Genomic DNA, 54,525 nt, shown 5'->3' with positions numbered 1-54,525 from the left:
TGACATTGCGCGCCTGCTTGCCGATCACGGCCACGAGTTCGGTCTCGTAGTCGAAGTTCTTGCCGGGCTCCTTCGAAACGGCAATCGTTCCGCCGTGATTGTTGAGGGTGGAGTTGTACTTGTTGAACAGGATCGGCTCTTTTGGCAGCTTCTCGTTGGCTTCCGCCGCGTGGGCCTTGTAGTTCAGGCCGACACACAGGATCTTGCTCGGCTCGGTGACGCAGGGTCCGAACTTGGCGGACTTCTCCGCAACGAGATACTTGCCGCTGGCCTTGGCCTTCTCGACAGTGGCTTTCAATGCACCGGCGTTGTACTCGCCGCTGATCACCTCGTCGGTCGAGAGCGGTGCGCCGAGTTTGAAAGCCTGCTCGGCGGCTCCCACATCCACAATGCCCTTGTCGGTGCGCACGCCGAGCGACAGGCCGTTGGCGGTCTGGAGCATGGCCAGCGTCATGTTCCTGGTGGTTTCCAGCTTCGGCGGCTGGCCTGGGGCAGGGGCCGCGCCCTTGGTCTTGTCCTGGGCGAAGGCTTCGCGTGTTCCGGCGGAGAGCAGGCCGCCGGCCACCACGCCGGCAGCAGAGGATTTCAGGAATTTGCGGCGATCATTGTTCATGGTTTCCATCCCGATTTCTTGTTGTCAGCACCGTTTGGATGGTGCCGGGATACTAACTTACACTGGAAAACCGTCCCTCAAATGGGATAAGTCATGTGGTGAAGGCATGACTAGTGTCCTGAATGCGAAGTTCGCTTCATTCTGCAGCGCATCCCGTAGCGGACTTCGGATTTCAAAAGGACACTGGAAATGATGATTCTAGTGTGGTTTTGGTTCGCAAGTCCGCAGGTGGACATGCCGCAGTGACGACGCGGACTGGCGAACCACCGCAATAGCCCGTGCAGCCCGCAATCGGAAACTCAATGAAATCCGCAATTCTTGTTTTCCCCGGCATCAATCGCGAACGTGACATGGCGCGTGCGCTCAAGCTCGCGTCCGGCAATGACGCCGCGATGGTGTGGCACGCCGACACGGCGTTGCCGAAAGGCACCGATCTGGTCGTGGTGCCGGGTGGTTTCTCCTACGGCGACTATCTGCGCTGTGGGGCAATTGCCGCGCGCGCCCCGATCATGGACGCGGTCCGCGCCCATGCTGCGGCCGGCGGTTTGGTGATGGGCGTCTGCAACGGTTTTCAGATTCTCTGCGAGTCGGGCCTGCTGCCCGGCGTATTGATGCGCAATGCACAGCTCAAGTTCATCTGCCGCGACGTGCATCTGCGTGTCGAGCGTTCCGATACGCCGTTTACGCGCGGCTACAATGCCGGGCAGGTGATCCGCGTGCCGGTGGCCCATGGCGAGGGCAACTACGCCGCCGACGAGGAAACCATCCGCCGTCTCGAAGGCGAGGGCCGGGTGCTGTATCGCTATTGCTCCGCCAACGGCGAAGTTGGCGACACCCACAACATCAATGGCGCGGCTGCGTCGATTGCGGGCATTGTCAGCGACAAGGGCAACGTCCTCGGCATGATGCCGCACCCGGAAAACCACGTCGAAGACATCATGGGCTGCACCGACGGCCGCGGCCTGTTCGCTGGCCTTGTGGCGCATTTGAAGGCCGCCTAGAGGGCTTTTTTAGCCGGGATTTCTCCCTATCTGATGCTTGCCGCAGGCCGGGCCGCCGTGCACAAAGAAGCCCGGAATCACGCATATTCCGCCTTGTCCGACCCCTCTGAACCCCCGGAGGGCCGCCGAAGCATTTGACCCGGAGCGACGTCGCCTTGACGATCAGGAACGAACCCCAGATCACCCCCGAACTCGTCGCCCAGCACGGCCTGAAGCCTGATGAATACGAGCGCATCCTCAAGCTGATCGGGCGGGTGCCGACGTTTACGGAACTCGGCATCTTTTCGGCGATGTGGAACGAGCACTGTTCCTACAAGTCCTCGCGCATCCATCTGCGCGGGCTGCCGACCAAGGCGCCGTGGGTCATCCAGGGACCGGGCGAGAACGCGGGCGTCATCGATATCGGCGACGGGCTGGCCGTGGTCTTCAAGATGGAGAGCCACAACCACCCGAGCTACATCGAGCCGTATCAGGGCGCCACCACCGGCGTCGGCGGCATCCTGCGCGACGTGTTCACCATGGGCGCGCGCCCGATTGCCTGTCTGAATGCACTGAGCTTCGGCGATCCGAAGCATCCGAAAACCCGTCATCTCGTCTCCGGCGTTGTCGCGGGCGTCGGCGGCTACGGCAATTCGTTCGGCGTGCCGACGGTGGGCGGCCAGACGCGCTTCCACACGCGCTATGACGGCAACATCCTCGTCAACGCGATGGCGGTCGGCCTCGCGGAAAGCGACAAGATTTTCTACGCGGCGGCCTCCGGCGTGAACATGCCGATCGTCTATCTCGGCTCCAAGACCGGCCGCGACGGCATCCATGGTGCGACCATGGCGTCAGCGGAATTCGATGACGACAGCGAGGAGAAGCGCCCCACCGTGCAGGTCGGCGATCCGTTCGCGGAAAAGCTGCTGCTGGAAGCCTGTCTCGAAATCATGGCAGCGGATTGCGTGATCGCGATTCAGGATATGGGCGCGGCGGGCCTCACATGCTCGGCGGTCGAGATGGGCGCGAAGGGCGACCTCGGCGTCGAACTGCATCTGGACTCGGTGCCGACGCGCGAACCTGGCATGAGCGCCTACGAGATGATGCTTTCGGAGAGCCAGGAGCGCATGCTCATGGTGCTCAAGCCAGAGAAGGAAAAGCAGGCCGAGGCGATCTTCAAGAAGTGGGGCCTCGACTTCGCCATCGTCGGCTACACCACGCCGACGCGGCGTTTCGTCGTCAAGCACGGCGGCGATGTAATGGCCGACCTGCCGATCAAGGAACTGGAATCCGAAGCGCCGCTCTACGACCGTCCGCATGTGCCGTCGCCGCAACTTCCTGTGATCCATGCGCGCGACGTCAAGGCGCCGGTGTCGATCACCGAAGCGCTGTCGAAGCTGATCGCCACGCCTGAACTGTGCTCGAAGCGCTGGGTGTGGGAGCAGTACGATCATGTCATTGGCGGCAACACCTTGCAGCGCCCCGGTGGCGATGCCGCGGTGGTGCGCGTGCAGGACGGGCCGAAGGGCCTCGCGCTGACCTGCGATGTCACGCCGCGCTATTGCGAGGCCGATCCGTTCGAGGGCGGCAAGCAGGCTGTTGCAGAGGCCTGGCGCAACATCACCGCGGTTGGCGGCAAGCCGCTCGCGATCACCGACAATCTCAACTTCGGTAATCCCGAACGCCCCGAGATCATGGGCCAATTCGTGGGCTGCCTGAAGGGCATTGCGGAAGCCTGCCGCACGCTGGATTTCCCGGTCGTGTCCGGCAACGTGTCGCTCTACAATGAAACCAATGGCCGCGGCATTCTTCCGACGCCGTCCATCGGCGGCGTGGGCCTGCTGGACGATTTCACCAAGTCCGCGACGCTGGCGTTCAAGGCTGAGAACGAAGCGATCCTGCTGATCGGCGATACGCAAGGCTGGCTCGGCCAGTCGGTGTATCTCCGCGATATCTGCGGCAAGGAAGAGGGCGCGCCGCCGCCGGTGGATCTTGCCATCGAGAAGCGGAATGGCGATGTGGTGCGCGGCATGATCAAGGGCGGCACTGCGACCGCCGTGCATGACGTGTCCGACGGCGGCCTGCTGGTGGCGCTGACCGAGATGGCGATGGCCAGCGGCATCGGCGCCATCCTCGATGCGCCGCCGGAGGAGATCGTGCCGCATGCGTGGTGGTTCGGCGAAGACCAGGCGCGCTACGTCATCACCGTGCAGGAAGAGCATCTGCTGACGGTGCTGAGCAAGCTCAAGGCGGTCGGCGTGCCGTGCCATGTCATCGGCAAGACCGGTGGGCACGACATCGCGGTCGAAGGCGAGACGCCGGTTTCGGTGGCGTCGCTCAAGGCAGGCTTTGAGAACTGGCTGCCGGCCTACATGTCCGGAAAGAACTGATCGCGCGCTGCGATCATTTCCTGCTTTGACGTGTGCGCCGTCGCGGCTGTTCCTGCCGCGATGCCATGAATCTTTTCGCGACGTCAATGAACCGCGCCGCCAGCGGCGACAGATGATCCTCGCGCCACACCAGCGAGATATCGAGCGTCGCGGTCGCGTCCGCGATTTCCAGCGACACGATTCCCGGCGGCAGTGTCGGAATGAAGGATGCATCGAGGATGGTGCAGCCGAAACCTGAGCGCACCAGTTGCAGCAGCACCGGAACGTCGTCGGCTTCTTCTGCAATTGTCAGGGAGAAGCCACGGTCCGTCACCAACTCATCGATGAGCGCACGAAAGCCGCGCCACCGGCGGGTGCTACCGATCACCAGCGGTGAGGTGGAAAGGGTTCGCAGCGAAATCGCACGATTTGCCGCCCAAGCGTGACTCGCCGGAACCAGGGCGACCAGCCGTTCGCGCGAGATCGGAAGTGTCTGCTGCGGCGGCACTACGACATTCGACATCATGAAGCCGAGATCGAGCGTGCCTTCGTCGAACGCGGCTGCCTGTTCGGATGACGCGAGCAGGCGCAGGCCGACCTGTGCCTGTGGGTGATGCTTGCGGAATTCGATGATGATGTCCGACATCGGGCCGGTGGCGGCGAAAGTCGAATAGCCGACGCTGACGGTGCCGCTGAGCCCCTGCGCGACACGCTCCGCATGCATCGTGGCGCGGGCGAGACGCTGCATCGCGTTGGCGCTTTCGCGATAGAGCACTTCGCCTGCGGGTGTCAGCGCAACGCGGCGGGTGGATCGCTCGAACAGCGCAAAGCCCAGATGGCGTTCGAGATCCCGGATGCTGCGGCTGAGCGCAGGCTGGGCGATGCCAAGCTGTTCGGCGGCTTTGCGGAAGCTCAGCGTTTCTCCGACGGCGAGGAAGTACGGAATCCTCGCGGGAAGCAGGGGACGGATCATGAGAACGGGCCGCGCGAGCGGATTCCTATTATTGCTTTGAAGGTATCAATCTAAGCTTGATTGGTATTGGACAGGTATGAATGCCATCTGTCAAACCGGTCCGTATCAGCCTGCGGGGTGCGGTTCGCCCTGCCTCGCCGCGCCGGCGCAACCAGAAGAAACTCACGGGAGAGACCATTGCCCAAAGGCAAGGAGATGATCGTCGCGGCGCAGGCCGAAGCGGCGGAAGCCGGAGCGGACATCTTGCGCGCCGGCGGCAACGCCATCGACGCTGCGATCGCATGCGCGCTGGTGCAGGGTGTTGTCGATCCGCTGATGACGGGTATCGCCGGTTTCGGAAGCTGCGGTATCTACTTTCCCGGACAGAACTTCCATCAATATCTCGATTTTCACGCGCCCGCACCGGCGGCCGCGCGTCCGGACATGTGGGAAGATCTGATCGAAGGTGAGGCGCGCGATGGCTACGGCTTCATCCTGCGCGGCAAGGTCAACGACCTCGGCTATCAGTCGATTTGCGTGCCTGCGTCATTGAAAGCTTATTACGAGGCGCATTCGCGGTTCGGTGTGCTGCCGTGGCGCGACATCGTTGCGCCAGCGATCGCATGGGCCGAGCGCGGCTGGATGGTGCGCCCGCATGTCGAACTGTTCTGGTCCGACCCCGGCATCATGGACCGTGCCTCGGGCATCGATCGTCTGTCGTTCACGGCGTCGGGGCGGAAGCTCTATTGCCGCGAGGACGGCAGCTACAAGCGCGTTGGCGATCTAGTGCGTAACCCGGACTATGCACAGACGCTTCGCATGATCGCGGAGGGCGGCTCCGACGTGTTCTATCGCGGTGAGATCGCCAGGCGCATCGCTTCCGACATGAAGGCCAATGGCGGCCTGATCACCGAAGACGATCTCGCAAGTTATCAGCCGCGCTGGTGCGAGCCGCTGCGGGGCCAGTATCGCGGCTATGAAGTGACGACCAACAATCCGCCGGGTGGCGGCGTCATGCTGCTCGAGATGCTCAATGTGCTCGAGAACTTCGATCTCGCGGCGCTCGGGCACAACAGCGTCGAATATCTGCGCGTGGTCTGTGAAGCGATGAAGCGCGCGACTGCGGACAAGGATCGGTTCCTTGGCGATCCCGGCTTCCTCGATATTCCCGTCGGCAAACTGACGTCGAAGGACTATGCCGCCACGATGGCGGCCGAGATCAAGGCGCGCGTGAAGGGCGACGTGCCGCGCTTCAATTCGGGCCATCCGTCCAAGGACACGACGCACGTCTCGGTGGTCGACCGCGACGGCAACTGCGTGACCATGACCCATTCGCTCGGCATGCCGTCAGGCGTCATCACGGATGGTCTCGGCTTCATCTACAACGGCTGCATGGGTGTGTTCGATCCACGTCCAGGTCGTCCCGGTTCAATTGCGCCGGGCAAGGCGCGTTTCACGTCCGTGGTTCCGTCGATCGTTTTCAAGGACAGCAAGCCGTACCTCGTGATCGGCGCGCCGGGCGCGACGCAGATCGCCATGGGTGTGCTGCAGGCCATTCTCAACGTGCTCGACTTCGGCATGACCATGACCGAGGCGGTGAGTGCGCCGCGCTTCTCGGCGACCAGCAACGCAATCGATGTGTCCAACCGCATCGTCCACGGCGTGACGCGCGCGCTTGAAGCCGATGGCTATGAGGTGATCCGCAGCCCGTACACCTTCGGCTTCGCGGCCGTGCACGGCATCCGGATCGACGGCGACAGGCTCGATGGCGGCGCAGACCCCGGACACGATGGCATCGCGCTGCCGGTCTGACACAGAACAAGAGATAACAGAGGGAGGAAGAATTATCGTGAGAACAACAAGGATCGGACTGACCGTCGCGGCCATGCTGATGGCAGGCAGCGCGGCGCAGGCGCAGGTCTCGGACGATGCCGTCAAGATCGGGGTGCTGACCGACCACTCGGGCGGCTTCGCTTATCTGGTCGGCAAGCACTCGGTCGAGGCGGCGCAGATGGCGGTCGATGATTTCGGCGGCAAGGTGCTGGGCAAGCCGATCAGTGTCGTCACGGCCGACCATCAGAACAAGGCGGATATCGCGTCCGCGATCAGCCGCAAGTGGTTCGAGACCGAGGGCGTCGACACCATCACCGACGTCGCCGGGTCAGCCGTGGCGCTGGCGACCCAGGAAATCGCGCGCTCGCGCGGCAAGGTGCTGCTGATCTCCGGCGCCGCCACCACCGAACTGACCGGCAAGGCCTGCTCGGAGACCACGTCGCAGTGGAGCTACGACACCTACGCCTTCGCCAAGGGCACGGCGAGCCAGGTCACCAAGCAAGGCGGCGACAGCTGGTACTTCCTGACCAGCGATTACGCGTTCGGTCATTCGCTCCAGCGCGATGCGAGCCGTTTTGTCGAGGCCAGCGGCGGCAAGGTGTTGGGAAGCGTGCGATTCCCGTTCGGTTCGCCGGACTTCTCGTCGTTCCTGCTTCAGGCGCAGGCGTCCAAAGCCAAGGTGATCGGGCTCGCCATGTCGGGCGCGGACCTTCTGAGCGCGGTCAAGCAGGCGCGTGAATTCGGCATTGTGCAGTCCGGGCAGAACCTCGCCAGCCTCGTCATCTACATCAACGATATCGAAGGTGTGGGCCTGAACGTGGCGCAGGGCCTGACGCTGACGACCTCGTTCTACTGGGACGCCAACGACGAGACCCGTGCCTGGGCCAAGCGGTTCATGGAGCGCTCGGGCGGATTCATTCCGAACCTGATCACGGCGGGCACCTATGCGTCGGTGCTTCACTATCTGAAGGCCGTCGAGGCCGCCGGCACCGATGAAGGCAAGGCCGTGGCTGCGAAGATGAAGGAGCTGCCGGTCAATGACTTCTACAACAAGAATGTGCAGATCCGTGCCGACGGCCGCGTGATGCACAAGACTTTCCTGATGAAGGTGAAGTCACCCGCGGATTCGAAATATCGCGGCGATTTCTATCAGCAACTGGCCGAAATGTCTGGCGACGAGTCGTTCAAGCCCCTGGCGGAAAGCGAATGTCCGCTGGTTAAAAAATAGAGGCACAACGAAAGCGCGTGACTGAAACAGAAAAACCGCAGGTCAGCCTGCGGTTTTTCTTCGTTCTGACTGCGGTTTGCTGAATTACCAGCGGTCGCGTCCGACACCTATGCCGATGCCGACGCCCGGCGCGTATACGCCGACGCCAGGACCTTCGTTGTAGTAGCCGCGCTCCCTGTATCGGCGCTGCGGAGCGTAAGCATACGAGTCGTCCTGAACAATCACACGGCGTGCGCCGCGGGTTCGATAACAGCGTCCGCTTTCATCGCACACCATGCGGACATGCTCGATGTCCGATCCGGTCTTCACACCCGAAATGCTATTCGTCATTGGCGCTGCAATCGCACTGCCAGCAAAAAGAGCGCTGGCGCCTGCTAAAAGCGCTATCGTGAAATGTCTCATTGTATGTCTCCTACCGGCAAAAGTATCGCTGGGGAGGCAACAGAAGGGACCGGTTGTTGTTCCATGTCATTCTGCGCGCGACAGAGCCGTTTATCGAGGCGCGCGCATGGCGGATTAAATTTCCTCGATCGTGACCTTGTTGGGGTAAAACGCCAGATGCCCTTCGATCTCTTTCACCGATTCATAGGGCGTCTCGTAGGTCCAGATCGCGTTTTCCAGCGTCTGGCCGCCTGAAACGATGCTGAAATAGCTCGCGTCGCCCTTGTAGGGGCAATAGGTGCTGTGGTCCGTCCGCTTGAGCTTGTCGGAATTGGCATCGGCGCGGGGAATATACTGGACGGCGGGATAACTTGCCTCTTTGAGCGTCAGGGCGTGGCTGGTTTCGGCGATCACCTCGCCACCGACGCTGATCCGGACCCGTTTGGGGTTCTCTGCGATTGTAATCGGGTGGTCCGGGCCTGGAATCTTCATACGAATGTTCATGGCGGGCTTCCTGTTGAGAGCCACAATATAGGAGCTATCTTCCGCAATGCCCGCGTGACGGCGCGGGTTGCAAGGGCTAGAATCAGGCATATTTCGATGCGTTGCTTGAGCCGGGATTGGCTCAACATGAGGAGATTCAAAGACATGCCAATGGACGCGCGGGACATCGAAACGATGATCAAGGCTGCCTTGCCTGACGCGCAGGTCACCATCCGCGATCTCGCCGGGGACGGCGATCACTACGCGGCCACCGTCATCTCGGAATCCTTCCGCGGCAAGTCGCGGGTGCAGCAGCACCAGATCGTCTATCAGTCGCTGAAGGGGCAGATGGGTGGTGTGCTGCATGCGCTGGCGTTGCAGACGGGTGTGCCTGACGCCTGATCGACGAAAGCGGGGGCGCCGTGTCGACAAAGAGGACATTGCTGCGGGCGCGCGCGCCGCACCAGCATCATCGCGTCACTTACGTCGAGCTTTTCTTCGATCTGGTCTTCGTTTTCGCCATTACGCAGATTTCCCACACGCTGCTGGCGCATTTCACGCCGCTCGGCGTTCTGCAAACCACGATCCTGTTTCTGGCGGTGTGGTGGGTCTGGATCTACACATCCTGGATCACCAACTGGCTCGACCCGGAGCGCACGCCCATCCGGGTGATGCTGTTCGGTCTGATGATCGCCGGCCTGCTGCTGTCCACATCCATTCCCAAAGCCTTTGAAAGCAGGGGGCTGGCGTTCGCGCTGGCCTTTGTCGCCATGCAGGTCGGCCGCTCGGCCTTCACCTATTGGTCGATACCCAGGTCTGAGCCCGGTTTGCGCATGAATCTGTTGCGCATCACCCTGTGGCTCGCGTGCAGCGGCGTGTTCTGGATAGCAGGCGGGCTCGCTGAGGGGCAGGCGCGGCTTCTTCTGTGGATCGTCGCGGTGGGGATCGAGTATTGCGGACCGATGATGCGATTCCGGTTTCCCGGGTTAGGCGCGACGCCTCTCGAAGACTGGGAGGTCGAAGGCGGCCATATGGCCGAGCGCTGCGCGCTGTTCATCATCATCGCGCTGGGCGAGTCCATCGTGGTGACCGGAGCCACCTTCGCGGAAGCTACATGGACCGCGCCGACGGTCTCTGCCTTTGTTGTCGCTCTGCTCGGGAGCATCGCGATGTGGTGGGTGTATTTCCATATCGGGGCCGAGGCCGGAGCCGAGCATATTTCGCAGTCCAGGGACACCGGCCGGCTGGCCCGGCTTGCCTATACCTATCTGCACCTGCCGATTGTTGCGGGGATCGTGGTGACGGCGGTCGGCGACGAACTGGTGCTGGCGCATCCCGCGGGTCATGCGGACACCAAGGCCATACTCAGCATCATCGGCGGGCCGCTGCTGTTTCTGATCGGCACGATCTTGTTCAAGCGCAGCATCCGCGGCATCTTTCAGCTCTCCCACCTCGTCGGTATCGCTCTGCTGGTCGTGCTGATCCCGTTCGCGCACTCGCTGTCACCGCTGCTGCTGTCAACGGCAACGACGATCGTCATGCTGATCGTCGCGGCTTGGGAAGCGATCTCGCTCGGCTCAGGGACGAAGGAAGACGAGATCTAGAGGTTGGCCGCTCCCACCTTGCGGGCTTATGCCTACGCCACCAGCGCGTGTACCGAGAACATTCCGTCGGGATCGGTCCATGAGGCGCGCGGCGTCCACCCCGAACTGCGCGCCAGATCCGTAAAGCGGTCGATGCTGTATTTATAGCTGCTTTCGGTGTGGATCGTCTCGCCGGTACGGAACGTCGCCGTGTGGTCAAGCACCCGCACAGTCTGCGGCTTGCGGCTGATCAGGTGCATCTCGATGCGATGGCGCTCGCGGTTGTAGATCGCACGGTGTTTGAAGCCGTCAAGATCGAGGTTGGCGCCGAGTTCGCGGTTGATGCGCGCCAGCACATTGAGATTGAACTGGCCGGTCACGCCTGCCGCGTCGTTATAGGCGTCGTGGAGCACGCGCTCGTCCTTTTCGAGATCGACGCCGACGATCAATGTCGCGCCTTCCCCGAGAATGGCGCGCGCGCTGCGCAGGAAGGCACAGGCTTCATGCGGGTCGAAATTGCCGATGGTCGAGCCTGGAAAGAAGCCTACTTTCGGCATGTCGTTCACTTCCGGCGGCAGTTCGAACGGCTTGGTGAAATCGGCTGTCACCGGATAGACCGCGAGATGGGGGAAGTCCTCGCGCAGCGCGCTGGCCTGACCGTTGAGGAAATCGCCGGAGATATCCACCGGCACATAGGCCTTGAACGCGCACTGTTTCAGGAGAAGACGCACCTTGGTCGTCGCACCGGCACCGAATTCCACCAGCGCCGCGTTGGTCGGAATCGCGGTTGCGATCTCTGTCCCGCGATCGCGCAGAATGCGCAGTTCGGTGCGGGTCGGATAGTATTCCGGCAGCAGTGTGATCTGTTCGAACAGTTTCGAGCCTGCCTCGTCGTAAAAATATTTGGGCGACAGCTTTTTCGGCTGTTGCGACAATCCCTCAATCACGTCCTGCGCGAAGGAACGGTCAATTTGATCGGGGGACGGAGCATCAGTCCGCGCGTTGATATGCACATTCATGACGATCTCATGCGTTGAGGATTCAGACGGCGTAATCGGCGAGGCGCAGTCCGGTGAACTGCCAGCGGTGATGTGGATAGAAGAAATTGCGATAGGTGATACGGCTGTGGTTGTCCGGTGTTGCCAGCGATGAGCCGCGCAGCACCAATTGGTTGACCATGAACTTGCCGTTGTATTCACCCAGCGCGCCTTCGACGGCGCGATAACCGGGGTAGGGCGAATACGAACTCCGGGTCCACTGCCACACGATGCCGAAAGCATCGTTCAGATGGCCGGCGCGGGCGGCAACTTCCCATTCCATTTCCGTGGGCAGGTGCTTTCCGCTCCAGCGCGCGAAGGCATCGGCCTCATAGTAGCTGACATGCGAGACGGGGGCTGATGGATCGATCGGCTGCAAACCGCCGAGCGTCATGATCTTCCATTCTCCGTCAGTGTTGCGCCAATGGCCGGGGGCCTGCCATTCCTCACGTTCGGCGGCAGCGAAGCCGTCCATGAGCCACAGTGTCGGCGTCGTGTAACCACCGTCGTTCATGAAGGCGAGCCACTCGGCATTCGTGACGAGATTGCGCGCCAGTTTCACAGGGCCGACCAGCGCGCGGTGCGCAGGCTTCTCGTTGTCGAAATGGAATGACTCGTCGGTATGACCGATGGTGTGGATGCCTTCCATCAGCGTGACCCATGCGTCGCCGGTGCGGGTCGCAGCCGGAAATCTCCATCCAGGCTGGTAGGCGGGCGGGATCGGGTTCTGTGCGAAGGCGTGCAGGATGTCGGTGAGCAGCAATTCCTGGTGCTGCTGCTCATGATTGAGACCGACCTCAATCAGCGGCTCCAGCTTCGCCAGCGTGTCGGCGTCCGCTGAATCGAAAAATGCCGCGACCGCGGCATCGACGTGCTTGCGATAGGCCGTCACCTCGTCCGCACCGGGGCGGGTGAGGTGGCCGCGCTGGGCCCGGGCGTGACGCGGCCCGGCGCTGACGTAATAGGAGTTGAACAGGTAGGCGTAATCCGGGTGGTAAGGCCTGTAGCCTGGAGAGTGGTGACCCAGCAGGAATTGCTCCCAGAACCAGGTGACGTGGGCGCGGTGCCATTTGGTGGGGCTGGCATCCGGCATCGACTGGACCAGCTGGTCCTCGGGTGACAGCGGGGCCGCCCGCCGCTCGGTCTCGTCCCGAACCGTGCGATAGGCTGTCAGCAGCCGGGCCGCCAGTTCGTTGCGGGATTCCTGGCCAGATTTGGCCGTAAATGCGGAGGAAGTGGCGACACGGGCGTCTGACTGGGATGCTGGTTTCGTCACGAGTATCTCCGATTGAGGAGAGAACGATTCTTCTCCGGAACGGTTCCGTAGAAGGGATGCTCTAGATAGGGCGCCCCGCCGGAGATAAAAGGTAGCGTCGGCCATGAAATCGATACGTTGCGGGGGCGACGATTGTTTCAGGCGCCCGGCATGGCAGATCCGCGCTCCCGTCCGGGGCGCCGCATGGCACCTTTTCGGCGATTTGATTGGGCTGCCGAGCCGTTTCACGCTACATATATAGGGAGAGAGCAGGTCGGTGACCGAATCCCGGCCTGGGCAAGCCACTTAAGGACGCGAATATGAGCATCGACCAATTCATCGACAACGAAGTGAAGTCCAACGACGTCGTGCTGTTCATGAAGGGCACGCCGCAGTTTCCGCAGTGCGGCTTCTCGGGCCAGGTGGTCCAGATTCTCGACCACGTGGGCGTTGCCTACAAGGGTCTGAATGTTCTCGAGTCCGGCGAACTGCGCGACGGCATCAAGATCTATTCGAACTGGCCGACCATTCCGCAGCTCTACGTCAAGGGCGAGTTTGTCGGTGGTTGCGACATCATCCGTGAGATGTTCCAGGCTGGCGAATTGCAGCAGTTGCTCGCCGACAAGGGCATCGCGGTTCAGCAGCCCGTTGGCTGATGTTTTTCAAGGCGAGACGGCTTAAGCCGTCTCGCTTGTGCGGCCGCCTTTTTCACAGATACAGTCCTTCCGTCCCGGACACGTGCCATCCGGGATGGAGGGATTTTTTATGCCCGTTTCCGCAACTCGTCAGTTGATCGGGGCAACGCCCATTCTGCGCCATGCCCGCAGCATTCTGCCTGTCGCGCTTTTTCTCGTCACCGCTGTTCAGGCGTCGGCCGACAGCGCAATGCGGACTTATCCGCCGGATGCCGTTCTTTCTCCGCAGCGCCTTGAGCGCATCACCGACTTTTTCAATGCCGAAGTCGCGAACAACAAAATTGCCGGTGCGATCGTTCTGGTTCAGCACCGGGGCAAGCAGGCCTATTTCAAATCCTTCGGCAAGATCGACGTGACGACCGGCGAGCCAATGACACCGGACGCGATCTTCCGGATTTTCTCGATGACCAAGCCGATCACGAGCGTTGCCGCCATGCTGCTGGTGGACGACGGCAAGCTCAAGCTCGACGATCCGGTGTCGAAATACATTCCGTCATTTGCGGAAGCCAAGGTCGGCGTGGAAACCAAGGCCGAGAACGGTGATCCCGTTCTCAAACTTGTGCCGCTGGAGCGTCCGATCACCATTGAAGACCTCATGCGGCAGTCAGCCGGTATCCCGTATGGGTTTTATGGGACGGGCCTGGTGCGCTCTGCCTACAAGAATGCCGATATCTACGCCGAAGGGACTGACAACGCCGCCGTGGCCGAAAAGATCGCGCGGCTGCCACTGGCCGAGCAGCCCGGCACGTTGTGGGACTACGGCCACTCGCTGGACGTGCTCGCACGCGTGATCGAAGTAATATCGGGAAAATCGCTTTACGCCTTCGAAAAGGAACGGCTGTTCGATCCGCTTGGCATGAAGGACACCTCGTACTATGTGGCCGACCCGTCGCAGTATCGCCGGATTGCTGAGCCGCTGCCGAGCGACAGCAATTTCAGGACCGGGAATTCCCGTGATCCGCGTAAACCCTATAAATGGGAGCCGGGGACCAGCGGATTGCTCACCACCATCGGAGATTATAGCCGACTGGCGCAGATGCTGCTCAATGGCGGCGAGCTTGACGGCAAGCGTTATCTGAAGCCTGAGATATTCGCGACGATGACTGCGAACCACATCGCGCCTGCAACGGGCGTGAAGCGTGGATCGTACTACTTCCCCGGGGACGGCTTCGGATATGGCCTTGGCTTTGGCGTTCGCACCGAACCCGGGAATGCGACGCCTCCACCGCCGGGATCGCTCGGCGAAATCAAATGGGACGGTGCCGGTGGCACCTATTTCTGGATCGACCGCGCACAGGATATGTTTGTGATCCTGATGATGCAGTCGCCGTCAGAACGCGGCCGCATTCAGCCCGCGCTGAAAGCCATGGTTTATGATGCTTTAGAGTGACCGGCGCGCTTTGCACGATAGCCGCTGCCCGCTAAAGTCCGGCTCATTGACTGGATTTGCGGAGATCGGTTTTGTTTTATTCAAATATCGTCCGGCGCGCTGGTGCTGCCGTGGTTGTCGCAGCGATCTCGGCCGCAGTCATAACGACATCACTGCCGGCTTGCGCGGAAAGCCTTGGGCGAACAGACCCGGACAGGGCCGGGTTTTTCCCGCAACGGCTCGCGCGCATCACCGCGTATTTCAACAACGAAGTCGCGACCGGCAAGATCCCGGGCGCGGTCGTGCTGATCCAGCGCCACGGCCAGCCCGCATACTACGAATCGTTCGGCGTCCGCAGTCCTGCCACCAAGGCGCCGATGACGCCGGACACCATCTTCACGCTGTTTTCGATGACCAAACCGATCACATCGGTGGCGGCGCTCATGCTGGTGGAGCAGGGCAAGCTCGCGCTCGACGATGAGGTGGGGCAATATGTCAAAGGTTTTTACCATATCAAGGTCGGCGTGGAGAAACCGGGCCCGGATGGCAAGCCCGAACTCGATCTTGTCGCGCCGCGCCGCCCGATCCAGATTCACGATCTGCTACGGCATTCAGCGGGCATTCCATATGCATCGCTCGCGTATGGCGTGGTGAAGAAGCCCTACGAAGATGCCGACCTGATGTCCGGCAAATTCACCAACGCAGAAGTTGCGGACAAGATCGCCGCGCTGCCGCTGATCAGTCAGCCCGGAGAATACTGGACCTACGGTCACGCCACAGATGTGCTCGGGCGGGTGATCGAGGTGGTGTCGGGAAAATCGCTTTACCAGTTCGAGAAGGAGAACCTGCTCGGGCCGCTCGGGATGACCAATACGAGCTTCTTCGTCACCGATCCGGCGAAGCAGGCGCTGATCGCCGATCCGTTTCAAACCAAATATGACAAGCTCGATCGCGATCCGCGTGAGGTCACCAAATGGGAATCCGGCGGCGGCGGCATGGTGTCGTCGATCGCGGACTACGCGCGCTTTGTGCAGATGCTGCTCAATGGCGGTGAACTCAACGGCACGCGCATTCTGGCGCGCAAGACCGTCGACCTGATGACGTCGAACCACATCGGCGAGGGAACGGGCATCAAACCGTGGGTGTACTATTTCCCTGGTGCCGGATTTGGCTTCGGCCTCGGCGTTGCCGTGCGGACGGACGCTGGCGTCAGCCACTGGCCCGGCTCGGTCGGCGAGTTCGAGTGGAGTGGGGGCAGCGGAACGTATTTCCTGGCAGATCCAAAGGAAAACATGTTCGCGATCCTGATGATCCAGTCGCCTTCACAGCGCGGACGCATCCAGTCGGCATTCAGGAGCCTTGTTTACGGCGCGATGAAATAATCAGAACCTCACAGCAAGGTTGGCCCTGACCGAATGGGCGCTCGCATCGGCGGCGAGACGCCCGGTGTACAGAATTCCCAGAATTGCATTCCGGTGAACGAGCGCGTCCAGGCCGGCCTCGACCAGCAGCGTGTCGGCGGCAATCGGAACGCCCGCAATCGCAAATGGCGACGGGCTTGCCGCAAACGACATCAGCGAGACGGGCGTAGCTCCATCGTAGGCGTGCTGCCATCCGAGCGACCCGCGCGCCGTCATGGCCCATGGGCCGATCGCGGGGATGGGCGCCTGTGCGCGCAGGCCGAGCGTTGAATAAGTGGCGGCGGTGGTGGCCTGTGCGACTCTGAGCGCCGCCGGCCCGCCTGTTTCCGTGAAGCCGTCGCTTCGGACCGACACGTAAGCGAGGTTTGCGAAGGCCTCGGCGTTCACCCAGCTCCTGACGACGCCGTAGGCGGCTTCGCCGAAGACCTGTGCCGTGCTGGCGCTGTAGCCCGCGGTGGCCATGTCCGCGAAGCCCGGGAAGGCGATGGTGCGTGTAGTGGAGATGTCGTGATGCGAATAGGCCGCGCCGGTGCGGACTGCGAGGTCGCCAAGTCGCCCGCCGCCATAAGCTGCGAGATGGAAGGTGTCGATGGTGGCGGATGACGTGCGTGCATCGACGCGGGCATCGGTTCGTCCGCCGCCGGTCGCTACGCCGAGGCGCCAGTTTTGATCGAGGGTCACGTCTACGCCGCCAATGGCCCCGCCGCTGGTTGCGCGCAGCGTCGCGGCGTTGCCGTCGCTGTTGAGGCGCGTCCAGTTGCCGTAACCCTGCACCCACGCGGCATAAACCGGTGCGATGACGGGTGCCGGCGCCTTGATCGGCCACTTTGGCCCGCCCTTGGCCTTGCGCGTCTTCTTCGCATAGGCGAGTGCGGATTCCTCTTCATCTGCAAATCCGGTTGCCTGTGAGCCGCTCGCGGGGTCCAGCCGCTGCCGTCCGAGAATGGCGTCGCGGATCAGAGAACTCTCATCCAGCATCAGCGAGCGCAGACTCGGATGAATCTCGCCCGATACGCTGTCAAAGGCCGCGCGGGCCTGATCCGGCGTCAGCATCAGCGCCGCGCCGACGATCGGGTTGGTCATGCCCAGCGCGGCGAGGCCGCCGCCCGCCGAAATCTGGTTCGGTGTCATGCCGACGCTGGCGAAGTCGATGCTGTTACGGACCAGCGTCAGATAGACGTTGTTGGGATCGTAGGTGAGCATCGGATTGAGGAACGCGAAGTTCGATGTCACGCCGCTGAAGGTGCCGTTTCGGCCGCCCGTGGTCGTCAGGATCGTATACTGCGTAGAGGGCGCGTAGCTGCCGACGCCAGCCATCACGCGCACGGTGCCGCCGTTGAGGGTGGCAGTGTGGCCGGCTCCGGTAATTGCGAGCACACCGTTGGCGGAGGGGGTGACTCCCACGGTGAAGAACGCACCCATCTGGTGGATGTAATTGCCGTTGAACGCCAGCGTTCCGCTGTCGACCCGCACATTGCCGCCGGTGTTGTTCGTGACGTTGCCGACAACAGTGCCGTTGCCGGTCACCGTGCCCCCGCTCTGCACGCCGACAGCGGGGCTCGTGAGTTGTCCGTTGATCCGGAGCGTTCCGGCCTGAACGGTCGTGGTGGTGGAGAAGGTCCCGTTGCCGGTCAGGGTCCAGTCCACGCCATTCATGGTCAATGTTTCGAAGTTGGAGAACTTCGCGATGCCCTCGGTGCCTGTGCCTTCCAGGATCAGGTTGTCGGTGCCGGTACCGCCCACGACGTTTCCGATAAGGACAGAGCCGGTTTGCAGCCGAAGGGTATGGGTCGCTCCCGCAGGCACGCCAGCGGCGGCCGCAAATGTAATTGCATTTGTCTTGCCGGAGATTGTGCCGCTGTTGATAATCTCGGCAGCTGCGGTGTTGCGCACCAGAATTCCGTTCCAGTCCGCGGCATTTCCGGCGCTGCCGGTGTTCAAAATGGTGCCGCTGTTTGTGATCGTACCGCCGCCGGTTGCTTCAACCGCCGCGCCTCGATTAGAGGTAATCGAGCCAGCATTGCTGAACGAGGTCCACACCGCGGTGGCGCTCCCATAGACACCATTATAGTCACCAAAGATCACACCGGTGCTGGTGTTCGTGAATGTCGATGGGCCACCTTGAATGAGCACGCCGGTGCTGAAACCCGTCGTCTTGTTCGATTGGATCGTGCCTGCATTGTATAAGGTGCGGGACGTGCCTTGTCCGATGGACACCGCATTGACGCCGGTATCGGTCTTGATCAAGCCGCCGGAATAGTTGTTCACCGTGCCGCCGAGCCACATCGTCACGCCTTCGACACCGGCGGTGATCGTGCCGTAATTGTTTAACGTGCCGGGGCCGCCGGCCGGAGGCAGGCCAAATGGCTTGTAGCCAAAGGTGATTGCGGTCAGCGTGCCTGTGACGGTCGCCGCGGCCGTGTTGGTAAATGTGCCGCCCTGGTCAAGCTTTACGGTATTGCCACCGGTCACGGTGCCGTCGTTGGTAACGGACCATGCCTGCAATGTGGCGCTGATGGCCGGATTTCCCGATCCCACGGTGACGCCGGTGGCGATATGCGCGGTCGTCCCTGCAAAGGTATCAAGGTTGACGCTCGGCGTGTTGCTTGTGATCTCGACATCGGCGGCTTTAGCGGCGTTAGGACCGAAAGTGTCGGCCATCAACAACGCAGCCACGCTGGCGGCGCACACAATCACGTTCAGCGCGCGCTCTGCGCGACGCGTACCACCAATAGATTTTGTCACAATCGCCCCGCATTCCACCCGCAATGGAAAAACGGTGCCAAAGGTATGGGAGCAACGCACTATTCAAATGAATAGGGTTAGTTTTAAATTGCTATGCCATTTTAGCTTTCCACAGCGGGTGCGGCGGGGTGGTCGTGAGCGAGGCCGAAGGCAAATTTCTGGATGCCCTTTATCAAGGAGTTTCCGACAGCGCCCAACTCACTCTCGCGCTGGAGCTGATCCAGAACATGTTCGGCTGTCGCAGCGCCGTTCTGGTGATGGTTGACGCACGCGATCCGACGGCGAATTTTGTCGAGACATCGGGCACGCTGCTTCAGAGCTTGCAGCTTTATGTCGAGAAATATGCTCAGATCGATCCTGCCCCGGCGCGCTTTCTCAGCCTGCCGGCGGGCCGTGCCATGAGTACGGATCGTCTGTTCACGCCGGAAGAACGCGCCACCGGTCAATTTTATAATGAATTCTTCAAGCCGATCGGGCTGATCGAAACGCTTGGCGGGCCCCTCTATTCCAGCGACGGAAATTTCGCGATGATCGCGCTGATGCGCGGCGATGATCGTCCACCCTTCGACGATCGGGAAGCGGCTTATCTGGAGCAGCTTATGCCGCACATCACGCGCGCGCTGCAACTGCGCCGCACGTTCTTCCGGATCGATTCACGAAATGTCGGCTTGCAGGCAACGCTCGACCGGCTGCAGGCCGGCCTGATGTTGCTGGCGGCTGACGGGGAGGTGCTCTTCGTCAACGCGGCGATGCACGCTCTCACACAGCAGAGCGACGGCTTTGTGCTTGGCCGGATGGGCAAGCCTCTGGTCACCCATACCGACGCGCGCCGACGCTTTGATGCGCTGTTGATCAATGTCGCAGGTGGCGGTGCCGGCGGTGTGGTTGCCGTGCCGCGCGCCAGAGGACGGGACTATGTTGTCCTGGTCGCGCCGTCTCCGGCGTCCTCCGCGCAATCCGACTGGGAGCGCGGCGGGCCGCGTGGCGCGATCGTTGTCGTCCACGATCCCGATTCCGGATCTGCCAATACGTCCGAAATTCTGGAGCAGGGGCTAGGGCTGTCAAAGGGAGCCGCGCGGCTGGTCGCGGCTCTGGCGGCTGATCACGATCTCAAGACATTTGCAGAGAGCGAAGGCGTCACGATTCACACCGCGCGATTCCATCTGCGGAGTGCGCTGTCGCGCACCGGAGCCAAGACACAGGCCGAGGTGGTGCGGATCGCGGTGCGCCTGTTGCGGGATTTTGCTTTGGCCGAACCCAATCCGGTATCCTCCACCTGATGCGATCAGCCAAACAAAAAGGCCGCCCGGTGAGGCGGCCTTTCGTATTTCTGTCATCCGCGCTGAGGAATTAGCGCGAATAGAATTCGATGATGAGGTGCGGTTCCATCTGAACCGGGAACGGCACTTCCGAAAGACCCGGAACGCGCACGACCTTGGCAGTCTGCTTGCCGTGATCGACTTCGAGATAGTCAGGTGTGTCGCGTTCGCCGAGCTGGTTGGCTTCGAGCACGAAGGCGAGTTGCTTGGACGATTCCTTGATCTCGACGACGTCGCCGACCTTCACCTTGTAGCTGGCGATGTTGACGCGCTTGCCGTTCACCTTGATGTGGCCGTGGTTGATGAACTGACGTGCGGCGAACATGGTGGCCACGAACTTCGCGCGGTACACCACGGTGTCGAGGCGGCGCTCGAGCAGGCCGATCAGGTTTTCACCCGAGTCGCCCTTCAGGCGGCTGGCTTCGACGTAGATCGCGTGGAACTGACGCTCGGAAATGTTGGCGTAGTAGCCCTTCAGCTTCTGCTTGGCGCGGAGCTGCGTGCCGAAGTCGGAGAGCTTGCCCTTGCGGCGCTGGCCGTGCTGGCCGGGGCCGTATTCACGCTTGTTGACGGGGCTCTTCGGGCGGCCCCAGATGTTCTGGCCCATACGGCGATCGATTTTATACTTCGCCTCACTACGCTTAGTCATCGCGTCCTCTTTCTTTGAACGTTGGTTTTGAGGAAACGCGCCCTCCTGTGCAGCGGGATATGATCCCGGTGCTGACAGGTCCGCCTCATAAGCTTAATGGGGAGGACCACGGGTCGCGAAACGCAACGCGGGCCGAAAACCGGCCCGCGAGCAACGTGTTCATAGGTAGAAAAGGCCGATAAGTCAAACCATTCAGGCCGTTATTTGGGGGCCGGCGTCGCCACTGGCTTGCCTTCCTCGACCACGTAAACAGCCATGATTTTCAAGCCTTTAGCCCCGGTCTTGACGTCATGCGGAATGCCGGCGGGCACCGCATAGGAATCCCCGGCCTTGATAGCCTGGTCCGGCTTGCCTTCGACCATCAGCGTGGCGTCACCTTCGAGAACATATCCCGTATCGATGCCCGGATGGGTGTGACGGCCGGCCAGCGTGTCGGCCGGAATCTCGGCGATGACGGTGATGGTATTGTAACCCTTGGGAAACTCCACCTTTTGCAGCGGGGTGCGCTTGATGGCGTTGGCAGGGGCTGTCTGAGCCATTGCCGCGCCGATGCCCGCGAACGCAACGATCGCGAGGCCGAGAACCATTTTCTTGAGCATGTGTATCTCCCTTTCGCTGCTCTCTCCGGAGCAGACCGGGCGAAAGCTAGCAGCCGGACGGTATCTGCGGAAGGCCGTTCTTAGTTGGCAACGCTGGCGCGGATGAACGGCTCCAGCGCCCTGGCCAGAACCGGGGATGGCGCCTGCCCCGATGTGAACAGAAAGCGCGCTTCCGGCCCTGCGCCATTGCCATTTGCCGGGCCGAGGAGATCACCCACCCGCCGCGCGATCGCGGGTGCCGGGTCGATCCAGTCCACCCCCCATGGCGCAAGCGCAAGCATCTGATCGATCAACAGGGGATAGTGCGTGCAGGCCAGCACCACGGTGTCGGTTCGTGCATCGCCATTGAGGAAGCACGGCGCAATCTCGGCCGCGATGGCGTCGTCGCTGACCCGTTCGCCGCGCAGCGCCGCTTCGGCGAGGCTTGCGAGATTTTCCGCGCCGACCAGCGTCACGTCGCAGCCCTGAGCGAAATCCGCGATCAGTTTCTTGGTGTATTCGCGCTTTACGGTGCCTTTGGTGCCGAGCACCGAGACGCGTTTGGTCCTGGACGAGGCGCAGGCGGGCTTGATCGCCGGCACGGTGCCAACGAACGGGACCGTGTAGGCTTCGCGCAGATGGGTCATCACCAGCGTTGACGCGGTGTTGCAGGCGATGACGACAAGGTCGGGCGTGTGCTCGGCGATCAGGTCGCCGACCAGCGGCACGACGCGGGCGACGATCTCGTCCTCGGTGTGCTGGCCGTAGGGGAAATAGGCGTCGTCCGCGACGTAGGTGTAACGTGCGCCCGGCCGCAGCTTCACAATCTCGCGGAAGACGGTCAATCCGCCGAGGCCGGAGTCGAAAACCAGGATGGTGGGAACACGGGACACGGCGGGAGTGTATCGAAAGAGCCGTTACGATTCAGTTGTTTTAACGCCAGTCTGCCCTGCCCGAATGATGGCAGCGGCGGCGCTCTTCAGGCGTTCCCCGCTGACTGAGCGCGGGTCGATGCTGCCCGAGGCATAAGCTCCGTTGACCAGCAGCATAATTTGCTCGGCGATCCATCCTGGATTGGCGACGGATAGCTGTGCCGCAAGGCGCTCAAGCTCGGTCTTCAGCCGCATCTTGTTGGCGGAGGCCATGATGCGTGCCGGATGAGTTTCGTCGGGAATTTCCACCGCCAGATTGATCATCGGACAGCCGCGATACGCCGGGCGCGCGATGCTCTCTGCCACGTCGTCGAGAGCGGCATTGATCTGATCGAGCGGGCTGTCCTGATGAGCCTCGGCGGCCTTATTCCATTTGTCCCAGAACCGTTGGTCGTGGGCTTCTGCGTAGGCCGCGATCAGTTCGTCCTTCGACTGGAAAACCCGATAGAGGCTGGTCTTCGACACCCCTGACACCTCGACGATCCGGTCAACGCCCGTCGCACGGATGCCTTCCCGATAAAACAGGTCAGCGGCCACGGACATGATCCGCTCTCTGGCCGTTGCGTCGGTCTTTCGGGGGGCGCCACGCCGGGGCCGGGATAATTCCAGTTCGCTCAAAGGCCTGCTCGGGTTCACCAGTTGAAGTTGACAATGTAACAGGTTTGTAACTATGTACAAGTAACAGACAGGTCTGTAACTTTATTGGAGCAAGCTGATGCGCGTCATCGAAGCATTTGAATTCACGGGATATTTGGGGTTGCGACTGGTCGAACGCGAGAACCTTGCGCCGAGCCGGGACCTGGTAACCGTCCGCCTGACAGCGGCAGGCGTGAACCCGCTCGATCACACGATTCTGTCCGGCGGGCATCCGCGCGCCAAGCCTCCCGCTGTGTTCGGCAACGAGGGCGCGGGCGTTGTCACGCATAGCGGTCCGTCGTCGCTGCCAGTGGGCGCGCGCGTGATGTTCACCGCTCCATTCGGCAACGGGAGCTGGCAGGAATACGTACAGATCAAGGCTGAAGAACTGCAGCCCATCCCCGACGGTGTCGACGACGTCACCGCAACCGCAGCCGTCGTGGGTTATCTGTCGGCCTATCTGACGCTGCAGCAGGCGGGTTTTGCGGCGGGCAAATCGGTGCTCGCGCCTGCGATCGGCGGCGCTGTCGGCAACGCCACCTATCAGCTTGCCAGGGCGCTCGGCGCGTCGAAAGTGGTTTCAACGGCGGGCAGCAAGGCGAAGGCCGAGCAGGCGCGTGAGCGCGGCTACGATAACGTTGTCGATCTGTCCGCAGAGTCGCTCGCGCAAGGCGTACGGAGACTGACCGATGGTGCTGGCATCGACGTGGTGATCGATGCCATTGGCGGCACCATCACGAGCGAAGCGCTCAAGGCCATGGCCATGGGAGGATCGCTGGTGACGCTCGGCTATTCGGCAGGCCGCAATACCACGATCGAGGTGACGGACATCATCTGGAAGGATCTTTCGGTCACCGGATTCAGCCTGTTCCGGTCCACGCGTCAGGAGATTCAAGCCGCGTGGGACGTGATCTCGCCGCTGCTTGTGAAGGGCACGGTCAAGCCGCCGGTGGCGCGCATTTTCCCGCTGGAGGAGGCGGCGAAGGCGCTTCAATACCTGATCGAGGAGCGGCCGTTCGGCAAGGTTATCCTGAAAATCGCCGACTGACGTTCGGCGCGGAAAAATCCGAATGATCCGTCATGCCCGGCTCTATGCCGGGCACTCACATCTGATGTGTTTCCGTACTTCAGACCGGTTCGAGCGCCCGGTGCGGACCGTCCGGCAATTCCACCCGGATGGGATCGCCCGGCCGGACGTCGCCCTCTGCCAGCACGATGCTCATGACTCCGGCTTTGCGGATCAGCTTGCCGCCGGAGTCCTTGTCCAGGGTCGCAGCCATCAAACCCTTCTGGAATCGGTCGATCTGGATGCAGGGATTACGCAGGCCAGTGATCTCGACCACAGCGCTTTCGCCCAAGTGCAGCCGGGTGCCGGAGGGAAGGCCGAGCAGGTCGATGCCGCGGGTGGTGACATTTTCGCCCATCTCGCCGGGGCGGACGATGAAGTTTTTGGGAGCGAGTTCGTCGAACAGTTCTTCGTGGATCAGGTGGACCTGACGCAGGTTCGGCACCGTGGGGTCTTTGGCAACCCGCGAGCGGTGTTTCACCGTCTCGCCCATATGCGCGTCGCCGTCGACACCGAGGCCTTTCAGCAGCCGGATGCTGAGGGCGTTCGTCTTGCTGAAATGATGGCCTTTGCGAAGGCTGACAGCGGTGACGACAGCCATCAGTTCAGCTTGCCCCAAACACCCGCTTGAAAATCGTATCGACGTGCTTGAAGTGATACGCGAGATCAAATTGTTCTTCGATCTCCTTGTCCGACAGATACTTCTTCACGTCGGCGTCCTTCTTCAGAAGTGACTGGAAGTCGCCTTCGCCGCGCCAGACCGGCATCGCGTTGCGCTGGACCAGCTTGTAGGCGTCCTCGCGCGAGGCGCCTTTCTGCGTCAGCGCAATCAACAGCCGCTGCGAATGAACGAGGCCCCCGAGGCGATCGAGGTTCTTCTGCATGTTGGCCGGATAGACCAGCAGCTTTTCGACGACACCTGCGAGGCGGTTGAGCGCGAAGTCCAGCGTCACCGTGGCGTCGGGACCGATCATGCGCTCGACAGACGAGTGCGAGATGTCGCGTTCATGCCAGAGCACGACATTCTCCAGCGCGGGTGTCACGGCGGAGCGCACGATGCGCGCGAGGCCGGTGAGGTTTTCCGTCAGCACCGGATTGCGCTTGTGCGGCATCGCCGACGAACCCTTCTGGCCTTCGGAGAAGAATTCTTCTGCTTCCAGCACTTCGGTGCGCTGCATGTGGCGGATTTCGGTAGCGAGACGCTCAACCGAGGAGGCGACAACACCAAGCGTCGCGAAGAACATCGCGTGGCGATCACGCGGGATCACCTGCGTCGAGATCGGCTCGACCGTGAGCCCCATCGCCTTCGCCACGTGCTCCTCAACCCGCGGATCGATTTGCGCGAAGGTGCCGACTGCGCCGGAAATGGCGCAGGTCGCGATTTCCTTGCGTGCGGCAATCAGGCGCTCTTTCGCGCGGGTGAATTCGGCATAGGCATAAGCCAGCTTGAGACCGAACGTCACCGGCTCGGCATGGATGCCGTGAGAGCGGCCGATGGTCGGCGTCATCTTGTGCTCGAAGGCGCGGGTCTTGAGCGCCGCGAGTACCTTGTCGGTGTCGGCAATCAGGATGTCGGCGGCGCGCGCGAGCTGCACATTGAGACAGGTATCGAGTACGTCCGACGAAGTCATGCCCTGGTGGACGAAGCGCGCTTCGGGACCGACGATCTCGGCCAGATGGGTCAGGAAGGCGATGACGTCATGCTTGGTCTCGCGCTCGATCTCGTCGATGCGCTCGACATTGAACACCGCATCCTTGGCCTTGGCCCAGATGGTCTTGGCGGCGTCCTTCGGGATCACGCCCAGTTCGGCCAGCGCGTCGGCAGCGTGCGCTTCGATCTCGAACCAGATCTTGAAACGCGTCTGCGGCTCCCAAATGGAGACCATTTCGGGGCGGGAATAACGGGGAATCATTGCGAACTCATGGGCTTGGGGGATTACGCCGCGCTTTAGCAGATCAGGGCTGGCGAAACCACCCTCGGAACGCAGCTCTGCCCCGAAAATCAGGCCCTTTGGCGTTAAATCGCCTCGCCGCGCGCGGAGGCAGCAGCACCCCGGATCGCGGAAATATTGCCCTTGTAGCTCTCCAGCGTGCCGCCTTTGAACACGGCCGAGCCTGCGACCAGCGCGTTTGCGCCCGCGGCTGCGACCTTGGCCGCATTGTCTGCGGTCACACCGCCATCGACTTCGATATCGATCGGACGCCCTGCGCACATGGCGCGGACCTGCGAAATCTTTTCCAGCACGGCGGGAATGAACGACTGGCCACCGAAGCCCGGGTTGACCGACATCACCAGCACCAGATCGATCATGTCGATGACGTACTCGATGGCGCTCGCAGGCGTTGCCGGATTGAGTGACACACCGGCCTTCTTGCCGAGGGCGCGGATCGCCTGCAGCGAGCGATGCAGATGCGGGCCCGCCTCGGCGTGCACGGTGATGATGTCCGAGCCGGCCTTGGCGAAGGCTTCGAGATACGGATCGCACGGCGCAATCATGAGATGCGTATCGAAGATTTTCTTCGAATAGGGACGCATCGCCTTGATGACGTCGGGGCCGTAGGAAATGTTCGGCACGAAATGGCCGTCCATCACGTCCAGGTGAATCCAGTCGGCGCCGGCCTGATCGACGGAGCGGACTTCCTCACCAAGTTTCGCGAAATCCGACGCCAGGATCGACGGCGCGATAATCAGCGGACGAGATGCGAAGGGCTGGGACATGGCGGTTTCCGATGGTTCCCCTTGCGCAGGGGGCGATGGCTTCGCCTAACACGCCGCCCGTGCGCGGGCAACGAGAGGCGGCTGGCGTGCACAGGAACCACGCGCTGAACCGGCAAATCCTGCCGCTGCGGGCAGAAATTGCCCTGCGGGGCGTGCCGATGGAGGGAGAAAAACCCCGTATTTGCTGCGCTTTTCGAGCGGCACGGCAATTGCTGGATATTTGCCGGGATCATCTCGGCCGCGTATCAGCGGCCTTGGGGAGTGTTGTGATGTTCTTTGCCGCAGGAGCAGTCGGGGCCGCAGCCGTTGGTGCGCTGGATCTGCTGTCGTCGCTGACGCCGGACAAGTCGAATGCGGCCAAGACCGGCGTCAAGCAGACGAACTCACTGTTCGATGTGGGCACAACCACCAGCGCGACCAACACAGCGACAATCACCTCAAGCACCCCGACGCAGGCCGGAGCGCTGTCGCCGTCGACATTCAACGCATTGCTGTCGGCGCAGGATGCGAACGGAAAAGCCAATCCGTCAGATGCCTTGAAGGATCTGTTCGCGCAGATCGATACCAACGGCGATGGCAAGATCACCAAAGCCGAGTTCGAAGACAAGCTCGGCGCAGGCGGGACCAATATCGCGGCGGCCGACAATGTTTTTGACAAGATGGATGCCGACAGTGACGGCTCCGTTAGTCTCGACGAGATGGCGTCGGCTTTGAAGCCCAAGGGCGGCCACCCCCATGCACATCGCGCCGGTGGCGGCGCTGATGCTCTGATGCAGGCGCTGCAAGGCGCTTCGAGCACCTCGACAACGAACAGCGACGGTTCGATCACCACCACGCTGACATATGGCGACGGCTCGAAGATCACGATCAGCCAGCCTGCGGCTTCCGGCACGTCGACCAGTGCTTCGTCGCAATACAATCTCGTTGATAAAATGATGCAGCGTCAGACAGATGCGCTTGCCGCTGCTGCGAAGCAGTCGGTCTCCGTCAAGGTCTGATCGCTGATGTAGTTGATACCGCCTGCATCGGTAGCACTACGCACAAGTCTTTCATTTTCATCAGTCGCTAACCACGCCGGATCGCTAATCGCGCTACGCAAATTTTGCGAGGTGCGAAGTGCAGATTGTGCTGAGGATAGCGGCGTGTGCCGGCATTATCGCCGCCGGCGCGAGCAGCGTTCATGCCGAAGACGATTTCATTTCCTCGCTGCGGCTGCGCGGAGGCTACGACACCAACCCGCAATTCTCGAACGGAACCGGAATTGGCGGGAGCGCCTTCATCGGCGCGGACACCGCGCTTGCCGCGGGCACCAAAGAGAAGGATTACAGCTACGGAGTCGCGGCGGAAGCCAGCACCACGCAGTACGCCAATCCGCTCGCGGTCCCCGCGCTGAGCGGAAAGGTCATCCTCCATGGCACCTATGGCGGTGACGATGCCAATATTGCGGCCACCACGACCATCGCCGACGCCAACACCTATAGTCTGCGTTCGTCCGATCTCGTGCAATCGATCAAGGGCGAGGCGAAATTCGGATCAATCAAGATTTTCACGACGGTCGAGGGGGCGCGCTCGGGTCTCAACCAGACCAACGCGATCTTTCAGGATTTCCTGCCGAACCCGCAGGTCTATCTGCGCGGGACGCTGATCCCCGGCATCGCCTATGTTCGCGACAGGTTCGAGATCGGTGCGTCGGTCAACCTGTCGGTGCGACGCTATCAGAAGGAACTGGATGACTTCGGCTATCGCCGCGACAACGAACGTGTGCAGCCGTTCTTGTTCGCCAAATATCAGGACAAGGACATCACGGTGTTCGGCTCGATTTCGCAGCTGTACGGCACCTTTCATGACATCGACTTCACCAACGTCAACACGACCCTGTTCGATGCGAGCCTGTCCTGGCGCATTGCGCCGTTTATGGTCGATCTTGCCGCCTATCGCCGCGCCAGTGAGACCACATTTCCGATCTCGCCGATCACCATAGATACGGCCTATACGGCGAAAGCGAGCTGGCTGGTCGAACCGAGGCTGACGCTGACAGCGGCGGTCGGGTATGCCACGACGGATTATCTGGATTCGCGATTTAGCGCGCAGACGCTGAGTTACGGCATTGGAGCGTCGCACGATCTTGGAAATGGTTATGCGCTCGGGCTCGATCTGACGCGTGCGCAAGGGACACTCATCTCCGGTGAGAAAGCCAGCGCGATCGTCATCAGTTCATCGCTGACGAAAAAGTTTTCACCTTTCGCAAAGGACGAGAAGAAAGAAGCGCCGAAAGATAGACCGGCGGTGACGAAAGGTTAGGTGGCAGCCTGATCCTGCAGGGGGGAATGCAGGACCAGGCTGCCGCGAGAATGAGGCGTGGGAGGTTGGGGATCTCATTCGCGTTCGCGCAGTGGCCTAGACGTCAGTGTCCGCAGCCGCAGCCGCCGCCCAGCAGGCCGCCAAGCGCGCCGCTCTTGCCGAGAACGGCGCCGAGGACGCCGCCCTTGCCAGTGGTGACCGAGGCATTGACCACCAGAGCGCCGCGCCCATCGAGCAGGCCGAGCACGCCGCCCTTTCCGGTGAGCACGTTCGCTCCGACACCCACGCCTTTGCCACCGCCGCCACCTCCGGCGAGGGCCGGAGCGCTGATGAACGCCGTCGCGACAACGGCCAGGCACAGCATTTTCTTCATGACGTTTTCTCCACTGTTGCGTGCACGACGTTGTGCACGCAATGGACCGTATTGCGGAGAATGCCGGCTGCAATCGAAAGGGAAAGATAACCTTAAACGGCAGGGGTTTTCTGCATTTTGCGACAGCATGATGCGTGAGTACTTACGGACAAATACGTAAGCAGCCGCACGGCAAAATCAGTCACTATCTTGCGAACCGCATTTTCCACGACGGCAACGCGCCGGCGAAAGGCAACGCGTTGGCTTCGTAGACGCCGCGTGCGATCGCACGCGCGACGACGTTCGCGGCAACGGCGCCTAGCTCGGTTAGCCCATACAGCGGATCGATTGCGTTCTCGCAGGTCGCCGCCGCGAACACGACGTCGCCATCGAGTGGCGCGTGCACCGGATAGATCGCGCGGGCAAATCCGGTCTGTGCAATGATAGCGAGGCGCTTTACCTGCGGCTTGGTCAGGATGGCGTCAGTGACGACAATTGCCAGTGTTGTGTTTTCGATCGCCGTAGCGGCGGGGCCGCCCTTGAGCCGCATCGCGAGCATGTCTGCGGTGAACGCAGGCGGCAGGCCACGTCCGCCGAGTTCATTGTTTTGTTCGAAGGGCGCCGCCCAGAACCAGGGCCCGTCGCCGACCGTGACGCTGCCGACCGCATTGACCGACGCGATGGCCGCGACACGCACGCCATTTGCCATCACGGCCGAGGCGGAACCAAGCCCGCCCTTGAAATTGGCGGTGGTCGCGCCGAATCCTGCACCGACGCTGCCGAGCGCGAACGCGCCATCGGTCGCAGCGGCTGCCGCCGTGTATCCCAGATCGCGATAGGGCGGGAAGCGGCCCCACTTTTTGTTGCCGCCGTTCAGCATGTCGAATTGAACGGCTCCCGGAACGATCGGGATCAGAGCGTCGCCGACCGCAAAGCCTCGTCCTTGCTCGGCCAGCCAGGCCTGAACGCCGCCGCCGGCCTCCAGCCCGAAGGCGGAGCCGCCTGAAAGCGTGATTGCATCGACGCGCTCCACCGTATTGACGGGCTCAAGCAACGCGCCGTCCCGGATTCCCGGTCCGCCGCCGCGGACATCGACAGAGGCCACAGCGGCCTTGTCGAAGATCACCGCGGTCACGCCGGATGCAACGCGTTCGTCGTGGGCATGGCCGACGCGGATACCGGGAATGTCGGTCAGCAGGTTCTTCAAGGCGGCGAACTCCGATCACAGTCCGTTCACAACAGGCGGAACGGGTACGGCTGAGCTTGCATAGCATATGGGCGACAGTGCAATAAGCGGCATGATCCAGGACGTTTCCATCCCCGCCGCGCTCGCCGCCGGCATCATCAGCTTTCTGTCGCCCTGCGTGCTGCCGCTGGTGCCCCCGTATCTGATTTACCTGACGGGCGCGACCATCGAGCATGTCGCTAACGACGAGGAATCACGCGCGTCCAAACGCGCAGTGATGTTGTCTGCGCTGGTGTTCGTGCTTGGCTTCTCCACCGTTTTCGTGGCGCTGGGCGCCAGCGCCAGCCTGATTGGCGGCCTGATCCGGGCCTGGTCCACGCAACTGTCGATCGTTGCCGGCATCGCCATCATTCTGATGGGGCTGCATTTCCTTGGCCTGACACGCATCGGCTTCCTGATGCGCGAGGGACGCCTGCCGATTCCCAAGCCGGTCGGGTTGTGGGGCGCTTACGTCATGGGCTTGGCGTTTGCGTTCGGCTGGACGCCATGCATCGGGCCGATCCTCGCGGCAATCCTGTCGGTTGCAGCTTCGGAAACCACAGTGACCAAGGGCGCAGGCCTGCTCGCAGTCTATTCCGCCGGTCTCGGCATTCCGTTCCTGATCGCGGCATTTATGGTGGAGCAGTTTTCAGCGGTGCTCGCGCGGATGAAAAAACATCTCGCCACCGTCGAACGCGTGATGGGCGTGCTGATGATCCTGGTCGGAATCGGATTTCTTACCGGCGCAGTTACGGATGTCAGTATCTGGCTGCTGGAGACATTCCCGGCGTTGCAGAACTTCGGGTAACGGCGAACTAAAAGCCTGTCATGCCCGGGCTTGTCCCGGGCATCCCGATAAGCTGAGCACAGTGGTCTATTAATCGAGATCACCGGGACAAGCCCGGTGATGACCATTAAATGTGACTTTGGCCGACGAGCTTATGATCCCTTGTTCAGCTCGGCGTAGTTGCCCTTGGCATCCCACTTGTAGACCACGTAGTCGAGCAGCTTGATGTCGCCCTTGGCATCGAACGACAGCTTGCCGAGCACGGTGTCCCATTCGCCGCCCTTGATGGCCTCGATGACCTTCTTCGGATCGGTGCTCTTGATCTTGTTCACGGCCTGCGACCAGACCTGGAACGAAGCGTAGGTGTAGAGCGTGTAGCCTTCTGGATCGATGCCCTTCGCCTTGAACTTCTCGACGATGGCCTTCGCGGTCGGCTTGTTGCGCGGATCGGGGCCGAAGGTGAACAGCGTACCTTCCGCAGCCGCACCGGTGATCGAGGCGAATTCCTTATCGTTCATCGCATCGCCGGCCATCAGGATCGTCTTCAGGCCCTGATCGCGCATCTGACGCAGGATCAGGCCGGCTTCCTGATGATAGCCGCCGACATAGACCAGATCGATGTTGTCGCGCTTCAGGCGCGAAACTATGGAGTTAAAGTCCTTGTCGCCCTTGTTGTAGGACTCGAACAGCTTCTCTTTGAAGCCGGCGGCGTTCAGCGCCTTCTTGGTCTCGTCCGCAAGACCCTTTCCGTAGGTGGTCTTGTCGTTAAGGATGGCGACGTTCTTGCCGGCGAACGCCTTGAGGATGTACTGCGCGGCGACGAGGCCCTGCTGGTCGTCACGGCCGCAGACGCGGAGCACGTTCCACAGCTTGCGCTCGGTGAACACCGGATTGGTCGAAGCCGGGGTTATCTGCAACACGTTGCCTTCCGCGTAGGCTTCCGACGCCGGGATCGACGACGACGAACAGAAATGACCGGCAACGAACTGGACTTTCGAACTCGCGAGCTTTTCGGCCACCGACCGCGCCTGCTTGGGGTCACATGCGTCGTCACCGACCTGCAATGCCAGCTTCTTGCCGTTGACGCCGCCCGCAGCGTTGAGATCGGCGACGGCGAGGTCCGCGCCGTTCTTCATCTGGCGGCCGAATGCGGACTCGCTGCCGGTCATCGGACCGGCGACGGCGACCGAAATGTCTTGCGCAAACGCAGCAGTCGACATGGCAATCGACGCGCCGAGTGCGAGGCCAAGGATGTGGATCGATTTCATAGGACAGTCCTCATGAAGGTCTCGAAAGGGCGTGGCCGTACGGCCCGCCGGGCGAACAAATCCTGCGCATTGTCGGCTGATTTTACCGCCAAGTCATCGGCAATTTTGGTGACGGCTCAGGAGTTGGATGGCGCATCTTGCCGCAGCCGCCAGCCGAGGGGGCCGCTCGGCTCGTAGAGCCAGTAATACTGCTTCACCATCTGCCAGGCGCGGGTTCGCTGGAACGCGAGGCACGAAATTGCCATGAGGATGATGGTTTCCAGCAAATAGGTTTGCGGTTGCCACAGTGTTTCGTTGAACAGCGCGAAATGCACGAATCGCACTGCCAGTCCCATCGGAATCATGGCCACGGCCGCAATCCAGATGCTTCGCCACGTCAGCGCAATCGCGCGGCCTGCGAGCAACGCGCATCCGCCGCCAAGCACCAGGGTGATGAACAGCACCTGAAAAACGGATTCGTTGGCGTAAAACTGCTCCATCAGCGTCGCCCGCCTTCAAGGTAAGCTGCCCTGATCTCCGGCCGCGCCAGCAGTTCCTCGCCGGTTCCGCTGAGCGTGATCAGGCCGTTGACCATCACGTAACCGCGGTTCGCCAGTTTCAGTGCATGGTTGGCGTTCTGCTCGACGATCAGAACGGTCAGGCCGTCCTGTCGGTTGAGCGTGCGGACGGCGTCGAAGATCTGCCGCGCAATCAGCGGAGCGAGGCCAAGCGACGGTTCATCAAGCATCAGAAGCCTTGGACGGCTCATCAGCGCGCGTCCGATCGCCAGCATCTGCTGCTCCCCGCCCGACAGCGTGCCGCCTCGCTGCGCGATGCGCTCCTTGAGGCGGGGAAACAGCGTGAAGACGCGTTCTAGGTCGACGCCGCGCTCAGCCTCGGTGCTTTCCACGGCGGCGTCCGCGCCCATGCGCAGGTTCTCTGCCACCGTCATGCGCGGAAAGATGCGCCGTCCTTCTGGGGACTGCGCAATCCGCAGCCGAGCCACATGGTGAGTCGGCTCGTTGGTGATGTCCCGGCCGTCGAACTCGATCGTGCCGGCGCGGGCGCGTGGCCGGCCGAACACCGACATCATCAGCGTTGACTTGCCGGCGCCGTTGGCGCCAATCAGGGCCACGATCTCGCCGGCATTGATGTCGAGGTCGACGCCCTTCAGCGCTTCGATATTGCCGTAGGCCGCGACGAGGCCGCGAATCGACAGGAGCGCACTCATGTTCCGCCATCCATGACTTCGATGGCGGTCTTTTCGTCGGCGCCGAGATAAGCGGCGATGACCTTGGGATCGTCGCGGATTTCACGCGGCGTTCCGGCGGCGATCTTGACGCCGTGGTCGAGCACGAAGATGCAGTCGGAGATTTCCATCACCACCGACATGTCGTGTTCGATCAGCAGGATCGATGTGCCGTGATCCTTGCGGATCGCGCGGAGCAATTCGCTCAGCTCGTCACTCTCGCGTGCGTTCAATCCGGCGGCTGGCTCGTCGAGACAGAGCAGTGCGGGTTCGGAGCACATGGCGCGTGCGATCTCGAGCCGCCGCTGATCGCCGTAGGGCAGGTTTCCTGCGGCATCATCGGCGCGGGCGGTGAGGCCGATGCGATCGAGCCAGTAACGCGCTCGCTCGATGGCGTCACGTTCCGCGCGGCGAAAGCTTGGCGCACCGACAAGGCCGAGAAAGGTGTAGCCCGACGCCAGCATCAACGCGTTGTGCTGCGCCACCATCAGATTTTCCAGGGCGGTCATGCCCGCGAACAGCCGGATGTTCTGGAACGTGCGCGCGACCTTCGCAACCTTGGAGATGCGATAATCGAACAGCCGCTCCAGCAGGAACTCGCGGCGATCTTCATGAACGAGACGCATCATGCCGGTGGTTGGCTTGTAGAAACCGGTGATGCAGTTGAACACGGTGGTCTTGCCGGCGCCGTTCGGGCCGATCAGTGCGGTGATGTCGCCGCGCTTCGCGGTGAACGACAGATCGTTGACCGCGACGATGCCGCCGAAGCGCATCGACAGGTGATCGACGTGAAGAATGTTGTCGTCGCCCGCCATCAGCCGTGGCCTTCCTTGACCATGGACGATGAGATCTGGGTCGGTTTTTCCAGAAACACCGACGGTGCGCGGTGGCCGATCAGGCCACGTGGGCGCCAGATCATCAGCAGCACCATGGCCGAGCCGAACACCAGCATGCGGAACTGTTCCAGCCCCCTGAACAGCTCAAAGCCGCCGATCATTGTGAGTGCGGCGAGGGCGACGCCGAGCTGGGAGCCCATGCCGCCGAGCACGACGATCGCAAGCACCAGCGCGGATTCGTGGAACGTGAAGGATTCAGGGCTGATGAAACCCTGACGTGTGGCAAAGAACGCGCCGGCAAAGCCGCCGAACATTGCACCGGTCGCGAAGGCCGTGAGTTTCGTGGTGGTGGTGTTGATGCCGAGCGAGCGGCACGCGACTTCGTCTTCGCGCAGTGCTTCCCATGCGCGGCCGATCGGCAGACGGCGCAGACGGATGGTGACCCAGTTGGTCAGCAGCGCGAGCGCCAGGATCAAATAGAACAAAAACACCACGCGGTGTGTGGTGGAGAACTCGATGCCGAGCAGGGCTGCGAGTCCGTCGTCGGTGTTGGTCAGCGGAATGCCGAAGAAAGAGGGGCGCGGAATGCCGGTGATCCCGTTCGGCCCGCCGGTGACATGCTGCCAGTTGAGCAGGATAAGGCGGATGATTTCGCCGAATGCCAGCGTGACGATGGCGAGATAATCGCCGCGCAGCCGCAGCACCGGGAAGCCCAGCAGTACGCCCCAGAAGGCAGCGAGAATGCCCGCCAGCGGCAGGCAGGCCCAGAACGACAGGCCGAAGGTCGTCGCCAGCAGTGCGTAGGAATAGGCACCGACCGCATAGAACGCGACGTAGCCGAGATCCAGCAGGCCGGCGAGACCCACGACGATGTTCAGACCCCATCCGAGCATGATGTATGTCAGCACGAGGATGCCGAGGTCCAGGATGTAGCGCTGATCGTAAAAGATCACCGGCACCAGCAGGGCGAAGACAAGCAGCGCCGGAGCGAAGAAACGGCCAAGGGTATCAACCGCGCCCTTGGCTGACTCTGGAACGAGCGAGATGCTTTTTGACGGCCCGATCCACTGCCGCAGCAATTCGACCATGATGCTGCCGAAAAACACCGCGGCCACGAGCGCGGCAAGATCGCCGAACCGCGTCCAGTAGATCAACTGTCCTTCCGGTCCGGCTTCGGTGCGGACGCCGATCATCAGCGAAAACAGAACCAGCGCCACAAGGGCGCTGATGAGGGATTTCTTGAGAATGAAAGCGACGCCGTGCGGAGCAGCGGCGGCGGCTTTGGGCGCGCGGGCGGCGGGATCGGTCGGACGCGCCACGCTGCCTCTCAGACTTTTTCGACTTCCGGACGGCCCAGCAGGCCGGTCGGAAGAAAGATCAGGACGACGATCAGGATCGAGAACGCTGCGACGTCCTTGTATTCGGACGAGAAGTACGCGGACCAGAACGTCTCGATCAGGCCGATGAGGAGGCCGCCGAGCATCGCGCCGGGCAGGGAGCCGATGCCGCCGAGCACCGCCGCGGTGAACGCCTTGATGCCGGCGACGAAGCCCATGAAGAAATCGACCACGCCGTAATAGAGCAGGTACATCATGCCAGCGACCGCGGCGAGCGCGGCGCCGATCACGAAGGTCATCGAGATGGTGCGATCGACATCGACGCCGAGCAGCGCCGCCATGGTCTGGTCCTGCTCGCAGGCGCGCATGTCGCGCCCGAGCCGCGTCCGCGCCACCAGCCAGGAGAAGATCGCCAGCAGGATGACGGTGGTGATGACGACGATGATCTGGATGTTGGACAGCCGCACCACGAAGCCGTCGTTTTCGAACAGCGTGTAGCCGCCGGTGATGACAGGAGGCACCGGCTTGACGCGCGCACCCTGCGACACCTGCGCGTAGTTGGTCAGGACGAACGACATGCCGATGGCGGACAGCATCGGCGCGAGACGGAACGATTGCCGTAGCGGACGATAGGCGATCCGCTCCACGGTCCAGCCGTAGAGGGCAGTGATTGCCATCGCCACCAGCAGCACCAGCAGCAGGATGACGGGAATGGCCGTGAGGCCGATCGAGACCAGGATGAGGAACGTGATGAGGGCGATGAATCCGCCGATCATGAAAATATCGCCATGGGCGAAATTGATCATGCCGACGATGCCGTACACCATCGTGTAGCCGATCGCGATCAGGCCGTAGATCGAGCCGAGCACCAGTCCGTTGATGAGTTGCTGGGCGAAATAATCCATGGGCTGCCGTGTTCGAGCGAAGCGAGCGACACGTCGAAGGCCCCGGCAGCCGGATCGTCGCGTCGTCTCATTTTCTAACAGCGGGAACTGGGTGCGGCAACCGTACCGGGTGCGGCGTGAGGTCGTCGTCCACGATGTTTGCGTTGCCGCGAAATGGTCACGCCGGAACTCGGGTTCCTCTGAAACCAATGGAGATGCCGGCCGTTGGGGCTATGTTCAACGAAGGAGAGTCAACATGGGTAACCAGAACAATCCGAACCAGAACCCGGGCCAGCAGAGCCAGAATCCCAGCCAGAAGCCGGGTCAGCAGCAGGGTGGCGGCCACAAGCCGGGCCAGCAGCAGCAGGATCCAAGCCAGAAGCCCGGCCAGCCGGGTCAGCAGAAGGGCGGACACTGAATTTTCGGGCAGGATCTTCATGCCTTGATTGTTCCGTTCGGACAGTCTGAGGAAAATCCCGCCGAAAGGCGGGATTTTTCGTTGGCGGCCTGGTCCCGGTCGTTGTCCACAGGCGCGGGTGCGCCGTTAAGGTTAAAAAAGGGTTTAAATTGCCGCTCGCCTTTGAGGGGCGTTAGCTCCGCCAATCATCATTGCGGTGTCCAAGGGGGCGCTGCTTTGGCCGGGCATGATCGAAGCGCCAGTTTCAAGGCGCCGTGCCCTTCAGATCAGGGTGAGGCGGCATGCCGAAGGATTGGCGGATCAGCACGTTCAATGGCGTGCTTCTGGCGTGCTACTTCATCCCGTCATGGGTGATTTCGGCGATGAAAATCTGGGTCTCGCCGATCCGTGGCTTTTATGATCGTACCAATATCGCCGCCGCGATGTATGTCAGCGATTTTACGAGCCTTCCAGCGATGGGAACCATCCGCGTCGCGTGGCTGCTCGCCCTCTCCAAAGTGATCGTAGCCGCGTTCTTCTTCGTGTTTCTGCTGCTGGTAATCCGTGCGGCGATCCGCAACAAGGGCGGAGCCGACGAGGCGCTGGCTTTCGCGCTCGGGGTTGGCTCCTTCATCAGCATGGCAAGCCTGATCGCTGCGTCAAAAGTCGGCGAACTCGCCGCGCTGCGGCTTCATGCCAGTGAATCGCTGTTGCTGATCGGCGCCGCGATTTTGCTGATCGTCGATACCGATCAGGCAACTGTGCCTTCCAGCGAGCCGGCGGCGTCAGCGGCGGAGCCGCATCACAGCTACTTCTCGAGCAGCCCCAATTCCTGAACCACGGCGGCGGCTTCCTTGACCGCATGGTTGGCAGCGGGGACGCCGCAATAGATCGCCTGTTGCAGCAGGATTTCCTTGATGTCGTCCGGCGTGAACCCGCCTTCGCTCAAGGCCGCGCGGACGTGCAGGCGAAATTCATCCCATTGTCCCAGCGCCACCATCGTGCCGATCACCAGCACGCGGCGGGTGCGTTCGTCGAAATGCGGACGCGTCCAGATATCACCCCATGCGTAGCGCGTGATGAGATCGATGAAGTCGGCATTGAATGCGTTCTTGCCGGTCACCGATTTATCGACCCAGGCGTTGCCGAGCACCTTGCGCCGTTTTGCCGTGCCCTGATCGCGGCGTTGATTGTCGTCCATGTGTTCTCTCAGCGCTGGGTCAGGAAGCCGACCACGGCTTCAGTGAAGTTGTGCGATTGTTCGACGTTGGAGATGTGCGCCGCGTCAAGCAGGGTCATGCTTGCGTTGGGAATGTTGCTGCGGATGTAGACGCTGGCCTCGACCGGCGTCGAGACATCGTGGCGTCCTGCGATCACCAGCGTCGGCGCGGTGATGCGGGGCAGCAGGTCGCGCTGGTCGAGCCGGCTCAATGCCTCGCAGCAGGCGATATAACCTTGCACCGGGGTGGCGACCAGCATGGCTTTCATGCGTGCGGTGATTTGCGGCTCGCGTTCGCGGAAATCCGCCGTCAGCCATGCAGCGATAACGGCATCCGCGATGGAGGCGATCCCACCGTCGTTGACCGCCTTGATGCGGTTCAGCCAGTTGGTCGGATCGGGATAGTAGCAGGACGTATTGGCGAGAATCAGCTTCTCGATGCGTTCCGGCGCGTTGGCGCCGAGCCACTGGCCGACCATTCCGCCCATCGACAGGCCGCACCAGTGGATCTTTTCAATATTGAGATCGTCGAGAATCGCCAGAACGTCCTTGCCGAAGCGCTCCATCGAATACGGCCCGGCTGGAACGCCGGACTTGCCATGGCCGCGCCGGTCGTAACGGATGACGCGATACAGCTTTGTCAGCGCCGCCATTTGCGGCTCCCACATCTGCATCGTCGCGCCGAGCGAATTCGACAGCATGATCGTTGGTCCGCCGTCGCGCCCCTCCACCGAGACATTGAGCAGGCATCCGTCGGCGTCGATCATAGGCATGTTGGGTCTCCGTGAGTTCTTGTTGTTATTCGCTGGCGAGCGATGCCAGCAGCCGGTCGATCAGCGTTTGCGCGACGCCCTGATAGGCCATCGGATCAAACAGGCCCTTGAGCGTATCGGCGTCTATGTGGGTCGTGACACGGGTATCTTCCGCAAGAACCTCGTGCAGATGCCGCCGGGTCTCGATCGCCCTGCGGCTTGCGGCCTCGACGATGTGATGCGCTTCGCTCTTGCCGACCTTTTCCGCCAGCGCCATCGATACGGCCTCGGCCATGACAAGACCTTGAGTCATGTCGAGATTGGCGCGCATCCGCTCGGGATCGACCTCGAGTCCCTCTGCGATCTCTGCAATCGCCTCAAGCGCCCCCGATGTGACCAGTTGCAGCGTCGGCAATGTCGGCCATTCGGCATGCCAGGGGCCGGCGCTGCGCTCATGATCCTGAACCTGAGCGGCCATGATCGTCGCTGCAAGATTCGGCGCCATGGTCGCGGCCGCCAGTACTCTTGCAGCGGCAACCGGGTTGCGCTTGTGCGGCATCGTCGACGACCCGCCGCGGCCTTCGTCCGCGGGCTCAAAGGCTTCCGCGACATCGGTCTGCATCATCAGCGAGACGTCGCGGGCGATCTTGCCGCAGGTGCCGGTGAGAATCGCCAGCGCCGACGCCACATCCGCGATTCGGTCGCGGTGCGTATGCCATGGCGCATCCGGCAGCGGCAGCAGCAATTCCTGGGCGAGTTGTTCGGCGACCTTGAGGCCGTTGTCGCCAAGGGCGGCGAGCGTTCCGGCGGCACCGCCGAATTGCAGGGCGAGGGTTTCGCGGCGGAGCCGCTTCAACCGCTCGCGCGACCGATGCAGCGCCGCGGCGTATTCCGCCAGCTTCAATCCGAACGGCATCGGCAGGGCATGCTGCAACCAGGTGCGCGCAACGACCGCCGTCTCGCGGTGCCGGATCGCCAGGCGGGCAAATCCTGCAATCGCGCGGTCGAGATCCGCGATCAGGGCGTTGAGGGCAGCACGCAGGCCCAGCATCGTGGCGGTATCGATCACGTCCTGGCTGGTCGCACCCCAATGCACATAGCGCGCAGCAGAGGGGTCCAAGGTGGCGACCTTCGCGGTCAGCATCTTCACCAGCGGAATCGCCAGATTTCCGGCCTGTACCGCAGCCTCGGCAAGCGCTGCGCGGTCGAACGACTCGGCATGACAGGCTTTCGCGATACTGACCACGGCACTCGCTGGAATGATGCCGACGGCTGCTTCTGCCCGCGCAAGGGCGTGCTCGAAATCCAGCATATGCTGCAAATAGACTTCATCGTCGCACACGGTGCGCATGGCGGCGCTCGACAGCAAGGGCGCGAGCAGGGGAGGCAGGGACGAGCTCATGATGCGCTGACCCTATCCAAGCCATGCAGGTGTGCCAATAGCGCGATACCCATTGCCGGAAGCGCCGCAACATTTCCCGGGCGCATTCCGTAAGTTTTGCAACGCTCCTTCCCGCACGATACCCTTTCCTTTGCGGGCGCTGTATTCTAACTGAGACCGGCAGAGCCGCAGGACGCGGTTAAAGAACGAGGAGGCTTGCACATGGCGATGACGATGACGGGCGAGGTGCAGCTTCCTGCTTCCCGCGAAGTGGTGTGGGCCAAGCTCAACGATCCGGCCGTTCTGAAGGCCTGCATTCCGGGCTGCGAAGAACTGAATGTCGCTGGCGAGAACCAGTTCGAGGCCGTTGCCAAGATGAAGGTCGGGCCGGTGTCCGCGCGCTTCAAGGGCAAGGTCACGCTCAGCGATTTCGACCCGCCGAGCAGCTACAAGATTTCCGGCGAGGGCGAGGGCGGAGTCGCGGGGTTCGCCAAGGGGGGAGCGACGGTCGCGCTGGCCGAAAAGGATGGCGGCACCCTGCTAAGCTATAATGTGGAGGCCCAGATCGGCGGCAAGCTCGCGCAGCTCGGGCAGCGGCTGATCAACGGCGCGGCCAAGAAGCTGGCCGATGAATTTTTTGCGAAGTTCGCGGACGCGGTGAAGACGGGCTGAGGCCGTTTCGGCATATCAGGTCCTCGTACAAATCAAGCCTTCTTGTTCGGAAGCGGCGCGCCATGAGGTTGCTCATTGCCGCAATGGCCCATATTATGAATTTGGAACCATTATAAACGCGTTTTGCGCCGCGCCATGCGGTGCTGCGTGAGTCCCAGAACTTGAGTCCCACAATCTGGGCGCCAAGCTGAAAACAAGAGAGTGTTGATGGCCAAGATTTCACTGATCGTGAACGGCAATCCCGTGACAGGGAAAGTCGAACCGCGCACGCTGCTCGTCCAGTTCTTGCGGGAGCATTTGCGGCTGACAGGCACCCATGTCGGCTGCGACACCTCGCAATGCGGCGCCTGTGTCGTCCATCTCGACGGCAAGGCCGTGAAGTCGTGCACCACGCTGGCGGTGATGGCCGACGGGCACGAGGTCAAGACCATCGAGGGTCTTGCTGCCGACGGCGCTCCGCTGCACCCGATGCAGGAAGCCTTCCGCGAGCATCACGGATTGCAGTGCGGCTTCTGCACGCCGGGCATGATCATGACTGCGGTCGATCTCGTGCATCGCAAGGGCCACGACCTGAGCGACGAAGTGATCCGGGAAGAACTCGAAGGTAATTTGTGCCGTTGCACCGGTTACCAGAACATCGTCTTGTCGATCGCAGCCGGCGCCAAGGCGATGGCCAAATCCGATCTCGCGTAACCGACGCCGTTCCCGAAGGACCGCTCATGTACGATTTCAAATATCATCGTCCGGGGACTGTGCGGCAGGCCGCCAATCTTCTCGTCAAGAACGAAGACGCCAAGCTGATCGCCGGTGGTCACACCCTGGTGCCGGTGATGAAGCAGCGGCTCGCCAGCCCGCCGCATCTGGTCGATCTCAGCCACATCGAAGGGCTTAACAGCATCGAGATGAAGGGCCGCAATCTGGTGATCGGTGCGACCGCGACCCATGCGGAAGTTGCGAACTCCGCCGTTGTCGGCGAAGCGATCCCGGCGCTTGCGGAACTTGCCGGTCTGATCGGCGATCCCGCCGTTCGCCACAAGGGCACCATCGGCGGCTCGCTGGCCAACAACGATCCGACGGCGGATTATCCCGCTGCCGTCACGGCGCTGGGTGCGACCATCGTCACCAACAAGCGCCGGCTGAAGCCGGAAGAATTCTTCCAGGGCCTGTTCACGACCGCGCTGGAGCCGGACGAGATCATCACCCGCGTCATGTTTCCGCTGCCGAAAAAGGCCGCGTATCAGAAATTCCGCAATCAGGCGTCGCGTTACGCTCTGGTCGGCGTGTTCGTCGCGCGGCGTCCGTCGGATGTCCGTGTTGCAGTGACCGGTGCGGGCGGTGACGGGGTGTTCCGCGCCACCGAGTTCGAAGAAGCGCTGAAGAAGCGGTTTTCGGCGAAGTCGCTCGAGGGGCTCACGGTGTCTGCCGATGGACTCAACAGCGACATTCACGGCAGCGCCGAATATCGTGCGCATCTGATCGGCGTGCTTGCGCGCCGTGCTGTGGAAGCCGCGACCGCGAAGAGCTGAATTTGGAGTCTGTGTGAGCATGAGCAAGATCCCCGCATCCGTCGATGCAACGCTCGATCTGCTCACCAGCCGTGGCTATCTCGCGGAGCGCTCGCTGGCGACGGTGGTCTACCTGTCGCTCAAGATGGGCCGCCCGCTGTTTCTCGAAGGCGAGGCCGGCGTCGGCAAGACCGAGATTGCAAAGGTTCTCAGCGCTGCTCTCGGGCGCAAGCTGATCCGGTTGCAATGCTATGAAGGCCTCGACGTCGCGTCCGCAGTCTACGAGTGGAACAGCGCCGCGCAGATGATCGCCATTCGTCTGGCCGAAGCCAGCGGTGAAACCGACCGCGAGCAACTGTCCGCCGACGTGTTTGCGGAAAAGTACCTCATCAAGCGACCGCTGCTTCAGGCGCTGGAGCCGGATGTCGCCGGGCCGCCGGTGCTGCTGATCGACGAACTTGATCGCGCGGACGAGGCCTTCGAGGCGTATCTGCTGGAAATTCTCAGCGACTTTCAGGTCACGATTCCGGAATTCGGCACGGTGAAAGCACCGCAGCCGCCGATCGTCATCGTCACGTCAAACCGCACCCGCGAGATCCATGACGCCCTCAAGCGCCGTTGTCTCTATCACTGGGTCGATTACCCCTCTGCCGAACGCGAGCTTGCCATCGTCAAGTCGCGGGTGCCGAATATCGGCGCGAAGCTGTCGGAGCAGGTGGTCGGCTTCGTGCAGGCGCTGCGCGAGCAGGATCTGTTCAAGGTGCCCGGCGTCGCGGAGACCATCGACTGGGCGACGGCGCTCACCGAACTCGATGCCCGCTCGCTGACGCCGCAGGTGGTGGGGGATACGCTCGGTGCGCTGTTGAAGTATCAGGATGATATTGCGCGCATGCAGGGCCCGGCACTCGACAAGGTCATCAAGGAAGCCGTCAGCGATCCTGCGGCCTGAACGCGCTTTCGGGAATCGTCATGCCAGATGACATCGAGACCCCAACGACCGGATTGATTGCGGACAATGTTATCGGCTTCGCGCGCGCGCTGCGCGTCGCCGGGTTGCCGATCGGGCCGGGTGCCGTGATCGATGCGCTGAAGGCGATGCGGCTGATCGATATCGGCAACCGCGCCGATCTGTTCACCACGCTGGAATCGATTTTCGTCAAGCGCCATGAGCACGCGCTGATTTTCGCGCAGGCGTTCGATCTGTTCTTCCGCCGTGCCGAAGGCATCGAAAGCATGCTCGACTCGGTGCCGCTGCCACCCGAAGCGCAGAAGCCGCCGCCGCCCGCCTCGCGCCGTGTTCAGGAAGCCTTTGCGCAGAGCCGCAACATCGAAGGACCTGAGATCGAAGAGAAGGACGTCCAGCTTTCGGTGTCCGATCGCGAGGTGCTTCAGCGCAAGGATTTCGCGCAGATGAGTGCCGCCGAGATCGCGGAAGTGACCCGCGCCATCGCGAAGATGAAGCTCCCGCAGGCTGAACTGCGCACCCGCCGCTTCAAGCCGGACGCGCGGGGCCAGCGGCTCGATCTGCGGCGGACGCTGCGTGGCAGTCTGCGCACCGGCGGCGAGATTGTGAAATTCCAGCGGCTCGGGCGCATCGATAAGCCCGCACCCATTGTGGCGCTGCTCGATATTTCCGGCTCGATGACTGACTACACCCGTCTGTTCCTGCAATTCCTGCATGCGATCACCGACGCGCGCAAACGCGTCTCGGTGTTCCTTTTCGGCACGCGGCTGACCAACGTGACGCGTGCGCTGCGCGCCCGCGATCCTGACGAGGCGCTGGCGGCATGCTCAAGCAGCGTCGAGGATTGGGCCGGCGGGACGCGGATCGCGACCTCGCTGCACAACTTCAACAACCTCTGGAGCCGCCGGGTGCTCGGGCAGGGTGCCATCGTACTCCTGATTTCAGACGGGCTGGAGCGAGAGGCCGATTCCCGGCTGGAATTCGAGATGGACCGGCTGCATCGGTCGTGCCGCCGCCTGATCTGGCTCAACCCTCTTCTGCGTTTTGAGGGCTTCGAAGCCAAGGCGCAGGGCATCAAAATGATGCTTCCGCATGTTGATGAATTCCGTCCCGTGCATAACTTGAAGTCCATGGAAGGGCTGATCGGCGCACTGACCGCGGACCAGCCGCCCCGGCGGATCGAAACCCGCTCCGCAGCCTGAGGAATCGAACCATGCTCAACCGCGATGACGACATTCTGAAAGCCGCTGAGACCTGGATGAAGTCCGGACACGGCGTGGCGCTCGCCACCGTGGTCGAGACCTGGGGCTCCGCGCCGCGCCCGGCTGGATCGAGCCTCGTCATCAATGACGACGGGACGTTTCTCGGCTCCGTCTCCGGCGGCTGCGTCGAAGGCGCGGTGGTCACCGAAGCGCTCGATGTGATCGCCAGCGGCAAACCGAAGATGCTGGAATTCGGCGTCGCGGATGAGACCGCGTGGAATGTCGGGCTGTCGTGCGGCGGCACGATCCGGGTTTTCGTCGAGAAGGTGGGCAACTCTTGAAACAGAATACGCTGGCTGAGCTGAACGCCGAGCGCGCGGCGCGCCGGGCCGTGATCGTTGTGACCGATGTCGTCAGCGGCGATCAGCGCCTCATCAAGGCCGCGGACATCGCAGCTGATCCGCTGCACGCCGAACTCGACAAGCATCTGCGCATGGGCAAGAGCGGCATGATCGAGAGCGACGGCAGGAAGCTGTTTCTCAATGTCTATGCCCCGACCGCGCGCCTGGTCATTATCGGCGCGGTCCACATCAGTCAGGCGCTGGCGCCGCTGGCGCAGTCGCTGGACTACGATGTGTTCGTGGTCGATCCGCGTACGGCCTTTGCCTCGCCCGAACGTTTTCCCGATGTGCCGCTGTTTGCGGATTGGCCCGATGTGGCGCTGCCGCCGCTCAACATCGACCGCTACACGGCGTTCGTCGCGCTGACCCACGATCCCAAGATCGACGATCCGGCGCTGTTGCATGCGCTTGAACGCGACTGTTTCTACATCGGCGCGCTGGGCTCGCGGAAAACGCATGGCAAACGTCTCGAGCGGCTGAAGGCCCAGGGTGCGAGCGACGCCGCGCTGGCGCGCATTCACGCACCCATCGGTCTCAATATCGGCGCGGTGTCGCCCTCTGAGATCGCGGTTGCGATCATGGCCGAGATCACGGCGCGGCTGCGGCTTCCTGCCGACACGCCGCTCAAGACGAAGTCAGCGGCATGAAATTCGGTCCTGTTGCGCCGGAAGACAGCATCGGCGGCGTCACCGTTCACGCCATCCGTCAGGGGCCGCTTGTCCTCAAGAAGGGCACCGTCATCGGTGCGGCTGAGGTCACGGCGCTGAAGCAGGCGGGTGTGAAGGAAATCGTCGTCGCGCGCCTCGACAAGGACGATGTGTCCGAGGACGAGGCGGCCGCCAGTATCGCTGCGGCGGTGGCGGGCGAGGGCGTCAATGTCGAGCGCGCCTTTACCGGCCGCGCCAATTTGTTCGCGGCGGAAGCCGGCGTGCTGGTGGTGGACCGCGAGGCCGTCGACCGCATCAACCGGGTGGACGAAGCCATCACCTTCGCCACGCTTTCGGCGTTCAAGCCGGTGGTGGCCGGTGAAATGATCGCCACCGTCAAGATCATTCCGTTCGGCGTCGAGGCGAAGCTGCGCGACGCTGCGGTGGTCGCCGCCCAAGCTGGGCAGATGCGGGTCGCGCCGTTCACGATCAAGCGTGTCGGGATCGTCTCGACGATCCTGCCGGGGCTGGCCCCGAAGGTGATCGAGAAGACTTTGCGCGTCACCGAGGAACGTCTCGCGCCGACCGGCGCACGCATCATCGGTGAGCGCCGCGTCCCGCACGATGAAGGCGCGCTTGCGCCGGCGATCGAAGATCTGCTCGGCGTCGGTGCCGAACTGGTGCTGGTGTTCGGCGCCTCCGCCATTGCCGACAGGCGGGATGTGATTCCGGCGGCGATCGAACGGATCGGCGGGGCGGTCGAGCACTTCGGCATGCCGGTCGATCCCGGCAATCTCATGATGATCGGAAACGTCAGGAATTTTCCGGTCCTCGGCGCGCCGGGCTGCGCGCGCTCGCCGAAGGAAAACGGGTTCGACTGGATCCTGATGCGGTTGCTGGCGGGGCTTCCCGTCACCCGCGCGGATGTCACCGGCATGGGAGTCGGCGGGCTCCTGATGGAAATCGTGACACGGCCGCAGCCGCGCGTGCCAATCGAGGCCGACGGCAATCGCAAGGTCGCTGCCGTGATCCTCGCCGCCGGGCGCTCCACCCGGATGGGCGGACCGAACAAGCTGCTGGCCGAATTGAACGGCAAGAAGCTGGTGCGGATCGTCGCCGAGCAGGCGCTGGCCTCGAAGGCCTCGTCGGTCATTGTCGTTACCGGCCATCAAAGTCTCGAGGTCGAGGCGGCGCTGAAAGGACTTAAAGTCGAATTCGCCCGCAATCCCGATTTTTCCGAGGGCCTCGCGACGTCGGTGAAGGCTGGCATCGGTGCGGTGCCTGACACCGCTGATGGCGCGGTGGTCTGCCTTGGCGACATGCCGCTGATCGACGCCAAGCTTATCGACCGCCTGGTGGATGCTTTCGCGCCGGATCGCGGTTCGCTGATCGTGGTGCCGGTGGCGGGCGGGCGTCGCGGTAATCCGGTGCTGTGGTCGCGGAGATTCTTCCCGGAATTGATGACGCTCGACGGCGACATCGGCGCGCGGCACCTGATCGCCCAGCATGCCGAGGCGGTGGCGGAAATCGAGGTCGAGGGCAAAAGCGCTTTTCTCGATATCGATACGCCGGAAATGCTGGCGGACGCGCGGCGCGGCTAGCGTTGACCTCTTTCCTTTCCACCCTGTTCACCAAGTTGAAACGCCCTCCCGCCTAATGTCCTTTCCGGAATGACCTCGGGGGAGGGGACGTTGACGGCTTTCATGGCGGCGCGTTGCCGCGCACTTTTTGTTTTTGCTTTGGTTTCAGCTTTTGCCACCCATCTCGTCACAACACCGGCTTCCGCGGCCGGCGCGCTGGCGATTGGCAAGTGCGGCGCCTATGGCCAGGCGTTCGATTATCCGGCCGAGCAGGCTGCGCGGGCCGCGGCCCTCAAGCAGTGCAAGGGCGATTGCTCCGCCGTGACCATGAAGCGCGCCTGCGCCGCGCTGTCGCTCGATATGACCAAGCCTTGCGGGGCTCACGGCTACGCTGTTGCTCCGCGCATCTCGACCGCGCTCAATGACGCGATGAAGAAGTGCTACGCGTTCGGCGGCAAGGAATGTGTTATACGCGCCTGGGCTTGCGACGCAAAAGGCTAGTTTGCGGCTCCGCCCGGCCTTGCCGTTGCTCGGGGCAGCCAAGTCTCCTGTGTAATATTCTTATAATTCAATGACTTGCGCGATTTCTTGAAAGGATTGTCTTTATCCTTGAATATGACTGACCAGTCAGTCATATTCAAGGAATGGCAAAACTTCCCCTGATCGACACCCGTCCCCCCAAAGATGAACCCGCGCGCGGTGCACGAACGCGCGCGTCCGCAGATCGCACTGCGCCATCGCGCCCGTCAAAGCGCGCGGTCGGCGCGACCGAACGGCGGGCTGCGATCATCGCAGCGGGTCTCGATGAATTCACCGCGAAGGGCTTTGCCGCAACGCGCCTCGACGATGTGGCCAGGCGCGCGGGTGTCGCCAAAGGCACGATCTATCTGCACTTCAAGGACAAGGAAGTGCTGTTTCAGGAACTGGTGCGCACCGCGCTCGGACCATTGATCACACGGATTTCGAATCCGCAGATCGGGGCGGGAGCAGGATCGGCGCGCGCAGCGATCGAATTATTGGCCGAGACGTTTGCCCGCGAGGTCATCGGCACAAAACGCGCCGATATCGTGCGGATGATTATTGCCGAAGGCACGCGCTTCCCGCAGCTTGCGGAATTCTACTACCGCGAGGTGGTTGCACACGGCATCGCCGGAATGCGCAAGCTGATCGCATACGGCATCGCACGCGGTGAAATCCGTAACCCGGGGCTGGCGGAATTTCCGCAACTTCTGGTCGGGCCGCTGGTTGTCGCGGTGATTTGGCAAGGTCTTTTCGGAAAGCAGGCACCGCTCGATGTTGCCGCGATGCTGCGGGTTCATCTCGATCTGATTTTCAATGAAGGGAAAGCGACATGATTTCGTCGCGAAGCATTGCACGGGGCCTCGTGCTGTTGCTGGCCTCGATAAGTCTGGCCGGTTGCTGGGATTCCAAAAATCCCGGCTATCAGGGATGGGTCGAGGCCGACATGATCTTCGTCAGCCCGGACGAGCAGGGTCGTGTGGTCAAACTTAATGTCCGCGAGGGCGACAAGGTCGAGGTCGGCATGCCGCTCTATGCCGTCGATGACGATCTTCAGCAGGCCGCGCTGAACCAGAGCAATGCCACGCTCGCCAACGCGCAGCAGGCCTACGATCGCGCGGCGTCTCTGAGCAAGACCGGCTCCGGCACACAGGCCAATTTCGATTCCGCGCTGGCCGGGCTGCGCGTCGCCGAGGCACAGGTGAACACATCGCAGACGCGGCTGGCGCGCCGGCGCATGAACGCGCCCATCGCCGGCACGATCCAGCAGATCTATTTTCGCGAAGGCGAAACCGTTCCTGCGCAGAAGCCGGTGGTGTCGATCCTGCCGCCCGGCAACATGAAGGTTCGCTTCTTCGTGCCGGAGCCCGAGTTGCCGAAGTTGAAGGTCGGCGAGGACGTTCGCGTGACATGCGACGGTTGCGCCAGCGATCTGACCGCGAAGATCTACTTTATCGCGACCATGGCGGAATACACGCCGCCCGTGATCTACAGTCTCGATGAGCGCTCGAAGCTGGTCTATCTGATCCAGGCGCGGCCGAACAAACCGGATAGCCTGCGCGTCGGTCAGCCGGTCAGCATCTTCACAGACGGCAAGACGCCGTGAGCACCGACACCGCACAATCAGATATCGCGATCGAGGTCCATGGCCTGTCGAAGTCGTTCAACGGCCGTGAGGTGGTGCACGACCTGTCGATGCAGGTGAAGCGCGGCTCGATCTACGGATTTCTCGGTCCCAACGGCTCGGGCAAGACCACGACCATCCGCATGCTCTGCGGCCTGCTGACGCCGGACAGCGGCGAGGGGACATGCCTCGGCTACGACATCCGGCGCGATGCCGACAAGATCAAGCGGCGCGTCGGCTACATGACGCAGCGCTTCAGCCTCTATCAGGACCTGTCGGTGCGCGAGAACCTGGAGTTCGTCGCGCGGCTTTACGGCGTGCCGGACCCGCGCGGCGCGGCGCGCGAGATGATCAAGCGCATCGGGTTGTCGGGGCGCGAAGAACAGCTTGCCGGCGAACTGTCCGGCGGCTGGAAGCAGCGGCTTGCGCTGGGCGCCTGCACATTACCAAGTCCTCAGTTGCTGCTGCTCGACGAGCCGACCGCCGGTGTCGATCCCAAGGCGCGGCGCGAATTCTGGAACGAGATCCATGCGCTGGCGGCGGAAGGGCTCACCGTGCTCGTGTCGACGCACTACATGGACGAGGCCGAGCGATGCCACGAGATCGCGTATATCGCATACGGCAACCTGCTGGTGCACGGCACCGTCGAAGACGTCATCGCGAAGTCGGCGCTGACGACCTACACCGTCACCGGCGAGGGATTGAACAAGCTGACCGCCGATCTCACCGGCAAGCCTGGGGTCGATATGGTCGCGCCGTTCGGCACCAGTCTGCATGTGTCGGGACGCGATGCGGCAGCGCTCGAGGACGCAATCGCGCCATACAGGTCTGGCGGCGATACGATATGGCACAAATCCGAACCATCCCTCGAAGATGTCTTCATTGAGTTGATGAGCCGCTCGAAGGATAACTTCCAATGAGCGCAACTGAAACAAGCAACGGCGGTGCGCGTGGCTTCTGGCAGCGCACTTATGCGATGCTGGTGAAGGAATTCCTTCAGCTCCGCCGCGACAGAGTCTCGTTCGCGATGATCGTGATGCTGCCGATCATGCAACTCCTGCTGTTCGGCTATGCCATCAATACCACGCCGCGCAATCTGCCGACCGCCGTGCTGTTGCAGGAGGACAGCGACCTCGGACGCTCGATCCTGAAGGCGCTGCAGAACACCGCCTATTTCCGCTTCACGCGCGAGGTTCACACTGTCGCTGAATTCGACAGTCTGCTCGAGTCCGGCAAGGTTCTGTTCGGGGTCGAGATTCCGCGTGGCTTTGAGCGTGCCGTCCGGCGCGGCGACAAGCCCGCGTTGCTGGTGGCGGCGGATGCCACCGATCCGGTGGCGTCCGGCTCTGCGCTCGGCGCGCTGGGACAGATCGCGCAGTCGGCCCTCAAGCATGATCTTTACGCCGGCGATCCGCCTTCGATGCCGTTCGAAATCCGTGCCCATGCGCGTTACAATCCGGCGGCGGAGTCGCGGCTGAACATCGTGCCGGGTCTGGTCGGGACGATCCTGACCATGACGATGCTGATTTTTACCGCGCTGTCGGTGACGCGCGAAATCGAACGCGGCACGATGGAAAACCTGCTGGCGATGCCGATCACTCCGGTTGAGGTGATGCTCGGCAAGATCATTCCCTATGTGCTGGTTGGTTTTCTCCAAGCCACCATCATCATCGGTATCGGCCACTTCCTGTTCCATGTGCCGATCCTCGGCAGCCTGTCGGTGTTGGCCGCCCTTTCGACACTGTTCATCGCGGCCAATCTGTCGATCGGCTACACGTTCTCGACCATTGCGCAGAACCAGCTCCAGGCGATGCAGATGTCGATGATGTTCTTCCTGCCGAACATTCTCCTGTCCGGATTCATGTTTCCATTCGCGGGCATGCCGGTCTGGGCGCAATGGATCGGTGAGGCGCTCCCGCTAACCCACTACATCCGCATCGTCCGCGCCATCATGCTGAAAGGCGCGTCGCTGGAGAACCTGCAGTACGACGCCATCGCTCTGTGCGTGCTGGTGCTGGTCGCCATGAGCATCGCTGTCACGCGATTCCGGCGCACTTTGGATTGAGGCCGCTGGCCGACGCTGTAAGGGCAATATCGGATTGCCGCGGCGCAAGGAATACCGTCATCGGTGACACGGTGAATTTCGCGGCGCGGCTTGAAGCCCTCAACAAGGAGTTCAATTGGCAGTTTCTGATCTCGTCGGCCGTCCGCGAATCTCTTGGCAGCATGCGCCGACGCGCTCTCGCTCGGCGAGGTCGCGGTGAAAGGCTATGAACAGCCGATAGCGGTCTGGCGTCTGGGTTGACCGGTTACGCGGTTGCCGGTTTCGGATTTGGCCGCTTCAACGGTCCTTAGGTTTGGTGTCGACCAAAGTCCAGGCCTGCGCTACCGGCGCGTGAGCACACCGATGCGCCCATAGACTCCGGAGCGGTGGCTGTTGTCCTGGACATAGCCTGCGCCCAGCGACCACTCGAAAGCCGACATTTTGAACGATGTCAGGTGGGCGCCGATCCGGTACTGCCGATAGACCGCATCGCCCGACGTTTCCACTTCGGGTCCCGCCCAGAACCGATCCCTGACGCGCCAGCCGGCAGCGGCGCGCACACCGAAACTGTTGCCGATGGTCGAGCCGGAGATCGACGATGCCAGCATCACTGTCGCCGTCGGCTCCCACCACAGGTCCGCGGCGACACGCAGTCCGACATGATTGCCGCGCAGGCCGTTTCCTGGATCGTCCGGAGAATAGCGATGGTTCTGGACATCGGGACCGGCGAAGACCTTGATTTCGAAGTCGCCGCGCTTGATCCGCCAGCCCGGCAGGACGGCGCCGAGCAGTCCAGTGCCGCGAATGTTGTTGGTGCCGGCGAGATAACGGTAGCTGCTTTGCGCAAGGAGCAGCTTGAGGGTGAAGCCATCCTGATTGAGGCCACCGGGTGCCCACTGAAGGCCGCCGTAGAAAGAGCCGCCACTGCGCCAGAGATCGAACCCGCTGAAATAGAGAAACTTCTCGGGATATGCGCCGCCGCTGAGAGCGCTGGCCGGTGGCAGCAGAAGATCATTCAGGGGATCGGCCGCAGTTGGAGAGCCTCCGCAAAGCAACGCGGCGGCGGCGACGCAAAACGCGCGCACCCTTCCAACGCAACGCATGGAGCCCCCAAGCCCCGGACACAAAAATACTTACGTAAAAATGCCTCGTGATTAGAGCGTCAAAGGGGGAGTTCGTCTAGCGAACGAGCGGGAACGCGCCGTGAACGGGCTGGAAAAATTTTCCGCCAGCCTGTGGATAACTCAGAACTGCGGGGCGACCAGGTTTTCGATCTTCACGCCTTCGCGGTCCTCAATGATCTCGGCAATGAACTTGCGATGGCAGGCTGTGTGATCGCGCTCGTAACAGAGAATACAGACCGGTCCGGCTTTCATCACCAGTGCCGCAAGCTCATCCATCTCCGCGCGCGCCTGCGGGGTTTTCAGATGCGCGTGATAGATTTTCGACAGCGCCTTCATGTCGCCGCTGCGCGCGGCTTCGCGGCCATCCTTCGGTGTGCCGAGGCCCCGCAGATGGACGTAGGATATGCCGCGCTCATCAAGACCAGCGGCAAGCTGGGTCTTCGAGAAGCCGGGACGGCGCGATGATGCGATCGCCCGCACGTCGACGAGGAGCTTCACGCCCGCGTGTTGCAGTTCATCGAGAACTGCCTTCGGCGGCGTTTGTTCGTAGCCGATAGTGAAGAGCTTTTTGGCTTTGGCCATGCTGTCTCCCGTCCTCGTTCGCTCACGTCACGCGCTCGATCAATTCCATCGCCCCAGCCGGAGCCCGGATTTTCCCCTCGTGGATCACATAGGCGAATACATCGCGGGGTTCTTTCTTCGGCGGCGTCTTGTCGGAGCGGGCAAGGTCATCCGGTTCGCTGCCCTGCGCCCACAACGTCAATCGCTTGGCCCATGCATCCAGTTCCTTGGGCGGGTAGGCGGTCTTCACCGTATCCTTGCCGGTCTGGAGGCGGACGTAAACGAAATCGGAGGTTATGTCGGCGATCGCCGGATACTTCGCATGATCGGCGTAGACCACCGCGACGTTATGCTTGCGCAGCAGCGCGATGAACGCCGGCGTGCAGAAACTGTCATTTCGCACTTCGACCACATGGCGCAGGGCGAGGCCATCGAACTGGCGTGGCAGCAGGTCGAGAAAGGCGCCGAAGTCGGCTTCGTCGAACTTTTTGGTCGGCGCAAACTGCCACAGCACGGGGCCGAGCCGGTCGCCCATTTCCGTGACGCCGGAATCGTAGAACCTCTTGATGGAATCCCCGGCCTCCGCCAGCACGCGGCGGTTGGTGGCGAACCGCGGGCCCTTGACCGAGAAGACAAAGCCGTCCGGGACCTCGCTGGCCCATTTGCGGAAGCTTTCCGGCTTCTGCGAGCCGTAATAGGTGCCGTTGATCTCGATCGAGGTCAGCTTGGAGGCGGCGTAGGACAGTTCTTTCGCTTGGGTCAGCTTCTCCGGATAGAACACGCCCCGCCAGGGCGCGAAGGTCCAGCCGCCGATCCCGATATGAATTTGACCTGATTTCTTAGCCATTTCCCGTTTCCCTTGGAGACCCTTG

At 62.1% G+C, this 54,525-nt stretch carries 57 protein-coding genes and 1 pseudogene (1 of these 58 running past the window's edge); 30 read left to right on the top strand and 28 right to left on the bottom strand.

Annotation, left to right across the window (positions count from 1 at the left end; genetic code table 11):
* Nucleotides 1-613 carry the 5' portion of a fumarylacetoacetate hydrolase family protein gene (locus tag HMPREF9695_RS13220; protein ID WP_006021350.1) on the bottom strand. It extends 422 nt beyond the left edge of the window, so 613 of the gene's 1,035 nt are visible here — the first part of the coding sequence; it begins with the start codon at nucleotides 611-613; the stop codon falls past the left edge of the window.
* A gap of 302 nt (nucleotides 614-915) precedes the next feature.
* On the opposite strand from HMPREF9695_RS13220, the gene purQ reads away from it, so the two are divergent.
* Nucleotides 916-1,614, top strand: coding sequence for a phosphoribosylformylglycinamidine synthase subunit PurQ (gene purQ, locus HMPREF9695_RS13215; protein WP_006021349.1), 699 nt, complete (start codon nucleotides 916-918; stop codon nucleotides 1,612-1,614).
* Nucleotides 1,615-1,769: 155 nt separating this feature from the next.
* Nucleotides 1,770-3,983 carry a phosphoribosylformylglycinamidine synthase subunit PurL gene (gene purL, locus HMPREF9695_RS13210; RefSeq protein WP_006021348.1) on the top strand — a complete coding sequence of 738 codons (2,214 nt, stop codon included), beginning with the start codon at nucleotides 1,770-1,772 and terminating at the stop codon, nucleotides 3,981-3,983.
* A gap of 13 nt (nucleotides 3,984-3,996) precedes the next feature.
* Here purL and HMPREF9695_RS13205 read toward each other — a convergent pair whose 3' ends face one another.
* Nucleotides 3,997-4,935 carry a LysR family transcriptional regulator gene (locus HMPREF9695_RS13205; RefSeq protein WP_006021347.1) on the bottom strand — a complete coding sequence of 313 codons (939 nt, stop codon included), beginning with the start codon at nucleotides 4,933-4,935 and terminating at the stop codon, nucleotides 3,997-3,999.
* 195 nt (nucleotides 4,936-5,130) lie between these two features.
* Here HMPREF9695_RS13205 and ggt point away from each other — a divergent pair, with 195 nt between their 5' ends.
* The gene (gene ggt / locus HMPREF9695_RS13200; protein ID WP_041712349.1) at nucleotides 5,131-6,726 is read left to right on the top strand and encodes a gamma-glutamyltransferase; all 1,596 of its coding nucleotides are present in this window, start codon (nucleotides 5,131-5,133) and stop codon (nucleotides 6,724-6,726) included.
* A 73-nt stretch (nucleotides 6,727-6,799) separates the two neighbouring features.
* Nucleotides 6,800-7,975, top strand: coding sequence for an ABC transporter substrate-binding protein (locus HMPREF9695_RS13195; protein WP_034459069.1), 1,176 nt, complete (start codon nucleotides 6,800-6,802; stop codon nucleotides 7,973-7,975).
* 84 nt (nucleotides 7,976-8,059) lie between these two features.
* Here HMPREF9695_RS13195 and HMPREF9695_RS13190 read toward each other — a convergent pair whose 3' ends face one another.
* Together HMPREF9695_RS13190 and HMPREF9695_RS13185 are read right to left on the bottom strand one after the other, a co-directional pair.
* Nucleotides 8,060-8,305 carry a hypothetical protein gene (locus HMPREF9695_RS13190; RefSeq protein ID WP_347335806.1) on the bottom strand — a complete coding sequence of 82 codons (246 nt, stop codon included), beginning with the start codon at nucleotides 8,303-8,305 and terminating at the stop codon, nucleotides 8,060-8,062.
* A gap of 186 nt (nucleotides 8,306-8,491) precedes the next feature.
* On the bottom strand, nucleotides 8,492-8,848 hold the full coding sequence (locus HMPREF9695_RS13185; protein ID WP_041712343.1) for a DUF427 domain-containing protein: 357 nt from the start codon (nucleotides 8,846-8,848) through the stop codon (nucleotides 8,492-8,494).
* Between the two features lie 156 nt (nucleotides 8,849-9,004).
* Between HMPREF9695_RS13185 and HMPREF9695_RS13180 the strand changes: the two genes are divergently transcribed.
* Nucleotides 9,005-9,241, top strand: a complete 237-nt coding sequence (locus tag HMPREF9695_RS13180) for a BolA family protein (protein WP_006021342.1) — start codon at nucleotides 9,005-9,007, stop codon at nucleotides 9,239-9,241.
* Nucleotides 9,242-9,261: 20 nt separating this feature from the next.
* Nucleotides 9,262-10,443 (top strand): low temperature requirement protein A, encoded by a 1,182-nt coding sequence (locus HMPREF9695_RS13175; RefSeq protein WP_006021340.1) that lies wholly within the window; start codon nucleotides 9,262-9,264, stop codon nucleotides 10,441-10,443.
* 32 nt (nucleotides 10,444-10,475) lie between these two features.
* On the opposite strand, the gene egtD is transcribed toward HMPREF9695_RS13175, so the two are convergent.
* Both egtD and egtB read right to left on the bottom strand, forming a co-directional pair.
* Entirely contained in the window at nucleotides 10,476-11,441 is a 966-nt protein-coding gene (gene egtD / locus HMPREF9695_RS13170) for an L-histidine N(alpha)-methyltransferase (RefSeq protein WP_006021339.1), read from the bottom strand.
* A gap of 22 nt (nucleotides 11,442-11,463) precedes the next feature.
* Entirely contained in the window at nucleotides 11,464-12,735 is a 1,272-nt protein-coding gene (egtB, locus tag HMPREF9695_RS13165; RefSeq protein WP_006021338.1) for an ergothioneine biosynthesis protein EgtB, read from the bottom strand.
* 299 nt (nucleotides 12,736-13,034) lie between these two features.
* Between egtB and grxD the strand changes: the two genes are divergently transcribed.
* From grxD to HMPREF9695_RS13150, 3 genes are all read left to right on the top strand, one after another.
* Nucleotides 13,035-13,370: a Grx4 family monothiol glutaredoxin gene (gene grxD, locus HMPREF9695_RS13160; RefSeq protein ID WP_006021337.1), complete on the top strand. Its 336-nt coding sequence runs from the start codon at nucleotides 13,035-13,037 to the stop codon at nucleotides 13,368-13,370.
* A gap of 109 nt (nucleotides 13,371-13,479) precedes the next feature.
* Nucleotides 13,480-14,799, top strand: coding sequence for a serine hydrolase domain-containing protein (locus HMPREF9695_RS13155; protein WP_006021335.1), 1,320 nt, complete (start codon nucleotides 13,480-13,482; stop codon nucleotides 14,797-14,799).
* A gap of 71 nt (nucleotides 14,800-14,870) precedes the next feature.
* Entirely contained in the window at nucleotides 14,871-16,160 is a 1,290-nt protein-coding gene (locus tag HMPREF9695_RS13150) for a serine hydrolase domain-containing protein (protein ID WP_006021334.1), read from the top strand.
* Here the strand turns inward: HMPREF9695_RS13150 and HMPREF9695_RS13145 are convergent, their stop codons facing one another.
* The gene (locus HMPREF9695_RS13145; protein ID WP_083875206.1) at nucleotides 16,161-18,860 is read right to left on the bottom strand and encodes an autotransporter outer membrane beta-barrel domain-containing protein; all 2,700 of its coding nucleotides are present in this window, start codon (nucleotides 18,858-18,860) and stop codon (nucleotides 16,161-16,163) included.
* A gap of 218 nt (nucleotides 18,861-19,078) precedes the next feature.
* Between HMPREF9695_RS13145 and HMPREF9695_RS13140 the strand changes: the two genes are divergently transcribed.
* Nucleotides 19,079-20,224, top strand: a complete 1,146-nt coding sequence (locus tag HMPREF9695_RS13140; RefSeq protein WP_006021332.1) for a PAS domain-containing protein — start codon at nucleotides 19,079-19,081, stop codon at nucleotides 20,222-20,224.
* 70 nt (nucleotides 20,225-20,294) lie between these two features.
* On the opposite strand, the gene rpsD is transcribed toward HMPREF9695_RS13140, so the two are convergent.
* The 4 genes from rpsD to HMPREF9695_RS13120 form a co-directional block, all read right to left on the bottom strand.
* Nucleotides 20,295-20,912, bottom strand: coding sequence for a 30S ribosomal protein S4 (gene rpsD, locus HMPREF9695_RS13135; RefSeq protein ID WP_006021331.1), 618 nt, complete (start codon nucleotides 20,910-20,912; stop codon nucleotides 20,295-20,297).
* Between the two features lie 200 nt (nucleotides 20,913-21,112).
* Complete coding sequence (locus tag HMPREF9695_RS13130) at nucleotides 21,113-21,511, bottom strand: cupin domain-containing protein (RefSeq protein ID WP_006021330.1); 399 nt, start codon at nucleotides 21,509-21,511, stop codon at nucleotides 21,113-21,115.
* Between the two features lie 80 nt (nucleotides 21,512-21,591).
* Nucleotides 21,592-22,383, bottom strand: coding sequence for a glutamate racemase (gene murI, locus HMPREF9695_RS13125; RefSeq protein ID WP_006021329.1), 792 nt, complete (start codon nucleotides 22,381-22,383; stop codon nucleotides 21,592-21,594).
* 24 nt (nucleotides 22,384-22,407) lie between these two features.
* Nucleotides 22,408-23,040 (bottom strand): TetR/AcrR family transcriptional regulator, encoded by a 633-nt coding sequence (locus tag HMPREF9695_RS13120; RefSeq protein ID WP_051055011.1) that lies wholly within the window; start codon nucleotides 23,038-23,040, stop codon nucleotides 22,408-22,410.
* A gap of 97 nt (nucleotides 23,041-23,137) precedes the next feature.
* On the opposite strand from HMPREF9695_RS13120, the gene HMPREF9695_RS13115 reads away from it, so the two are divergent.
* Nucleotides 23,138-24,106 carry a quinone oxidoreductase family protein gene (locus tag HMPREF9695_RS13115; RefSeq protein WP_006021327.1) on the top strand — a complete coding sequence of 323 codons (969 nt, stop codon included), beginning with the start codon at nucleotides 23,138-23,140 and terminating at the stop codon, nucleotides 24,104-24,106.
* A gap of 79 nt (nucleotides 24,107-24,185) precedes the next feature.
* Here HMPREF9695_RS13115 and HMPREF9695_RS13110 read toward each other — a convergent pair whose 3' ends face one another.
* From HMPREF9695_RS13110 to rpe, 3 genes are all read right to left on the bottom strand, one after another.
* Nucleotides 24,186-24,725 carry an MOSC domain-containing protein gene (locus tag HMPREF9695_RS13110; RefSeq protein ID WP_006021326.1) on the bottom strand — a complete coding sequence of 180 codons (540 nt, stop codon included), beginning with the start codon at nucleotides 24,723-24,725 and terminating at the stop codon, nucleotides 24,186-24,188.
* Between the two features lie 4 nt (nucleotides 24,726-24,729).
* Nucleotides 24,730-26,037, bottom strand: a complete 1,308-nt coding sequence (purB, locus tag HMPREF9695_RS13105; RefSeq protein WP_006021325.1) for an adenylosuccinate lyase — start codon at nucleotides 26,035-26,037, stop codon at nucleotides 24,730-24,732.
* Between the two features lie 104 nt (nucleotides 26,038-26,141).
* Nucleotides 26,142-26,843, bottom strand: coding sequence for a ribulose-phosphate 3-epimerase (gene rpe / locus HMPREF9695_RS13100; protein WP_006021324.1), 702 nt, complete (start codon nucleotides 26,841-26,843; stop codon nucleotides 26,142-26,144).
* Between the two features lie 269 nt (nucleotides 26,844-27,112).
* Here rpe and HMPREF9695_RS13095 point away from each other — a divergent pair, with 269 nt between their 5' ends.
* Nucleotides 27,113-27,841: an EF-hand domain-containing protein gene (locus tag HMPREF9695_RS13095; protein WP_006021323.1), complete on the top strand. Its 729-nt coding sequence runs from the start codon at nucleotides 27,113-27,115 to the stop codon at nucleotides 27,839-27,841.
* A gap of 118 nt (nucleotides 27,842-27,959) precedes the next feature.
* The gene (locus tag HMPREF9695_RS13090) at nucleotides 27,960-29,144 is read left to right on the top strand and encodes an outer membrane beta-barrel protein (protein WP_006021322.1); all 1,185 of its coding nucleotides are present in this window, start codon (nucleotides 27,960-27,962) and stop codon (nucleotides 29,142-29,144) included.
* Between the two features lie 103 nt (nucleotides 29,145-29,247).
* Here the strand turns inward: HMPREF9695_RS13090 and HMPREF9695_RS13085 are convergent, their stop codons facing one another.
* Both HMPREF9695_RS13085 and HMPREF9695_RS13080 read right to left on the bottom strand, forming a co-directional pair.
* The gene (locus HMPREF9695_RS13085; protein WP_006021321.1) at nucleotides 29,248-29,517 is read right to left on the bottom strand and encodes a hypothetical protein; all 270 of its coding nucleotides are present in this window, start codon (nucleotides 29,515-29,517) and stop codon (nucleotides 29,248-29,250) included.
* Between the two features lie 184 nt (nucleotides 29,518-29,701).
* The gene (locus tag HMPREF9695_RS13080; protein WP_006021320.1) at nucleotides 29,702-30,703 is read right to left on the bottom strand and encodes a P1 family peptidase; all 1,002 of its coding nucleotides are present in this window, start codon (nucleotides 30,701-30,703) and stop codon (nucleotides 29,702-29,704) included.
* Between the two features lie 91 nt (nucleotides 30,704-30,794).
* Between HMPREF9695_RS13080 and HMPREF9695_RS13075 the strand changes: the two genes are divergently transcribed.
* Complete coding sequence (locus tag HMPREF9695_RS13075) at nucleotides 30,795-31,529, top strand: cytochrome c biogenesis CcdA family protein (RefSeq protein ID WP_041712337.1); 735 nt, start codon at nucleotides 30,795-30,797, stop codon at nucleotides 31,527-31,529.
* Between the two features lie 131 nt (nucleotides 31,530-31,660).
* On the opposite strand, the gene HMPREF9695_RS13070 is transcribed toward HMPREF9695_RS13075, so the two are convergent.
* The 6 genes from HMPREF9695_RS13070 to HMPREF9695_RS13045 form a co-directional block, all read right to left on the bottom strand.
* Complete coding sequence (locus HMPREF9695_RS13070) at nucleotides 31,661-32,776, bottom strand: branched-chain amino acid ABC transporter substrate-binding protein (protein ID WP_006021318.1); 1,116 nt, start codon at nucleotides 32,774-32,776, stop codon at nucleotides 31,661-31,663.
* A gap of 116 nt (nucleotides 32,777-32,892) precedes the next feature.
* Nucleotides 32,893-33,255, bottom strand: a complete 363-nt coding sequence (locus HMPREF9695_RS13065; protein WP_006021316.1) for a DUF6867 family protein — start codon at nucleotides 33,253-33,255, stop codon at nucleotides 32,893-32,895.
* Complete coding sequence (locus HMPREF9695_RS13060) at nucleotides 33,255-33,986, bottom strand: ABC transporter ATP-binding protein (RefSeq protein ID WP_006021315.1); 732 nt, start codon at nucleotides 33,984-33,986, stop codon at nucleotides 33,255-33,257. Before HMPREF9695_RS13060 ends, HMPREF9695_RS13065 begins: the two co-directional genes overlap by 1 nt.
* Nucleotides 33,983-34,819: an ABC transporter ATP-binding protein gene (locus HMPREF9695_RS13055; protein WP_006021314.1), complete on the bottom strand. Its 837-nt coding sequence runs from the start codon at nucleotides 34,817-34,819 to the stop codon at nucleotides 33,983-33,985. The genes HMPREF9695_RS13060 and HMPREF9695_RS13055 overlap by 4 nt, the downstream gene beginning before the upstream one ends.
* On the bottom strand, nucleotides 34,819-36,159 hold the full coding sequence (livM, locus tag HMPREF9695_RS13050) for a high-affinity branched-chain amino acid ABC transporter permease LivM (protein WP_006021313.1): 1,341 nt from the start codon (nucleotides 36,157-36,159) through the stop codon (nucleotides 34,819-34,821). The genes HMPREF9695_RS13055 and livM overlap by 1 nt, the downstream gene beginning before the upstream one ends.
* 8 nt (nucleotides 36,160-36,167) lie before the next feature.
* A complete protein-coding gene (locus HMPREF9695_RS13045) occupies nucleotides 36,168-37,082 on the bottom strand; it encodes an ABC transporter permease subunit (protein ID WP_006021312.1) in 915 nt (304 codons plus the stop codon).
* Nucleotides 37,083-37,317: 235 nt separating this feature from the next.
* Between HMPREF9695_RS13045 and HMPREF9695_RS26670 the strand changes: the two genes are divergently transcribed.
* Nucleotides 37,318-37,479, top strand: a complete 162-nt coding sequence (locus HMPREF9695_RS26670) for a hypothetical protein (protein WP_006021311.1) — start codon at nucleotides 37,318-37,320, stop codon at nucleotides 37,477-37,479.
* Nucleotides 37,480-37,760: 281 nt separating this feature from the next.
* Nucleotides 37,761-38,294, top strand: a complete 534-nt coding sequence (locus tag HMPREF9695_RS13035; protein WP_006021310.1) for a hypothetical protein — start codon at nucleotides 37,761-37,763, stop codon at nucleotides 38,292-38,294.
* On the opposite strand, the gene HMPREF9695_RS13030 is transcribed toward HMPREF9695_RS13035, so the two are convergent.
* Genes HMPREF9695_RS13030 through HMPREF9695_RS13020 form a run of 3 tightly spaced genes read right to left on the bottom strand, consistent with a single transcriptional unit; the run spans nucleotide 38,267 to nucleotide 40,831 of the window.
* Nucleotides 38,267-38,659 (bottom strand): carboxymuconolactone decarboxylase family protein, encoded by a 393-nt coding sequence (locus HMPREF9695_RS13030; protein WP_006021309.1) that lies wholly within the window; start codon nucleotides 38,657-38,659, stop codon nucleotides 38,267-38,269. The two genes, HMPREF9695_RS13035 and HMPREF9695_RS13030, sit on opposite strands and share 28 nt — an antisense overlap.
* Nucleotides 38,660-38,667: 8 nt before the next feature.
* Nucleotides 38,668-39,450, bottom strand: coding sequence for a 3-oxoadipate enol-lactonase (pcaD, locus tag HMPREF9695_RS13025; RefSeq protein ID WP_006021307.1), 783 nt, complete (start codon nucleotides 39,448-39,450; stop codon nucleotides 38,668-38,670).
* A 25-nt stretch (nucleotides 39,451-39,475) separates the two neighbouring features.
* Nucleotides 39,476-40,831 (bottom strand): 3-carboxy-cis,cis-muconate cycloisomerase, encoded by a 1,356-nt coding sequence (locus HMPREF9695_RS13020; RefSeq protein WP_006021306.1) that lies wholly within the window; start codon nucleotides 40,829-40,831, stop codon nucleotides 39,476-39,478.
* A gap of 201 nt (nucleotides 40,832-41,032) precedes the next feature.
* Here HMPREF9695_RS13020 and HMPREF9695_RS13015 point away from each other — a divergent pair, with 201 nt between their 5' ends.
* The 14 genes and pseudogenes from HMPREF9695_RS13015 to HMPREF9695_RS26965 form a co-directional block, all read left to right on the top strand.
* Nucleotides 41,033-41,482, top strand: coding sequence for an SRPBCC family protein (locus HMPREF9695_RS13015; protein ID WP_006021305.1), 450 nt, complete (start codon nucleotides 41,033-41,035; stop codon nucleotides 41,480-41,482).
* Nucleotides 41,483-41,689: 207 nt separating this feature from the next.
* The gene (locus HMPREF9695_RS13010; protein ID WP_006021304.1) at nucleotides 41,690-42,175 is read left to right on the top strand and encodes a (2Fe-2S)-binding protein; all 486 of its coding nucleotides are present in this window, start codon (nucleotides 41,690-41,692) and stop codon (nucleotides 42,173-42,175) included.
* 26 nt (nucleotides 42,176-42,201) lie between these two features.
* Nucleotides 42,202-43,008, top strand: coding sequence for an FAD binding domain-containing protein (locus tag HMPREF9695_RS13005; protein ID WP_006021303.1), 807 nt, complete (start codon nucleotides 42,202-42,204; stop codon nucleotides 43,006-43,008).
* A gap of 19 nt (nucleotides 43,009-43,027) precedes the next feature.
* A complete protein-coding gene (locus HMPREF9695_RS13000) occupies nucleotides 43,028-43,936 on the top strand; it encodes an AAA family ATPase (RefSeq protein ID WP_006021302.1) in 909 nt (302 codons plus the stop codon).
* Between the two features lie 20 nt (nucleotides 43,937-43,956).
* A complete protein-coding gene (locus tag HMPREF9695_RS12995; RefSeq protein WP_006021301.1) occupies nucleotides 43,957-45,153 on the top strand; it encodes a vWA domain-containing protein in 1,197 nt (398 codons plus the stop codon).
* Nucleotides 45,154-45,164: 11 nt separating this feature from the next.
* Nucleotides 45,165-45,494: an XdhC family protein gene (locus HMPREF9695_RS12990; protein ID WP_006021300.1), complete on the top strand. Its 330-nt coding sequence runs from the start codon at nucleotides 45,165-45,167 to the stop codon at nucleotides 45,492-45,494.
* Nucleotides 45,491-46,201: an XdhC family protein gene (locus HMPREF9695_RS12985; protein WP_006021299.1), complete on the top strand. Its 711-nt coding sequence runs from the start codon at nucleotides 45,491-45,493 to the stop codon at nucleotides 46,199-46,201. Before HMPREF9695_RS12990 ends, HMPREF9695_RS12985 begins: the two co-directional genes overlap by 4 nt.
* Complete coding sequence (locus HMPREF9695_RS12980; RefSeq protein ID WP_006021298.1) at nucleotides 46,198-47,802, top strand: NTP transferase domain-containing protein; 1,605 nt, start codon at nucleotides 46,198-46,200, stop codon at nucleotides 47,800-47,802. Before HMPREF9695_RS12985 ends, HMPREF9695_RS12980 begins: the two co-directional genes overlap by 4 nt.
* Before the next feature lie 69 nt (nucleotides 47,803-47,871).
* Nucleotides 47,872-48,282, top strand: a complete 411-nt coding sequence (locus HMPREF9695_RS12975) for a DUF4189 domain-containing protein (RefSeq protein ID WP_051055010.1) — start codon at nucleotides 47,872-47,874, stop codon at nucleotides 48,280-48,282.
* Between the two features lie 143 nt (nucleotides 48,283-48,425).
* A complete protein-coding gene (locus HMPREF9695_RS12970; RefSeq protein ID WP_006021296.1) occupies nucleotides 48,426-49,136 on the top strand; it encodes a TetR/AcrR family transcriptional regulator in 711 nt (236 codons plus the stop codon).
* Complete coding sequence (locus HMPREF9695_RS12965; protein WP_006021295.1) at nucleotides 49,133-49,906, top strand: HlyD family secretion protein; 774 nt, start codon at nucleotides 49,133-49,135, stop codon at nucleotides 49,904-49,906. The genes HMPREF9695_RS12970 and HMPREF9695_RS12965 overlap by 4 nt, the downstream gene beginning before the upstream one ends.
* Nucleotides 49,903-50,844, top strand: coding sequence for an ABC transporter ATP-binding protein (locus HMPREF9695_RS12960; RefSeq protein WP_006021294.1), 942 nt, complete (start codon nucleotides 49,903-49,905; stop codon nucleotides 50,842-50,844). Before HMPREF9695_RS12965 ends, HMPREF9695_RS12960 begins: the two co-directional genes overlap by 4 nt.
* Nucleotides 50,841-51,989 (top strand): ABC transporter permease, encoded by a 1,149-nt coding sequence (locus HMPREF9695_RS12955; RefSeq protein ID WP_006021293.1) that lies wholly within the window; start codon nucleotides 50,841-50,843, stop codon nucleotides 51,987-51,989. The genes HMPREF9695_RS12960 and HMPREF9695_RS12955 overlap by 4 nt, the downstream gene beginning before the upstream one ends.
* 7 nt (nucleotides 51,990-51,996) lie before the next feature.
* Nucleotides 51,997-52,229 (top strand): annotated as a pseudogene (locus HMPREF9695_RS26965) (adenylate/guanylate cyclase domain-containing protein); the annotation flags it as partial.
* An 80-nt stretch (nucleotides 52,230-52,309) separates the two neighbouring features.
* On the opposite strand, the gene bcsS reads toward HMPREF9695_RS26965, so the two are convergent.
* The 3 genes from bcsS to HMPREF9695_RS12940 all read right to left on the bottom strand — a co-directional run bounded on the left by bcsS (nucleotide 52,310) and on the right by HMPREF9695_RS12940 (nucleotide 54,500).
* Nucleotides 52,310-53,071 (bottom strand): cellulose biosynthesis protein BcsS, encoded by a 762-nt coding sequence (gene bcsS / locus HMPREF9695_RS12950; protein ID WP_006021292.1) that lies wholly within the window; start codon nucleotides 53,069-53,071, stop codon nucleotides 52,310-52,312.
* 141 nt (nucleotides 53,072-53,212) lie between these two features.
* Nucleotides 53,213-53,674: a DUF488 domain-containing protein gene (locus tag HMPREF9695_RS12945; protein WP_006021291.1), complete on the bottom strand. Its 462-nt coding sequence runs from the start codon at nucleotides 53,672-53,674 to the stop codon at nucleotides 53,213-53,215.
* Between the two features lie 22 nt (nucleotides 53,675-53,696).
* Nucleotides 53,697-54,500 carry a DUF72 domain-containing protein gene (locus HMPREF9695_RS12940; protein ID WP_006021290.1) on the bottom strand — a complete coding sequence of 268 codons (804 nt, stop codon included), beginning with the start codon at nucleotides 54,498-54,500 and terminating at the stop codon, nucleotides 53,697-53,699.
* Between the last annotated feature and the right edge of the window lie 25 nt (nucleotides 54,501-54,525).

The organism is Afipia broomeae ATCC 49717 (genome assembly GCF_000314675.2).
GTDB lineage: Bacteria > Pseudomonadota > Alphaproteobacteria > Rhizobiales > Xanthobacteraceae > Afipia > Afipia broomeae.
The sequence above is the reverse complement of the archived record's forward strand: the minus strand, read 5'-3'. Positions and strand labels throughout refer to the sequence as shown.

What these genes read in the sequence shown, in the direction of transcription:
- purQ (WP_006021349.1), top strand. Translation starts at nt 916, where the DNA reads ATGAAATCCGCAATTCTTGTTTTCCCCGGCATCAATCGCGAACGTGAC.
- HMPREF9695_RS13205 (WP_006021347.1), bottom strand. Translation starts at nt 4,935, where the DNA reads ATGATCCGTCCCCTGCTTCCCGCGAGGATTCCGTACTTCCTCGCCGTC.
- ggt (WP_041712349.1), top strand. Translation starts at nt 5,131, where the DNA reads ATGATCGTCGCGGCGCAGGCCGAAGCGGCGGAAGCCGGAGCGGACATC.
- HMPREF9695_RS13195 (WP_034459069.1), top strand. Translation starts at nt 6,800, where the DNA reads ATGCTGATGGCAGGCAGCGCGGCGCAGGCGCAGGTCTCGGACGATGCC.
- HMPREF9695_RS13190 (WP_347335806.1), bottom strand. Translation starts at nt 8,305, where the DNA reads ATGACGAATAGCATTTCGGGTGTGAAGACCGGATCGGACATCGAGCAT.
- HMPREF9695_RS13185 (WP_041712343.1), bottom strand. Translation starts at nt 8,848, where the DNA reads ATGAAGATTCCAGGCCCGGACCACCCGATTACAATCGCAGAGAACCCC.
- HMPREF9695_RS13180 (WP_006021342.1), top strand. Translation starts at nt 9,005, where the DNA reads ATGCCAATGGACGCGCGGGACATCGAAACGATGATCAAGGCTGCCTTG.
- egtD (WP_006021339.1), bottom strand. Translation starts at nt 11,441, where the DNA reads ATGAATGTGCATATCAACGCGCGGACTGATGCTCCGTCCCCCGATCAA.
- grxD (WP_006021337.1), top strand. Translation starts at nt 13,035, where the DNA reads ATGAGCATCGACCAATTCATCGACAACGAAGTGAAGTCCAACGACGTC.
- HMPREF9695_RS13155 (WP_006021335.1), top strand. Translation starts at nt 13,480, where the DNA reads ATGCCCGTTTCCGCAACTCGTCAGTTGATCGGGGCAACGCCCATTCTG.
- HMPREF9695_RS13145 (WP_083875206.1), bottom strand. Translation starts at nt 18,860, where the DNA reads ATGGCCGACACTTTCGGTCCTAACGCCGCTAAAGCCGCCGATGTCGAG.
- rpsD (WP_006021331.1), bottom strand. Translation starts at nt 20,912, where the DNA reads ATGACTAAGCGTAGTGAGGCGAAGTATAAAATCGATCGCCGTATGGGC.
- HMPREF9695_RS13130 (WP_006021330.1), bottom strand. Translation starts at nt 21,511, where the DNA reads ATGCTCAAGAAAATGGTTCTCGGCCTCGCGATCGTTGCGTTCGCGGGC.
- HMPREF9695_RS13115 (WP_006021327.1), top strand. Translation starts at nt 23,138, where the DNA reads ATGCGCGTCATCGAAGCATTTGAATTCACGGGATATTTGGGGTTGCGA.
- HMPREF9695_RS13110 (WP_006021326.1), bottom strand. Translation starts at nt 24,725, where the DNA reads ATGGCTGTCGTCACCGCTGTCAGCCTTCGCAAAGGCCATCATTTCAGC.
- purB (WP_006021325.1), bottom strand. Translation starts at nt 26,037, where the DNA reads ATGATTCCCCGTTATTCCCGCCCCGAAATGGTCTCCATTTGGGAGCCG.
- rpe (WP_006021324.1), bottom strand. Translation starts at nt 26,843, where the DNA reads ATGTCCCAGCCCTTCGCATCTCGTCCGCTGATTATCGCGCCGTCGATC.
- HMPREF9695_RS13095 (WP_006021323.1), top strand. Translation starts at nt 27,113, where the DNA reads ATGTTCTTTGCCGCAGGAGCAGTCGGGGCCGCAGCCGTTGGTGCGCTG.
- HMPREF9695_RS13085 (WP_006021321.1), bottom strand. Translation starts at nt 29,517, where the DNA reads ATGAAGAAAATGCTGTGCCTGGCCGTTGTCGCGACGGCGTTCATCAGC.
- HMPREF9695_RS13075 (WP_041712337.1), top strand. Translation starts at nt 30,795, where the DNA reads ATGATCCAGGACGTTTCCATCCCCGCCGCGCTCGCCGCCGGCATCATC.
- HMPREF9695_RS13070 (WP_006021318.1), bottom strand. Translation starts at nt 32,776, where the DNA reads ATGAAATCGATCCACATCCTTGGCCTCGCACTCGGCGCGTCGATTGCC.
- HMPREF9695_RS13065 (WP_006021316.1), bottom strand. Translation starts at nt 33,255, where the DNA reads ATGGAGCAGTTTTACGCCAACGAATCCGTTTTTCAGGTGCTGTTCATC.
- HMPREF9695_RS13060 (WP_006021315.1), bottom strand. Translation starts at nt 33,986, where the DNA reads ATGAGTGCGCTCCTGTCGATTCGCGGCCTCGTCGCGGCCTACGGCAAT.
- HMPREF9695_RS13055 (WP_006021314.1), bottom strand. Translation starts at nt 34,819, where the DNA reads ATGGCGGGCGACGACAACATTCTTCACGTCGATCACCTGTCGATGCGC.
- HMPREF9695_RS13045 (WP_006021312.1), bottom strand. Translation starts at nt 37,082, where the DNA reads ATGGATTATTTCGCCCAGCAACTCATCAACGGACTGGTGCTCGGCTCG.
- HMPREF9695_RS26670 (WP_006021311.1), top strand. Translation starts at nt 37,318, where the DNA reads ATGGGTAACCAGAACAATCCGAACCAGAACCCGGGCCAGCAGAGCCAG.
- HMPREF9695_RS13035 (WP_006021310.1), top strand. Translation starts at nt 37,761, where the DNA reads ATGCCGAAGGATTGGCGGATCAGCACGTTCAATGGCGTGCTTCTGGCG.
- HMPREF9695_RS13030 (WP_006021309.1), bottom strand. Translation starts at nt 38,659, where the DNA reads ATGGACGACAATCAACGCCGCGATCAGGGCACGGCAAAACGGCGCAAG.
- pcaD (WP_006021307.1), bottom strand. Translation starts at nt 39,450, where the DNA reads ATGCCTATGATCGACGCCGACGGATGCCTGCTCAATGTCTCGGTGGAG.
- HMPREF9695_RS13020 (WP_006021306.1), bottom strand. Translation starts at nt 40,831, where the DNA reads ATGAGCTCGTCCCTGCCTCCCCTGCTCGCGCCCTTGCTGTCGAGCGCC.
- HMPREF9695_RS13015 (WP_006021305.1), top strand. Translation starts at nt 41,033, where the DNA reads ATGGCGATGACGATGACGGGCGAGGTGCAGCTTCCTGCTTCCCGCGAA.
- HMPREF9695_RS13010 (WP_006021304.1), top strand. Translation starts at nt 41,690, where the DNA reads ATGGCCAAGATTTCACTGATCGTGAACGGCAATCCCGTGACAGGGAAA.
- HMPREF9695_RS13005 (WP_006021303.1), top strand. Translation starts at nt 42,202, where the DNA reads ATGTACGATTTCAAATATCATCGTCCGGGGACTGTGCGGCAGGCCGCC.
- HMPREF9695_RS13000 (WP_006021302.1), top strand. Translation starts at nt 43,028, where the DNA reads ATGAGCAAGATCCCCGCATCCGTCGATGCAACGCTCGATCTGCTCACC.
- HMPREF9695_RS12995 (WP_006021301.1), top strand. Translation starts at nt 43,957, where the DNA reads ATGCCAGATGACATCGAGACCCCAACGACCGGATTGATTGCGGACAAT.
- HMPREF9695_RS12990 (WP_006021300.1), top strand. Translation starts at nt 45,165, where the DNA reads ATGCTCAACCGCGATGACGACATTCTGAAAGCCGCTGAGACCTGGATG.
- HMPREF9695_RS12980 (WP_006021298.1), top strand. Translation starts at nt 46,198, where the DNA reads ATGAAATTCGGTCCTGTTGCGCCGGAAGACAGCATCGGCGGCGTCACC.
- HMPREF9695_RS12975 (WP_051055010.1), top strand. Translation starts at nt 47,872, where the DNA reads ATGACCTCGGGGGAGGGGACGTTGACGGCTTTCATGGCGGCGCGTTGC.
- HMPREF9695_RS12970 (WP_006021296.1), top strand. Translation starts at nt 48,426, where the DNA reads ATGGCAAAACTTCCCCTGATCGACACCCGTCCCCCCAAAGATGAACCC.
- HMPREF9695_RS12965 (WP_006021295.1), top strand. Translation starts at nt 49,133, where the DNA reads ATGATTTCGTCGCGAAGCATTGCACGGGGCCTCGTGCTGTTGCTGGCC.
- HMPREF9695_RS12955 (WP_006021293.1), top strand. Translation starts at nt 50,841, where the DNA reads ATGAGCGCAACTGAAACAAGCAACGGCGGTGCGCGTGGCTTCTGGCAG.
- bcsS (WP_006021292.1), bottom strand. Translation starts at nt 53,071, where the DNA reads ATGCGTTGCGTTGGAAGGGTGCGCGCGTTTTGCGTCGCCGCCGCCGCG.
- HMPREF9695_RS12945 (WP_006021291.1), bottom strand. Translation starts at nt 53,674, where the DNA reads ATGGCCAAAGCCAAAAAGCTCTTCACTATCGGCTACGAACAAACGCCG.
- HMPREF9695_RS12940 (WP_006021290.1), bottom strand. Translation starts at nt 54,500, where the DNA reads ATGGCTAAGAAATCAGGTCAAATTCATATCGGGATCGGCGGCTGGACC.